Origin of the sequence: Streptomyces sp. NWU339, assembly GCF_003143855.1 — a bacterium.
Taxonomy (GTDB): domain Bacteria; phylum Actinomycetota; class Actinomycetes; order Streptomycetales; family Streptomycetaceae; genus Streptomyces.
In genome coordinates this window covers 224,299-265,817 of sequence record NZ_QFRK01000010.1, presented here as the reverse complement: position 1 = coordinate 265,817, position 41,519 = coordinate 224,299, and the positions used below count along the sequence as shown (strand labels likewise).

The 41,519-nt window shown below is 71.8% G+C and carries 43 protein-coding genes and 2 pseudogenes (1 of these 45 running past the window's edge); 20 read left to right on the top strand and 25 right to left on the bottom strand.

Annotated features, from left to right (window positions below):
• On the bottom strand, positions 1–219 hold a 219-nt coding region (locus DIZ27_RS15565; RefSeq protein ID WP_146228951.1), incomplete at its 3' end, for a transposase.
• Between the two features lie 73 nt (positions 220–292).
• Positions 293–2,437: a glycogen debranching protein GlgX gene (gene glgX, locus DIZ27_RS15560; protein ID WP_109378990.1), complete on the bottom strand. Its 2,145-nt coding sequence runs from the start codon at positions 2,435–2,437 to the stop codon at positions 293–295.
• Positions 2,438–2,727: 290 nt separating this feature from the next.
• Between glgX and DIZ27_RS15555 the strand changes: the two genes are divergently transcribed.
• Both DIZ27_RS15555 and DIZ27_RS15550 read left to right on the top strand, forming a co-directional pair.
• A complete protein-coding gene (locus DIZ27_RS15555; RefSeq protein WP_109378989.1) occupies positions 2,728–3,966 on the top strand; it encodes an SAV2148 family HEPN domain-containing protein in 1,239 nt (412 codons plus the stop codon).
• A gap of 130 nt (positions 3,967–4,096) precedes the next feature.
• Positions 4,097–4,819, top strand: coding sequence for a 3'-5' exonuclease (locus DIZ27_RS15550; RefSeq protein ID WP_109378988.1), 723 nt, complete (start codon positions 4,097–4,099; stop codon positions 4,817–4,819).
• A 52-nt stretch (positions 4,820–4,871) separates the two neighbouring features.
• On the opposite strand, the gene DIZ27_RS15545 is transcribed toward DIZ27_RS15550, so the two are convergent.
• On the bottom strand, positions 4,872–5,741 hold the full coding sequence (locus DIZ27_RS15545) for an aminoglycoside phosphotransferase family protein (RefSeq protein WP_109378987.1): 870 nt from the start codon (positions 5,739–5,741) through the stop codon (positions 4,872–4,874).
• 213 nt (positions 5,742–5,954) lie between these two features.
• Between DIZ27_RS15545 and mgt the strand changes: the two genes are divergently transcribed.
• The 3 genes from mgt (at position 5,955) to DIZ27_RS15530 (ending at position 8,172) form a co-directional block, all read left to right on the top strand.
• Complete coding sequence (gene mgt, locus DIZ27_RS15540; RefSeq protein ID WP_109378986.1) at positions 5,955–7,154, top strand: macrolide-inactivating glycosyltransferase; 1,200 nt, start codon at positions 5,955–5,957, stop codon at positions 7,152–7,154.
• A gap of 102 nt (positions 7,155–7,256) precedes the next feature.
• The gene (locus tag DIZ27_RS15535; RefSeq protein WP_109378985.1) at positions 7,257–7,805 is read left to right on the top strand and encodes a DUF1697 domain-containing protein; all 549 of its coding nucleotides are present in this window, start codon (positions 7,257–7,259) and stop codon (positions 7,803–7,805) included.
• Positions 7,798–8,172: a DUF4440 domain-containing protein gene (locus DIZ27_RS15530; RefSeq protein WP_109378984.1), complete on the top strand. Its 375-nt coding sequence runs from the start codon at positions 7,798–7,800 to the stop codon at positions 8,170–8,172. The genes DIZ27_RS15535 and DIZ27_RS15530 overlap by 8 nt, the downstream gene beginning before the upstream one ends.
• A gap of 45 nt (positions 8,173–8,217) precedes the next feature.
• Here DIZ27_RS15530 and DIZ27_RS15525 read toward each other — a convergent pair whose 3' ends face one another.
• From DIZ27_RS15525 to DIZ27_RS15455, 15 genes are all read right to left on the bottom strand, one after another.
• On the bottom strand, positions 8,218–8,976 hold the full coding sequence (locus DIZ27_RS15525) for a sirohydrochlorin chelatase (protein ID WP_109378983.1): 759 nt from the start codon (positions 8,974–8,976) through the stop codon (positions 8,218–8,220).
• A gap of 7 nt (positions 8,977–8,983) precedes the next feature.
• Positions 8,984–9,874: an ABC transporter permease gene (locus tag DIZ27_RS15520; RefSeq protein WP_109378982.1), complete on the bottom strand. Its 891-nt coding sequence runs from the start codon at positions 9,872–9,874 to the stop codon at positions 8,984–8,986.
• Positions 9,861–10,676 carry an ABC transporter ATP-binding protein gene (locus DIZ27_RS15515; RefSeq protein ID WP_109378981.1) on the bottom strand — a complete coding sequence of 272 codons (816 nt, stop codon included), beginning with the start codon at positions 10,674–10,676 and terminating at the stop codon, positions 9,861–9,863. The genes DIZ27_RS15520 and DIZ27_RS15515 overlap by 14 nt, the downstream gene beginning before the upstream one ends.
• A gap of 38 nt (positions 10,677–10,714) precedes the next feature.
• Positions 10,715–11,818 (bottom strand): aliphatic sulfonate ABC transporter substrate-binding protein, encoded by a 1,104-nt coding sequence (locus tag DIZ27_RS15510; protein ID WP_109378980.1) that lies wholly within the window; start codon positions 11,816–11,818, stop codon positions 10,715–10,717.
• A gap of 222 nt (positions 11,819–12,040) precedes the next feature.
• The gene (locus DIZ27_RS15500; RefSeq protein ID WP_109378978.1) at positions 12,041–13,375 is read right to left on the bottom strand and encodes a sulfate adenylyltransferase subunit 1; all 1,335 of its coding nucleotides are present in this window, start codon (positions 13,373–13,375) and stop codon (positions 12,041–12,043) included.
• Between the two features lie 2 nt (positions 13,376–13,377).
• Positions 13,378–14,331 (bottom strand): sulfate adenylyltransferase subunit CysD, encoded by a 954-nt coding sequence (gene cysD / locus DIZ27_RS15495; protein ID WP_109378977.1) that lies wholly within the window; start codon positions 14,329–14,331, stop codon positions 13,378–13,380.
• A complete protein-coding gene (gene cysC, locus DIZ27_RS15490; RefSeq protein WP_375231972.1) occupies positions 14,328–14,864 on the bottom strand; it encodes an adenylyl-sulfate kinase in 537 nt (178 codons plus the stop codon). The genes cysD and cysC overlap by 4 nt, the downstream gene beginning before the upstream one ends.
• Positions 14,865–14,944: 80 nt before the next feature.
• Complete coding sequence (locus DIZ27_RS15485; protein ID WP_109378975.1) at positions 14,945–15,655, bottom strand: phosphoadenylyl-sulfate reductase; 711 nt, start codon at positions 15,653–15,655, stop codon at positions 14,945–14,947.
• A complete protein-coding gene (locus DIZ27_RS15480; RefSeq protein WP_109378974.1) occupies positions 15,652–15,831 on the bottom strand; it encodes a hypothetical protein in 180 nt (59 codons plus the stop codon). The genes DIZ27_RS15485 and DIZ27_RS15480 overlap by 4 nt, the downstream gene beginning before the upstream one ends.
• Positions 15,828–17,525 carry a nitrite/sulfite reductase gene (locus DIZ27_RS15475; RefSeq protein ID WP_109378973.1) on the bottom strand — a complete coding sequence of 566 codons (1,698 nt, stop codon included), beginning with the start codon at positions 17,523–17,525 and terminating at the stop codon, positions 15,828–15,830. Before DIZ27_RS15475 ends, DIZ27_RS15480 begins: the two co-directional genes overlap by 4 nt.
• A gap of 152 nt (positions 17,526–17,677) precedes the next feature.
• Entirely contained in the window at positions 17,678–17,761 is an 84-nt protein-coding gene (locus DIZ27_RS48755) for a putative leader peptide (RefSeq protein ID WP_310887545.1), read from the bottom strand.
• 194 nt (positions 17,762–17,955) lie between these two features.
• The gene (locus tag DIZ27_RS15470) at positions 17,956–18,528 is read right to left on the bottom strand and encodes a GNAT family N-acetyltransferase (RefSeq protein WP_109378972.1); all 573 of its coding nucleotides are present in this window, start codon (positions 18,526–18,528) and stop codon (positions 17,956–17,958) included.
• Between the two features lie 89 nt (positions 18,529–18,617).
• Positions 18,618–19,949, bottom strand: a complete 1,332-nt coding sequence (locus DIZ27_RS15465) for a hypothetical protein (protein WP_109378971.1) — start codon at positions 19,947–19,949, stop codon at positions 18,618–18,620.
• Between the two features lie 220 nt (positions 19,950–20,169).
• Positions 20,170–21,453, bottom strand: coding sequence for a helix-turn-helix domain-containing protein (locus DIZ27_RS15460; protein ID WP_109378970.1), 1,284 nt, complete (start codon positions 21,451–21,453; stop codon positions 20,170–20,172).
• Positions 21,454–21,729: 276 nt separating this feature from the next.
• Positions 21,730–23,367: an acyl-CoA dehydrogenase family protein gene (locus DIZ27_RS15455; RefSeq protein ID WP_109378969.1), complete on the bottom strand. Its 1,638-nt coding sequence runs from the start codon at positions 23,365–23,367 to the stop codon at positions 21,730–21,732.
• A 90-nt stretch (positions 23,368–23,457) separates the two neighbouring features.
• On the opposite strand from DIZ27_RS15455, the gene DIZ27_RS15450 reads away from it, so the two are divergent.
• From DIZ27_RS15450 to DIZ27_RS15425, 6 genes are all read left to right on the top strand, one after another.
• Entirely contained in the window at positions 23,458–24,621 is a 1,164-nt protein-coding gene (locus tag DIZ27_RS15450) for a YihY/virulence factor BrkB family protein (RefSeq protein ID WP_109378968.1), read from the top strand.
• 136 nt (positions 24,622–24,757) lie between these two features.
• Positions 24,758–25,813, top strand: coding sequence for an iron ABC transporter substrate-binding protein (locus DIZ27_RS15445; RefSeq protein ID WP_109378967.1), 1,056 nt, complete (start codon positions 24,758–24,760; stop codon positions 25,811–25,813).
• A 5-nt stretch (positions 25,814–25,818) separates the two neighbouring features.
• Entirely contained in the window at positions 25,819–27,426 is a 1,608-nt protein-coding gene (locus DIZ27_RS15440; protein WP_109378966.1) for an iron ABC transporter permease, read from the top strand.
• Positions 27,423–28,514 carry an ABC transporter ATP-binding protein gene (locus DIZ27_RS15435; RefSeq protein WP_109378965.1) on the top strand — a complete coding sequence of 364 codons (1,092 nt, stop codon included), beginning with the start codon at positions 27,423–27,425 and terminating at the stop codon, positions 28,512–28,514. The genes DIZ27_RS15440 and DIZ27_RS15435 overlap by 4 nt, the downstream gene beginning before the upstream one ends.
• 61 nt (positions 28,515–28,575) lie before the next feature.
• Positions 28,576–29,511 (top strand): AraC family transcriptional regulator, encoded by a 936-nt coding sequence (locus tag DIZ27_RS15430; RefSeq protein ID WP_109378964.1) that lies wholly within the window; start codon positions 28,576–28,578, stop codon positions 29,509–29,511.
• Between the two features lie 10 nt (positions 29,512–29,521).
• Positions 29,522–30,214, top strand: a complete 693-nt coding sequence (locus DIZ27_RS15425) for a helix-turn-helix transcriptional regulator (protein ID WP_109379014.1) — start codon at positions 29,522–29,524, stop codon at positions 30,212–30,214.
• On the opposite strand, the gene DIZ27_RS15420 is transcribed toward DIZ27_RS15425, so the two are convergent.
• Both DIZ27_RS15420 and DIZ27_RS15415 read right to left on the bottom strand, forming a co-directional pair.
• Positions 30,194–30,598, bottom strand: coding sequence for a VOC family protein (locus tag DIZ27_RS15420; RefSeq protein ID WP_109378963.1), 405 nt, complete (start codon positions 30,596–30,598; stop codon positions 30,194–30,196). The genes DIZ27_RS15425 and DIZ27_RS15420 overlap by 21 nt on opposite strands.
• A gap of 77 nt (positions 30,599–30,675) precedes the next feature.
• Positions 30,676–31,074, bottom strand: coding sequence for a helix-turn-helix domain-containing protein (locus DIZ27_RS15415; protein WP_109378962.1), 399 nt, complete (start codon positions 31,072–31,074; stop codon positions 30,676–30,678).
• A gap of 113 nt (positions 31,075–31,187) precedes the next feature.
• Here DIZ27_RS15415 and DIZ27_RS15410 point away from each other — a divergent pair, with 113 nt between their 5' ends.
• The 3 genes from DIZ27_RS15410 (at position 31,188) to DIZ27_RS15400 (ending at position 34,483) form a co-directional block, all read left to right on the top strand.
• Positions 31,188–31,595 carry a RidA family protein gene (locus DIZ27_RS15410; protein WP_109378961.1) on the top strand — a complete coding sequence of 136 codons (408 nt, stop codon included), beginning with the start codon at positions 31,188–31,190 and terminating at the stop codon, positions 31,593–31,595.
• A gap of 166 nt (positions 31,596–31,761) precedes the next feature.
• Positions 31,762–33,312 carry a carboxylesterase/lipase family protein gene (locus DIZ27_RS15405; protein WP_181383540.1) on the top strand — a complete coding sequence of 517 codons (1,551 nt, stop codon included), beginning with the start codon at positions 31,762–31,764 and terminating at the stop codon, positions 33,310–33,312.
• Between the two features lie 163 nt (positions 33,313–33,475).
• Positions 33,476–34,483, top strand: a complete 1,008-nt coding sequence (locus DIZ27_RS15400; RefSeq protein WP_109378960.1) for a homoserine dehydrogenase — start codon at positions 33,476–33,478, stop codon at positions 34,481–34,483.
• Between the two features lie 59 nt (positions 34,484–34,542).
• Here DIZ27_RS15400 and DIZ27_RS15395 read toward each other — a convergent pair whose 3' ends face one another.
• Positions 34,543–35,673: a winged helix DNA-binding domain-containing protein gene (locus tag DIZ27_RS15395; RefSeq protein ID WP_109378959.1), complete on the bottom strand. Its 1,131-nt coding sequence runs from the start codon at positions 35,671–35,673 to the stop codon at positions 34,543–34,545.
• A gap of 430 nt (positions 35,674–36,103) precedes the next feature.
• Here DIZ27_RS15395 and DIZ27_RS15390 point away from each other — a divergent pair, with 430 nt between their 5' ends.
• Positions 36,104–36,412: a hypothetical protein gene (locus DIZ27_RS15390; RefSeq protein ID WP_109378958.1), complete on the top strand. Its 309-nt coding sequence runs from the start codon at positions 36,104–36,106 to the stop codon at positions 36,410–36,412.
• A gap of 119 nt (positions 36,413–36,531) precedes the next feature.
• Here the strand turns inward: DIZ27_RS15390 and DIZ27_RS48750 are convergent.
• Positions 36,532–36,603 (bottom strand): annotated as a pseudogene (locus tag DIZ27_RS48750) (maleylpyruvate isomerase family mycothiol-dependent enzyme); the annotation flags it as partial.
• 611 nt (positions 36,604–37,214) lie between these two features.
• Between DIZ27_RS48750 and DIZ27_RS15380 the strand changes: the two are divergent.
• From DIZ27_RS15380 to DIZ27_RS15365, 4 genes are all read left to right on the top strand, one after another.
• Positions 37,215–37,697 (top strand): hypothetical protein, encoded by a 483-nt coding sequence (locus DIZ27_RS15380; RefSeq protein WP_146228950.1) that lies wholly within the window; start codon positions 37,215–37,217, stop codon positions 37,695–37,697.
• A gap of 55 nt (positions 37,698–37,752) precedes the next feature.
• A complete protein-coding gene (locus tag DIZ27_RS15375) occupies positions 37,753–37,935 on the top strand; it encodes a hypothetical protein (RefSeq protein ID WP_109378956.1) in 183 nt (60 codons plus the stop codon).
• A gap of 19 nt (positions 37,936–37,954) precedes the next feature.
• Positions 37,955–38,158 (top strand): hypothetical protein, encoded by a 204-nt coding sequence (locus DIZ27_RS15370; protein ID WP_146228949.1) that lies wholly within the window; start codon positions 37,955–37,957, stop codon positions 38,156–38,158.
• A 98-nt stretch (positions 38,159–38,256) separates the two neighbouring features.
• On the top strand, positions 38,257–38,487 hold the full coding sequence (locus DIZ27_RS15365; protein ID WP_109378954.1) for a hypothetical protein: 231 nt from the start codon (positions 38,257–38,259) through the stop codon (positions 38,485–38,487).
• Positions 38,488–38,572: 85 nt separating this feature from the next.
• Here DIZ27_RS15365 and DIZ27_RS15360 read toward each other — a convergent pair whose 3' ends face one another.
• Positions 38,573–38,770, bottom strand: coding sequence for a maleylpyruvate isomerase N-terminal domain-containing protein (locus tag DIZ27_RS15360; RefSeq protein WP_258308381.1), 198 nt, complete (start codon positions 38,768–38,770; stop codon positions 38,573–38,575).
• A gap of 179 nt (positions 38,771–38,949) precedes the next feature.
• On the opposite strand from DIZ27_RS15360, the gene DIZ27_RS15355 reads away from it, so the two are divergent.
• On the top strand, positions 38,950–39,933 hold the full coding sequence (locus DIZ27_RS15355; protein ID WP_109378953.1) for a phosphotransferase family protein: 984 nt from the start codon (positions 38,950–38,952) through the stop codon (positions 39,931–39,933).
• A gap of 48 nt (positions 39,934–39,981) precedes the next feature.
• Here DIZ27_RS15355 and DIZ27_RS15350 read toward each other — a convergent pair.
• Both DIZ27_RS15350 and DIZ27_RS48440 read right to left on the bottom strand, forming a co-directional pair.
• Positions 39,982–40,404, bottom strand: a pseudogene (locus DIZ27_RS15350) (transposase); the annotation flags it as partial.
• A gap of 19 nt (positions 40,405–40,423) precedes the next feature.
• Positions 40,424–41,519 carry the 3' portion of a transposase gene (locus DIZ27_RS48440; RefSeq protein WP_181383536.1) on the bottom strand. It continues 758 nt past the right edge of the window, so the window shows 1,096 of its 1,854 coding nt (coding positions 759–1,854); its start codon lies off the right edge, out of view; it ends in the stop codon at positions 40,424–40,426.

Sequence of the window (41,519 nt, the reverse complement as noted above, 5' to 3'; positions counted from 1 at the left end):
GAACACACCCGCGTCACGCCACTGCCGGAAGCGGTTGGAAACGGTTGACCAGGCGCCGAACTCGGTCGGCATCTCCCGCCACTGCCCGCCCGTCTTGAACCGCCAGATCACGCCCTCGAACTGCTGCCGCAGCCGCTCGGGGTACGGCCCGTACTGGCCGATCGGCAGGTACGGGCCGATGAACTCCCACTCCGCATCCGTCAGTTGCACTCGCGTCACATAAAACGATCTACCGGATCAGGTCCCGCCCCAAGAGCGAAACCCGCAGATTGATCACGACCCAATACGCGCCCTAGGCGGGCCGCTGAAGCACCGTCAGGCCCCGGTCGGTCAGCGTCAGCCGGGCACCGGCCCGCACCTTCGGACCGGTGCCCGGCGGCACGCAGTCCTCGCGGGCGGTGTCGACCACGACCTGCCACTGCCGGCCGTGGTCGACCGGCACCACGAACTCCAGCGGATGGGGGGAGGCGTTGAACATCAGCAGGAACGAGTCGTCCGTGATGCGTTCGCCGCGCCGGCCGGGTTCCGAGATCGCGTTGCCGTTGAGGAACACCGTCAGCGCCGAGGCCCGCGCCGAGTCCCAGTCCCGCTGGGTCATCTCCGCCCCCTCCGGAGTGAACCAGGCGATGTCGGACAGGTCGTCGTGGGTGCCCTCCACCGGCCGTCCGTGGAAGAAGCGGCGCCTGCGGAAGACCGGATGGTTCTTGCGCAGCCACACCATCGCGCGGGTGAAGGCCAGCAGCCGGTCCTGCTGGTCCCGCTGGTCGCGCTGACCCCGCTGGTCCCGCTCCCCGGGCCAGTCGATCCAGGCCAGCTCGTTGTCCTGGCAGTAGGCGTTGTTGTTGCCGCGCTGGGTGCGGGCGACCTCGTCGCCGTGACTGATCATCGGCACGCCCTGGGAGAGCATCAGCGTCGCGATGAAGTTCCGCATCTGCCGGGCCCGCAGCCGCAGCACGTCCGGGTCGTCGGTCTCGCCCTCGGCGCCGCAGTTCCAGGACCGGTTGTGGCTCTCGCCGTCCCGGTCGTCCTCGCCGTTGGCCGCGTTGTGCTTGTGGTCGTAGGACACCAGGTCGTGCAGGGTGAAGCCGTCGTGGCAGGTCACGAAGTTGATCGAGGCCAGCGGGCGCCGCCCGTCGTCCTGGTACAGGTCGGAGGAGCCGGTCAGCCGGGAGGCGAACTCCGCGAGCGTGCGCGGCTCGCCCCGCCACAGGTCCCGCACGGTGTCCCGGTACTTGCCGTTCCACTCGGTCCACAGCGGCGGGAAGTTGCCCACCTGGTAGCCGCCCTCGCCCACGTCCCACGGCTCGGCGATCAGCTTCACCTGGGAGACCACCGGGTCCTGCTGCACCAGGTCGAAGAACGACGAGAGCCGGTCCACCTCGTGGAACTGCCGCGCCAGGGTCGCCGCGAGATCGAAGCGGAACCCGTCGACGTGCATCTCGGTGACCCAGTACCGCAGCGAGTCCATGATCATCTGCAGTACGTGCGGGGACCGCATGAGCAGGGAGTTCCCCGTCCCCGTCGTGTCGGTGTAGTGGCGCCTGTCGTGTCCCAGCCGGTAGTAGCCCGGGTTGTCGATGCCCTTGAAGGACAGCGTCGGGCCCAGATGGTTGCCCTCAGCGGTGTGGTTGTAGACGACGTCGAGGATGACCTCGATACCGGCCTCGTGCAGCGCCTTCACCGCCGACTTGAACTCCAGCACCTGCTGACCGCGGTCGCCCCAGGACGCGTAGGCGTTGTGCGGGGCGAAGAAGCCGATGGTGTTGTAGCCCCAGTAGTTGTTCAGGCCCATGTCCACCAGCCGGTGGTCGTTCACGAACTGGTGCACCGGCATCAGCTCCAGTGCCGTCACCCCGAGTTCGGTCAGATGCTCGATCAGCGCCGGGTGCGCGAGGCCCGCGTAGGTGCCGCGCAGCTCCTCCGGCAGTCCCGGATGGCGCATGGTGAGACCCTTGACGTGCGCCTCGTAGATCACCGTGTGGTGGTACTCCGTCCGGGGCGGCCGGTCGTCGCCCCAGTCGAAGTACGGGTTGACCACGACCGACGTCATCGTGTGCGGCGCCGAGTCCAGGTCGTTGCGCTGTTCGGGCGCGTCGAAGTGGTAGCCGTACACCTCCTCGCCCCAGCGGATCGACCCGCTGATCGCACGCGCGTACGGGTCGAGCAGCAGCTTCGCCGAGTTGCAGCGCAACCCCCGTTCGGGGGCGTACGGCCCGTGCACACGGAAGCCGTAGCGCTGTCCGGGCATGATGCCGGGCAGGTACGCGTGCCGCACGAACGCGTCGCTCTCGCGCAGTTCGACCGCCGTCTCGGAGCCGTCGTCGTGCAGCAGACACAGCTCTACTCGGTCCGCGGCCTCCGTGAAGACCGCGAAGTTCGTGCCGGCGCCGTCGTACGTGGCACCGAGGGGATACGCCTCGCCAGGCCAGACCTGCATGGACACGACTCTTTCAGGTGGACGGCCCCGGTGGGGGCGCCTTGCCCCCGAGTGTTTGCCGTGTCGTCCCACGCGGTACCCGTTCCCCGAACCGGGCCTTCCTGTCGGTGATGCTGCGAAAACACAGTGAATCCGACCACTCATGGGAAGCGGTCATGGAAGAACAGTCGTGTGGAAGGCGGAAGTTGAGAAACGACCCCGCCATCGGGCTGCACCGCGCACCGCATGCGGAGTACTCTCCTTGATCGTTGGGGCTGGGAGTGCTCGGGGGAGCGGAAGGCGGTGCGCGGGTGGGTTCGGGAGGGCTGGAGCTGCCCCCTGGTGACGAGGGTCACGAGGGAAACTCCACGGACGTCCCGCCCGGTGCGGTGTCGTTGGCGCGGCCGATGGACGCGGGCTCGATCGGACCGGACCTGGACTGGGGCGCCGACGACTGGCGCGAGGTGCGGACCCGTGCCCAGCGGGCCGGCCGCGCCTACATCTGGCTGAACCTGGTCGAACAGCGGCTGCGCTCGGTCGTCGCCGCCGTGCTGCGTCCGGTCTACGAGCCGATGCACGGCGACGACTGGGTGGTCGCCGCCGCCGGACCCGCCGGGCAGGAGTGGGTGCAGCGCGCGGTCGCGGTGCGCGAGGTCAGCCGCCGCAAGGGCTATCTGCTCGACCCGGCCGACGACAACGTGCTCTCCTTCCTCACGCTTCCTCAGCTGCGGGAGCTGATGGTCCAGCACTGGCCGTGCTTCGAGCCGTACTTCGACGACCGGCGGGACGTCGAACTGGCCTTGGACGAGCTGGAGGTCACCCGCAACGTCGTCTCCCGCAACCGGGCGCTGTCCGAGGCGGTGCTGAACCAGGCCGAGCGGGCCTCGGCGCGGCTGCTGGAGATACTCGGTGCCGACGGCGACGTGCCGTCCGCGCGCCGACTGCCCGTGGACGCGGTGGAGGACCTGGTCGGCGACCGGTACGCGGACGTGGTCGCCGTCCACCCCGACCGGGTGCGGCTGCTCCGCCAGTTCCCGGCCGAGGACATCTTCGGTGGCGCCCGCCGCCTGGACGCCATCGGCATCGGCCTCAACCTGCTGGTGCAGAACTTCTCCGGACGCCGTCTGGTGCGGCTCGCCGAATCCGGCTGCCGGGTGCGGCTGCTGTTCCTCAACCCCGCCTCCAGCGCGGTCAAGCGCCGTGAGCGCGAACTCGGCCTCAAACGAGGGGAACTCGGCCGCGCGGTCGAGATGAACATCCTCCACATGCGCCGGGTGCGGTCCCGGCTGCGCGACCCGGGAGCCTTCGAGATCCAGGTCTACGACGAGACGCCCCGCTGCACGGCGTACCTCGTGGACGGGGACGGCGCCGACGGCGTCGGCGTGGTGCAGAACCATCTGCGCCGGGCCCGGGGGATGGAGGCACCGGTGCTGGTGCTGCGCAACGGCAGCAAGGTGGTCAAACCGGGTGAGCCCGAGGAGGGCGGCCTGTTCCCCACGTACCGTGAGGAGTTCGAGCAGATGTGGATGGATTCACGCCCGGTGTCGTGAATGCCCGCTTTGCGGTGGGCTGTCGTGAACCCTCCCGACCGGTGAACGGAAGGCGACCTTCGGGTTGTCAGTGGTGCGTGCGAAGGTGGTGACCACTGGGGGAACGCACCACACAGAAGGGGGACGGCCCATGGGCTGGCACCGAGAGCTGCTGATCGGCTTCGACCTGGAGACGACGGGCACCGACCCGCGCGAGGCGCGGATCGTCACGGGGGCCGTGATCGAGGTCAGGGACGGAGAGCCGCTGGGGCGCCGGGAGTGGCTGGCCGACCCCGGGGTGCCCATTCCGGCGGAGGCGGTGGCCGTGCACGGCATCAGCGGTGAGCGGGCGGCGGCCGAGGGAAGCCCCGCCGACCAGGTGGCCGACGAGATCGCCGACGTCCTCACCGCCCACTGGAGCGCGGGCGTCCCGGTCGTCGCCTACAACGCCGCGTTCGATCTGTCGCTGCTCTCCGCCGAACTGCACCGGTACGGGCTGCCCTCGCTGCGCGACCGGCTGGGCGGCACCGACCCCGCACCGGTCATCGATCCGTACACGATCGACCGCAGTGTCGACCGTTACCGCCGCGGCAAGCGCAACCTCGAAGCGGTCTGCGCGGAGTACGGCGTCGCGCTCGACTCCGCGCACGATGCGGCGGCCGACGCGCTCGCCGCTGCCCGGCTGGCCGGCGCGATAGCCGGCCGCCACCCGAAGGTCGCGGCCCTCGACCCGGCGGAGCTGCACCGCCGTCAGATCGAGTGGTACGCCGCATGGGCGGCGGACTTCCAGAGCTTCCTGCGCCGCAAGGGCGACGCCACCGCGACCGTCGACGGGACCTGGCCGCTGCGCGAGCCGGCCGGCCGGCGGGTCTGACCCGGTACCACGGGAAGTCCCGGCGGGGCGTGCGTGGTCGGGGCGTTCGGGGTCAGAACGGGTACCAGCGGACGGTCGGGTCGCCGTCCCGGAGGGACGCCACGCGGCGCCTGAACTCGGCCAGGGCCTTCGGGTTGCTCGGCGCGTGCTGGGAGACCCAGGCGCAACTGGCCGTCTCCCGCGCGCCGCGCAGCACCGCGCAGCCCTCCCAGGCGCGCACGTCCCAGCCGTACGTCTCGGTGAAGGACGCGTACGCCTCGTCCGACAGCCCGTAGCGGTCGTGGGACAGGGCCATGACCACCAGATCGTGCTCGCGCAGATCGGCGGAGAAGGTCTCCAGGTCGACCAGGACCGGCCCGTCCGGACCGACGTGCACGTTCCGGGGCAGCGCGTCCCCGTGGACGGGTCCCGGCGGCAGATGGGGCGTCAGCGCCGCGGCGGCCGCCGCGAAACCGTCGCGCCGCTCGCGCAGATACGCGGCGTCCTCGGGGTCGATCACCTCGCCCGCGAGCCGCAGCCAGCGTTCCACACCGCCCAGCAGCTCGCGGGGCGGCAGCCCGAAGGAGGGAGTGGGCAGGGCGTGCACCACCCGCAGCAGTGCGGCCAGGTCCCGGGGCTCGGCGGGCCGTACCGGCGCGGGCAGCCGGTGCCACACCGTCACCGGGTACCCCTCGACCAGCAGCGCCCGGGGCTCCGCCGCCCGCACCGCCGGTACGCCGGCCTCGGCGAGCCACAGCGCGACGGCCAGCTCCCGGCGGGCCCGCTCCAGCAGGCCGCCGTCGCGGCCGACCTTGACGACCAGGTCACCGGCGGCGAACACCGCGTTCTCGCCCAGGGCGAGCAGCCGCGCGTCCCGGGCGGCCGCGCGCCCCGACAGTACGTCCGCCGCCGCCAGGACGTCCCGCGCCCGTACCTCGTCCATCCGTCTCCGCCTCCGTGACTGTGCCGACCTGTGTCCGCTGCCGGTCGGACCCGGTCCTTCCTCGGGTCCTGCCCCGGGCCCGTCCCCGGTCCGCGCCATCGGTAAGTGTCGCATTCGCACAGGTCGGCCGAGTGCGGCGTGCCCCGGTGGTGGTGCAGCGCCGTCCTCTTATTCCAGTTGCACGAGACGTATCGTCTCGTCTAGGGTCGAGGCATGACCCGTCCCGCTCACATCGCCATGTTCTCCATCGCCGCCCACGGCCACGTGAACCCGAGCCTCGAGGTGATCCGCGAGCTCGTGGCGCGCGGCCACCGGGTGACGTACGCGATCCCGTCCCTGTTCGCGGAGAAGGTCGCCGAAACCGGTGCCGAACCCAAGCTGTGGAACAGCACCCTGCCCGGCCCCGACGCCGACCCCGAGGAATGGGGCACCACGCTGCTGGACAACGTGGAGCCCTTTCTCGACGACGCCATCCAGGCGCTCCCGCAGCTGATCGAGGCCTACGAGGGGGACACCCCGGACCTCGTGCTGCACGACATCGCCGCCTACCAGGCCCGCGTCCTCGCCCACCGCTGGGGCGTCCCCTCGGTCTCCCTCTCACCGTGCCTCGTCGCCTGGGAGGGCTACGAACAGGAGGTCGCCGAGCCGATGTGGGAGGAGCCGAAGAAGACCGAGCGAGGTCGCGCCTACTACGCCCGCTTGCACGCCTGGCTGGAGGAGAACGGGATCACCGAGCACCCCGACCCCTTCCTGGGCCGCCCCGCCCGCTCCGTCGTCCTCATCCCCAAGGCCCTGCAGCCCCACGCCGACCGCGTCGACGAGAAGGCGTACTCCTTCGTCGGGGCCTGCCAGGGCGACCGCACCGCCGAGGGGGAGTGGAGGCGGCCCGCCGACGCCGAGAAGGTCGCCCTGGTGTCCCTGGGCTCGTCCTTCACCAAGCAGCCCGGCTTCTACCGGGAGTGCGTGAAGGCGTTCGGCGACCTGCCCGGCTGGCACCTGGTGCTCCAGATCGGCCGGCACGTCGACCCCGCCGAGCTGGGGGACGTACCGGCCGACGTCGAGGTGCACTCCTGGGTTCCACAACTGGCGGTGCTGAAGGAGGCCGACCTGTTCATCACCCACGCGGGCGCGGGCGGCAGCCAGGAGGGGCTGGCCACCGCCACCCCGATGATCGCCGTACCGCAGGCCGTGGACCAGTTCGGCAACGCCGACCTGCTCCAGGCGCTCGGGGTCGCCCGACACCTCCCCACGGAGGAGGCCACCGCCCTCGCCCTGCGCGCGGCGGCCCTCGACCTCGCCGGCGATCCGGAGGTCGCCCGCAGGCTGAAGGAGCTCCAGGCGGGAATGGCCCAGGAGGGCGGCACCCCCAGGGCGGCCGACCTCATCGAGGCGGAGCTTCCGAAGCGGCGGTAGCCGTTTCACGCAGTCCGCGCCGCCCCACCCCGCTCCGTCCCGCGCGGACACGGCCGTCGTGCCCAGCCCCACGGGGTGCGCCGGCCGCCCTATCGTGTGGGCATGACGACGACATACGCGGCGCTGCTGCGCGGGATCAATGTGGGCGGCGGCAGAAGAGTCCCGATGGCCGAACTGCGCACCCTGATGGAAAACCTCGGCCACGAAGCGGTGCGCACCCATCTCCAGAGCGGCCAGGCCGTGTTCACCTCCCCGCACGGCGACGAGGAGTCGCTGGCCGCCGGACTCGCGGAGGCGATCGAGCGGCACTTCGGCTTCGCCGTCGACGTGATCGTGCGCGACCACGCCTACTTACGGGGCGTCGCCGACGCCTGCCCGTTCCCGGCCGCCGAACTGGCCCCCAAGCAGCTCCACGTCACCTACTTCTCCGCCGCCGTCGACGCCGACCGCTTCGCGCAGATCGACGGGGCGGCCCACCTGCCCGAGGAGTTCCGCCTCGGCGACCGCGCCCTCTACCTGTACGCACCGGACGGCCTCGGCCGCTCCAAACTCGCCGAGCAACTGGCCAGGCCCAGGATCACCAGGGGCGTCATCGCCACCACCCGCAACTGGAACACCGTCGTCAAGCTCGTGGAGCTCACCCGTGCATGAGGAGAACAAGGCCGTGGACGCCGCCATCGAGGGCGAGCTGAAACTCCTGGACCCCGAGGTGCGCCGCTCGCCCGAGCGGGTCGGGGCGCTGCTGGATCCGGAGTTCGTCGAGTTCGGCGCCTCCGGACGGATCTGGGACCGCGACTCGATCATCGCCCTGCTCGCCGGCGAACACGTGTCGGGGGACCTGGCCGGCACCGTCTCCGACATCAAGGCCACGCAGCTCGCCCCCGACGTCGTCCACCTCACCTTCGAAACGGACCACAACGGCCGCCGCGCGCGCCGCAGTTCGCTGTGGCGTCGCACCGGCCGGGACTGGCTTCTCTACTTCCACCAGGGGACGCTGTTCGACCCGGACGAGGAGTGACCGGCCGGTGCGGGGCCGGGGCCGCACACCCTTGAGCCCGCGCCGTCAGGCCCCCAGCGCCCCCACCGCCGCCAGCTCCGGAGTCCGCGCAGCGTCGTACCGCTCCAGCAGGACCCGCGCCACCTCGGGGGCCGGGCCCAGCACGTCCGCCCGTACGTCCGCCGCCGCCGCGCCCCGCGCGATGCGGTCCGGGAGGAAGCCGGGGGCGAGCACGTACGGGGCGACGGCGACGCGCTCGCAGCCGAGGGCGTGCAGCTCCCGCACCGCGTCCTCGGTGCGGGGGAAGCCTGCGGGAGAACCGGCGGAGGCGAACGCAGGCCGCACGGCGCACCAACCGGTGTGCCGCCACTCCCGCGCGATTGCTGCGATCACTGCGATCGCCTCCGGGTCGGTGGACCCCGCCGAGGCCAGGACGACCCCGGTCGAGGACTTGTCGGCGGGGGTGAGACCCGCCTCGTGCAGCCGGCGTTCCAGCGCGGCGAGGAGCAGGGGGGACGGGCCCAGCACGTCCGCCTGACGGACGCGCAGCCGGGCGGGCGCCTCCGCGAGGACCGCCGGGATGTCCGCCTTGGCGTGGAAGGCCCGGGTCAGCAGCAGAGGGAGGGCCACCACGTCGCGCACCCCCTCCGCCGCGAGGGACTCCAGCACGCCGGGCACGGAGGGGATGGTGAAGTCGAGGAAGCCGGTCTCCACCCGCAGTCCCGGCCGCAGCGACCGCACCCGCCGTACCAGGGCGTGCACGGTCGCGGCGTGCCGCGGATCGCGGCTGCCGTGAGCGATGACGAGAAGTACCGGTCGGCGCACGGTCGGCTCAGTCCTTCGTCAGCAGGCCGCGGCTGCGCAGGACCCACCGCTCCAACGGGCTGAAGATCAGCAGGTCGATGGCGACACCCACGGTCAGGATCAGCAGGATCGCCTCGAACACCATCGCCATGTCGCTGGCGTTGCGGCCGTTCTCCAGCAGCTGCCCGAGGCCGATGCCGAGGTCCGGGAACGACGCGATGATCTCCGCGGCCATCAGTGAGCGCCAGGAGAACGCCCAGCCCTGCTTCAGACCCGCCACATAGCCGGGCAGCGCGGCCGGCAGCACGATGTGCCAGGTGCCCTTCAGACCCGTCGCGCCGAGCGTACGGCCGGCCCGCACGAACAGCGGGGACACCTGGTCGACGCCGGAGACCAGGCCGTTGGCGATGGAGGGGACCGCGCCGAGCAGGATCACCGCGTACATCATCTGGTTGTTCAGGCCCAGCCAGATCACGGCCGGCGGCACCCACGCCACCGACGGCAGGGACTGCAGCCCGGACAGGATCGGGCCGAGTGCCGCGCGCACGAACCGCACCCGCGCCACCAGCAGACCCAGCGGGGTGCCGATCAGCAGCGCGAAGAAGAAGCCGAGCAGTCCGCGCGAGACGCTGGTCCAGATGTAGCCGAGCAGTTCGCCCTCGAGCCACGCCTGCCGCAGGACGCCCCACACGGCGCCCGGCGAGGGCAGCTTGGTGGGATCGTCGACGATCCTGAACGAGACCAGCGCCTGCCACACCGTCAGCACCAGGGCGACGGCGAGGACCGGCGGCAGGATCTTCTCGACGAACGTCCGGCGCCACGGCTTGCGGCTCCGCTGCACCGTCTCCAGTGCGTCGAGTCCCGCCTCCAGACCGGCGAGGTCGCCGCCGTCCTTGGTGGTCGTCTCAGTGCTTGCCATGACGGCGGATCTCCCCACGGAGTTCTTCGGTGATCTCGACGGACAGTTCCGCCACCGCGGTGTCCTCGATACGGCGCGGGTGCTCGATGTCCACCGTCCACTGGCGGGCGATCCGGCCCGGCCGGGACGACAGCAGCACCACCCGCCCGGCGAGCCGGACGGCCTCGCGCACGTTGTGCGTGACGAACAGGACGGACAGCCGGCCCGCGGCGGAGCCGCTGGTGTTCGCGGTGTGCCAGACCCGGGTCAGCTCGTCGTGCAGCACGTCCCGCGTGATGGCGTCCAGCGCCGCGAACGGCTCGTCCATCAGCAGTAGCCTGCTCTCCTGGGCGAGCGCCCGGGCCAGCGCCACCCGCTGGCGCATACCGCCGGACAGCTCGTGCACCCGCTTGCCGTGGGCGCCCCCCAGCCGGACCAGCTCCAGCAGCTCCTCGGCCCGGCCGCGGCGCTCGGACTTCGGCACGCCCCTCAGCTTCAGGGCGAGTTCGATGTTCTTGCCCGCGGTCAGCCAGGGGAACAGCGCGTGCTCCTGGAACATCAGTGCCGGGCGGCCGTCCGTGCTGATCGTGCCGGCGGTGGGCCGGTCGAGGCCCGCGACCAGGTTGAGCAGCGTGGACTTGCCGCAGCCCGAGGCTCCCAGCAGGGTGACGAACTCGCCGGGCGCGACATCGAGGCTGATGTCGTCCAGGACGAGCTGCTGCCCGGCCGGACCCGGATACGACTTCGAGACGTGCTCGATCCGGGCGGCGTGGGTGGCTGCCGTCTCGGTGCCGTCGGCGGCCTTGGCGAGGGTCGTGGCCATGGTCGTCACCTCCTGGGACGTTTCTTCGGGATCAGGGGTCAGCCGACGCCGAGACCGGCGTCGTCGAAGGCGGGTGCGCCCTCGGCCGCGAGGACCTTGTTGAGGAGCGTGAGGTCGTAGACGCCCTTCAAGTCGGGCTTCTCCAACAGGCCCGCCGCGACGGCGTGTTCCGCCTGGGCGTCGAGGGTGGCGGCCAGCGGGTCGTCGGTGAACCGGATCGACTCCCACGCCGGGTCCAGTACGTCGGCGGGCAGGGCCTTGCCGGAGTCGGCCGCCAGCTGCTCGTTGGCGGCGGCCCTGGCCTCCTCCGGGTGGGCGTCGATCCACCGGTTGGTCTCGACCGACGCCCTGAGCACCGCCTCGACGGCCTTCGGGTGCTTCTCCAGGAACTCCTGGCGCACGACGATGTTCGTGATGACGAACTCCTCGTCGGGCCACAGCGAGGCCTCGTCCAGCAGCACCTTCCCGCCCTCGGCGACCAGTTTCGACGCGGTGGGCTCCGGTACCCACGCTCCGTCGACCGACCCGGCCGCGAAGGCGTCCGGGGTCACCTTGTTGTCGCTGCGGACGACCGTCACATCCCCTTTGCCGCTCTGTGAATCGACCGTCCAGCCCTGTTCGGACGCCCAGTTGAGGAACGCCACGTCCTGTGTGTTGCCGAGCTGCGGTGTCGCGATCCGCTTGCCCTCGACGTCCTCGAGGGACTTCACCCGGTCCGGGTTCACCACCAGCTTCACCCCGCCGGACGCCGAACCGCCGATGATCCGCAGGTTCTTGCCGCGCGACTTGACGTAGCCGTTGATCGCCGGGGAGGGGCCGATCCAACCGATGTCGATCGAGCCGGAGTTGAGTGCCTCGATCTCGGACGGCCCCGCGTTGAAGACCGCGTACCGGGCCTCGGTGGCACCGAGCTCCTTCTGGAAGAAGCCCTTCTGGTTGCCCACCAGCGCGGTCCCGTGGGTGAGGTTGCCGAAGTAGCCGATCCTGACCGAGTCGAGGCCGTCGGTCTTCCGCGCCCCGGCGACGATGTCGGCCGCGCCCTTGTCCTTGGCCTGGGAGCCGTAGCCGCACCCGGTGAGGGCGAGCAGTACCAGCGCGGCCGTCACGGCGAACGCGCGGCGCGGGGCGGATGTGGCAGACACGACAGGTGTTCCTCTCGGAGGCCCGGCGGTCACGGACTCTTAGGCCGCGGCCGGGCGGTCGGCGGGTTCTCGCCTACGGTGACGGGTGCTGAGGGCGCGGGGGCGGTGTGCGCACGTCATCGCGCACATCGGGCCACCCCGCCCTGCCCGCTCCCCAGAGCCCCACTCCCGACACGTCCGCCCTCCTTGGCGAACGTGACGTAGAAACCTGTGGAGTGCATTTCAGAAGTCCCATCCGTCGTCCTCGTCCGCGCCCTTGACGGGCTCGGGGGCGGCGAAGGACTCGCCGGCCATGCCCGCGGTGAGCGTGGTGCCGTCGTTCGGGTCGATGAGGATGAACGAACCGGTGCGCCGCGAGTTCGCGTACGAGTCGGCGGGCAGCGGCTCGGCGGTACGGATCTTCACCCGGCCGATGTCGTTGGCGACGAGCTGCCCGGGGTGCGGGTGCAGGGACAGGTCGTCCAGCGTCAGCCGGGCCGGGATGTCCTTCACGATCGCCTTGACCGTGCGGGTCCCGTGCTTGAGCAGCACCCGGTGGCCGACGGTCAGCGGCTGGTCGGCGACATGGCACACGGTGGCCTCGACGTCCTGCGTGGTGGCCGGCGCGTCCTTGCTCGGGACCAGCAGGTCACCGCGGGAGATGTCGATGTCGTCCGCCAGCAGCAGCGTCACCGACTGCGGTGTCCAGGCCGCCTCGACGGGCTTGCCCAGCAGGTCGATCCCGGTGATCGTCGTCGTCCGGCCGGACGGCAGCACGGTCACCTCGTCGCCGGTGCGGAACGTCCCCGCGGCGATCTGACCGGCGTACCCCCGGTAGTCCGGGTGCTCGGCACTCTGCGGCCGGATCACGTACTGCACGGGCAGCCGGGCGTGGCAGTGCGCCAGGTCGTGGCTGACCGGCACCGTCTCCAGGTGCTCCAGCACCGTCGGGCCGCCGTACCAGTCCATGTGCGCCGACGGCTCCACGACGTTGTCGCCGACGAGCGCCGAGATCGGGATCGCGGTGACCTCCGGCACGCCCAGCTCGGTCGCGTACGCCGTGAACTCCTCGGCGATCCGCGCGAACACCGCCTCCTCGTAGCCGGTCAGGTCCATCTTGTTGACGGCGAGGACGACATGGGGCACGCGCAGCAGGGCGGCGATGGCGGCGTGCCGCCGGGTCTGCTCGACGACGCCGTTGCGGGCGTCGACCAGGATGACGGTCAGCTCCGCGGTGGAGGCACCGGTGACCATGTTGCGGGTGTACTGCACATGGCCCGGGGTGTCGGCGAGGATGAACCGGCGCCGCGGCGTGGCGAAGTAACGGTACGCCACGTCGATGGTGATGCCCTGTTCCCGCTCGGCCCGCAGCCCGTCGGTGAGCAGGGCGAGGTCGGGGGCCTCCTGGCCGCGGCTCACCGACGCCCGCTCCACGGCCTCGAGCTGGTCGGTGAGGACCGACTTGGAGTCGTGCAGCAGCCGGCCCACCAGGGTGGACTTGCCGTCGTCCACGGAACCGGCGGTGGCGAACCGCAGCAGGGTCGTCTCCGCGAGCGCCTCGCTCGTGATCGTGCTCATGTCTAGAAGTACCCCTCGCGCTTGCGGTCTTCCATCGCTGCCTCGGAGAGCTTGTCGTCGGCGCGGGTGGCCCCGCGCTCGGTCAGCCGGGAGGCGGCGATCTCGGTGATCACCTTCTCGATGGAGTCGGCCCCGGAGTCGACCGCGCCGGTGCAGGACATGTCGCCCACCGTCCGGTAGCGGACGAGCCGCTTCTCGACGCGCTCGCCGTCCTTCGGGCCGCCCCAGTCGCCGGCGGTCAGCCACATGCCGCCCCGCCGGAACACCTCGCGCTGGTGGGCGTAGTAGATCTGCGGGAGCTCGATCCCCTCGCGGGCGATGTACTGCCACACGTCCAACTCGGTCCAGTTGGACAGCGGGAACACCCGGACGTGCTCCCCGGGGGCGTGCCGGCCGTTGTAGAGGTTCCACAGTTCGGGCCGCTGGCGGCGGGGGTCCCACTGGGAGAACTCGTCGCGCAGGGAGAACACCCGTTCCTTGGCGCGGGCCTTCTCCTCGTCCCGGCGGCCACCGCCGAACACGGCGTCGAACTTCTCGGCGGCGATCTTCTCGGTGAGCGGCAGCGTCTGGAGCGGGTTGCGGGTGCCGTCGGGGCGTTCGCGCAGCACTCCGCGGTCGATGTAGTCCTGCACGGAGGCGACGTGCAGCCGCAGCCCGTGCCGCGCGACCGTGCGGTCGCGGTAGTCGAGGACCTCGGGGAAGTTGTGCCCGGTGTCGACGTGCAGCAGCGAGAAGGGGACGGGCGCCGGAGCGAAGGCCTTCAGCGCCAGGTGCAGCATCAGGATGGAGTCCTTGCCGCCGGAGAAGAGGATCACCGGGTTCTCGAACTCGCCCGCGACCTCGCGGAAGATGTGCACCGCCTCCGACTCGAGGGCGTCGAGGTGGGAGAGGGTGTACGGCTCGGCCGCACCGCCGGTGCCCTCGCCGCCCGTCTCGACCGTGGCCACGGTTGTCATGCCAGTCCCCTTTCGCTCAGCAGGGCGTGCACCGCCGCGGCGGATTCCTGGACGGTCTGGTGCTGCGACTCGATGCGCAGATCGGGTGAGACGGGAGCCTCGTACGGGTCGTCCACCCCGGTCAGCCCGGTGAGCTCACCCGCGGCCTGTTTGGCGTACAGGCCCTTCACGTCGCGTGCGGAGCACACCTCGACCGGAGTCGCCACGTGCACCTCGAGGTACGACGTGCCGTTCGTCTCGTGCCGCTTCCGGACCGCGTCCCGGCTGTCGGCGTACGGCGCGATCACCGGGACCAGCGCGGTGACGCCGTTACGGGCGAGGAGTTCGGCGACGAAGCCGATGCGCTGCACGTTGGTGTGCCGGTCCTCGCGGCTGAAGCCGAGGCCCGCGGAGAGGAACTCGCGGATCTCGTCGCCGTCGAGCAGCTCGACACGTCGGCCCTCCTCGCGCAGCCGGCCGGCCAGTTCGTGGGCGATGGTGGTCTTGCCTGCGCTCGGCAGACCAGTGAGCCAGACGGTGGCTCCGGTCGTCACGTCGGTCTCCTGGTTCGTGGCGGTCGTGAAAGATGTTGGGGGCGCTGGGGGCGCTGGAGGCGCTGAGGACGCGGTCATGGTCAGCCGTGCAGTCCGCACTCGGTCTTGGCGCGGCCCGCCCAGCGTCCGGCGCGGGCGTCCTCGCCCTCCAGCACGCGGCGGGTGCAGGGGGCGCAGCCCACCGAGGCGTAACCGTCCGTCAGCAGCGGGTTGGTGAGCACGCCGTGCTCGGCGACGTAGGCGTCCACATCGTCCTGGGTCCAGCGGGCGATGGGGGAGATCTTGACCTTCTGCCGCTTCTCGTCCCAGCCGACGACCGGGGTGTCCGCCCGGGACGGGGACTCGTCTCGGCGCAGCCCGGTCGCCCAGGACAGGTAGTCCCGCAGGCCCTCCTCCAGCGGACGCACCTTGCGCAGCGCGCAGCACAGGTCGGGGTTGCGGTCGTGCAGCTTCGGCCCGTACGCGGCGTCCTGCTCCGCGACCGTCTGCCGCGGGGTGAGCGTGATGACGTTGACGTCCATCACGGCCGCCACCGCGTCCCGGGTGCCGATGGTCTCCTCGAAGTGGTAGCCGGTGTCGAGGAACACCACGTCGACGCCGGGCAGGGCGCGGGAGGCGAGGTGGGCGACCACCGCGTCCTCCATCGAGGAGGTCACGCAGAACCGCGGGCCGAAGGTCTCGGCGGCCCACGTCAGGATCTCCAGCGCGGAGGCGTCCTCCAGGTCGCGGCCCGCCTGCTCGGCCAGCGCCCTCAAGTAGTCGGTGGAGCGCTCTTCCTGAACCGCCGTCATATCCGGTCCCCTCCCGTGTCGGGTCGCTCGAGTCCGCGGGCGAGCAGCCCGAGGAACTTCAGCCGAAAGCCCCGATTGCACGCCCCGCACTCCCAGGCCCCCGGCCCTTCCTCGCCGGGACGCAGGTCCTCGTCACCGCAGTAGGGGCAGTAGAAGGGCGCGGCCCGCTCACTCACGACAGGGCCTCCGCATCGGCACGGGCCGCCCAGGTGGCGAACCGTTCGCCTTCCTCGCGCTCCGCCTGGAAGCGCTTCAGCACCCGCTCGATGTAGTCCGGCAGCTCGTCCGAGGTGACCTTCAGACCGCGCACCTTGCGGCCGAACGCGGGGTCCAGGCCGAGGGCGCCGCCCAGGTGCACCTGGTAGCCGCTGACCTGCCGGCCCTCGGCGTCGGTGACCAGCTGCCCCTTGAGACCGATGTCCGCGGTCTGGATACGGGCGCAGGCGTTCGGGCAGCCGTTGATGTTGATGGTGAGCGGCTCGCCGAAGTCGGGCAGTCGGCGCTCCAGCTCGTCGATGAGCTCGCTGCCGCGCTCCTTGGTCTCCACGATGGCGAGCTTGCAGAACTCGATGCCCGTGCAGGCCATCGTGCCGCGCCGGAAGGGCGACGGCTTGACCCGCAGGTCCAGCGACTCCAGGGCGTCCACGAGCGAGTCCACCCGGTCCTGCGGCACGTCCAGGACGATCATCTTCTGCTCGGCCGTGGTGGAGACCCGCCCCGAGCCGTGCTCCTCGGCCAGCGCGGCGACCTTGGTGAGCAGCGAACCGTCCATCCGGCCCACCCGCGGCGCGAAGCCGACGTAGAACCGGCCGTCCTTCTGGCGGTGCACCCCGATGTGGTCGCGCCACTGCTGCGCGGGCATCTCGGGCGCCGGACCGTCGATCAGCCTGCGGCCCAGGTAGTCGTCCTCCAGCACCTGACGAAACTTCTCCGCGCCCCAGTCGGCGACCAGGAACTTCAGCCGCGCCCGGTTGCGCAGCCGCCGGTAGCCGTGGTCGCGGAAGATGGAGATGACGCCCTCCCACACGTCGGGCACGTCCGCCTCGGGCACCCAGGTCCCCAGCCGCACCCCGAACTTGGGGTTGGTCGACAGACCGCCGCCGACCCACAGGTCGAAGCCCGGACCGTGCTCGGGGTGGACCACGCCGACGAAGGACACGTCGTTGATCTCGTGGGCGACGTCCAGCAGCGGGGAGCCGGAGACGGCCGTCTTGAACTTGCGCGGCAGGTTGGAGAAGCGCGGGTCGCCGATGTAGCGGCGGGCGATCTCGTCCAGCGCCGCCGAGCCGTCGATGATCTCGTCCTCGGCGACACCGGCGACGGGGGAGCCGAGCATGCCGCGCGGGGTGTCGCCGCACGCCTCCGTGGTGGACAGGCCGACCGCCTCGAGCCGCTCCCAGATCGCGGGCACGTCCTCGATGCGGATCCAGTGGTACTGGATGTTCTGCCGGTCGGTGATGTCGGCGGTGCCGCGGGCGTAGGTCTCGGCGATCTCACCGATCACGCGCAGCTGCTCCGTGGTGAGCCGTCCGCCGGTGATGCGGACCCGCATCATGAAGTACTGGTCCTCGAGCTCCTCGGGCTCCAGCACGCCGGTACGGCCGCCGTCGATCCCGGGGCGGCGCTGCGTGTACAGGCCCCACCAGCGCAGGCGGCCGCGCAGGTCGTTGGGGTCGATCGAGTCGAAGCCCCGCTTGGAGTAGATCGTCTCAACACGTGTCCGAACGTTGAGACCGTCGTCGTCCTTCTTGAACTGCTCGTTGCCGTTGAGCGGAGTGAAGTGCCCCGCGGCCCACTGCCCCTCTCCGCGGTGACGGCTCACCTTGCGGCGGGGGGTCGCGGCGGCAGGATTCTGCGGGCTGGCGGCCATGGCTGATACGTCCTTCGGGACAGGCGGGAGACGGCTCTGACCTGCGCATGACGACACAGGCGCAAGTGCGCGTCATTACGCGGGAGTTCAGTCGAGGAGAAGCGGGGTGGAACGGAGCGGAGAAGGGCTGTCGGGTACTGCTGAACGTGCTCTCAGCGCGCCGGACAGATGGCGCTGGACATACGGCCGAGGTCGACGTGACGCCGACTCACCAAGGCGATTCCCGTTCCAGGCATGACGGAAGCGTGGCACGGAGATCTGGACACAGTCCAGCTTCATCCATGATGCGGACGCCCCGGTCTCGGAATGAGAGATGCGGGTGTTCTTTGTCCCAGGAGGCCCGGGCGCTCTCGCCCACGCGGTCCGAGCGGGGTGGGCGGCGCCGCCCGGGTGGGGCGGGCGCGCCGTCGAGGAGGGGTGAACGTGCTGCTCAGGAGGGGTGGGCTCCCGGCCAGGGGCCCGGTGTGGCGACCTCGGGCTCTTCCTCGACCCTGGTGTCGAACAGCCTGAAGCCCCGGCGCCGGTAGTTGTCCATGGCGTACTCGCCGTCCTTGCTGCACGTGTGCAGCCAGACCCGCCTGGTCGGCTTCAGTCCGGGCCAGCGCTCCGCGAGGTCCCAGGCCCGCGCGACACCGTACGACAGCAGGTGCCCGCCGATGCGCCGGCCCCGGAAGGCGGAGATCAGCCCGAAGTAGACGATCTCCACGACCCCGTCGTCCTGCGCCTCCAGTTCCACGTACCCCGCGGGCGTCCCCCGGTCGTAGGCCACCCAGGTCTCCACGCCGGGCCGGTCCAGGTGCTCCAGCCACTGCGCGTACGTCCACCCCAGCCGGTCGGTCCAGCGGATGTCACCGCCGACCGAGGCGTACAGGAAACGGCTGAACTCGGGGGAGGGCACCTCGGAACGGGCGATCCGCACATCCCCCTCGGGCACGGCGGCCGGCAGGAGATCGGTGGGCGCGGTCTGCTCCAGGGACCAGGTGGTCACGGCGATGGTCGTCATGCCGGAAAGGGAACCATCCGGCACGGACATCTGTCGAACGCCTGACGGACGAGGTGGAGGGGCCCAAAGGAGGGCGGTTCGGACAGGCTCTAGTCCAGGGAGTGGTCGACGGAGTCCAGGGGCAGTGCGAAGAGCATGCGGCCGGACTGGGACCACACCTCGCCGGTCTCCTGCCAGTAGGAGAGGGACGCCGCCGGCCCGCTCCAGCAGCGGTGCGTCTCGTCCGCCCCGCACCGGGTGGGCCGCGCCCCCTTCCCGTCCTGCCGCCACAGCGTCCCGCGCTCCTCCGGCGTCCCGGTCATCCGGCCCAGGTACCAGCCCGATCCGTACGACAGCACGCTGCGCACATCCGTCAGCTCCGTCTCGTACGCCGCGACCACGTCGGCCTGCCCCACCGAGTCCGTGGCCAGCAGCCCCGCGCGGGAACGGTCGTCGTCGAACGCGTACCGCCACAGCCGGGTCGGCCCGTCGTGCTCCTTCGGCACCGCCTCGTGCGCGACCAGGCTGTCCGGCGCCGTGCTGCGGTCCAGCGAGATACCGCCCGGTTGCGGGGCGTTCACGTCGGCCGTCCGGTACGAGGCGACGGCCGGCAGTACGTACCGCGCCCCGGCCGCCGACCAGCCGCCGGGCACCCGCCCGACCGTCGTGCCGTCCACGGTGGCCCGCTGGACGCGGCCCACGTCGTACACGTACAGCGCGCTGCCGTCCCCCCGGCCGGCGGTGACCAGCAGCTTGTCCTGGTACCAGACCATGCCGGACACGGGGGAGACCAGCCCCCGGTAGTCGCGGCCGCCGTCCACCGGGACGGCGAGCTGCGCCCAGGTGTAGCGGAGGTCGTCGGGGTCGCCGGCATCGATGAACGCGACGCGCGCGAGACCCTGACCCGGGCCGGTGCCCGCGGTCGCGGGGCCCTCCGCCGGGGTGCCGTCCGCCGCGGTGCCGCCCTGGCTCCAGCCGGAGAGCACCACACGGCTCGGCCCCCAGTGGCCGTCGTCGTCGGCGTCCCCGGACGTGGTGACGGCGCCGGAACGCCAGCCCTCGACGTCGGCGCCGTCCCAGCAGTACGCGCGCGTGGCGGCCGGTTCGACGGGCAGCGCCCATCTGTCGTCCTCCGGACAGGCCGCCGCGTCCCGCAGGGAACCGTCGGTGTCGTCGAGCACGGCCCGGACGCCGACGGGCCGGCCCATCTCCGCGGAGAGCCGGTCGAGCCACTCCGGGGGCACACTGCCCTCGGTCAGCCGCAGCGGCGCGGTCTCGGCGGACGCGGTCAGCGGCTTCAGCGCCCCGGGGTCGTCGGCATCGGTGGCCTGCGAGGTGCTGATCATGGTGGCCGCCGCGGTGAGCGCGAGCGCGGTCCCGGCCAGTGTCGCCCGCAGCGCCCTGCCCCGTCTGCGACGGCGATGTCTGCCGCGATGCTTCATAACGTCCTCCCGAGGCAAGCCAACTGCGTCCGGTGGTCCGACCGTTGACCGTGGAACAGGTGGGGTGGCCCGTAGGGGGATGCTACGGCAGGGGGACCCGCCGAGGGACGAAGACCCTGCAAATATGCGGAACACGTGACCCCGACGGCCCGGACACGCCTCAGAGCCGCCTCCCCCGGGACGGGGTGACGGACCGGTAACACCACCGCGGGCTCAGGGCTCACGGCTCCGGGTGCCGACGGCCGCCCAGCGCCGGAGCCGTCGAGTGCGGGAGGAGGTCACGCGGGTCGTCCGGGAGGAGGACGTCCACCTCGGCGTCCTCCACGAACCGGTACGGGCGGTGTTCCAGCAGACCGCCGAGATAACGCCGTATCCGGGACATCTCCGCGCGCACCGTCACCGTACGGGCCGGATCCCCGAACACGTCCTCGGCCAGATCCGCGGCGCTGCGGCCGACCCGCCGCACGGCCAGCAGATACAGCAGTTCGGCGTGGCGGGGGCTCAGCCTCCGGGACCAGGAGCCCGCCCCGCCGGACACCTCCACCGACCCGCCGCGCGGTCCCCGGAGATCCAGCACGATCCGGCTCGCCGCGCGGGTCACCGGCTCGTCCGCCACCCGCACCAGCCAGCCCCCGGCCAGCGGCTCCAGCGAGCACCGGCCCAGCGCCGGCAACCACCGCGTCCCGGCCGACACCGGCCCGGGCAGTGTCAGCCGGCTCTCGTACGGCATCCCGGTCACCGCGGCCGTCCACCCGTGCCGGTCCACCACCATGGCCCGCCCCTCCACCCGGGCCAGTACCGGCGCCGCCACCGCCCGCAGCCGCTCCAGCGACAGCAGATGGTGCTCCCGCAGCCGGGCCTCGGCGAGCTTGGCCACCGCCTCGACCCAGGCCAGCGTGGCCGGATGCATCGTCTCCAGCGGCCCGCTCACATCCACCACACCGATCAGCCGCCCGTCCCGGGGATCGGTCAGGGGAGCCCCCGCACACGTCCAGGAGGCCTGCGACCGGGCGAAATGCTCGGCGGCGGAGACCTGCACCGGCCGCCCGGCCACCGCGGGGGTGCCCACACCGTTGGTGCCGACGACGTCCTCACGCCAGTCCGCGCCCACCGCGAAACCGATGCCGTCCGCCTTGCGCAGCACCGCCGTACTGCCCTCCCGCCACAGCACCCGGCCGTCCGCGTCGGCCACCACCATGATGTGGCGGGCGACGTCCGTGAACGGCAGCAGCCCTTCCCGCATCACCGGCAGCACATGCCGCAGCGCCGAACTCTCCCGCCGCCGCTGCACCTCCGCGCGGGACAGCAGCCCGGCCCGGACGTCGTGCTCCGGGTCGACGCCGCTGCGCAGCATCCGCTCCCAGGACTGGGCGATCACCGGGCGGGGCGCCATGGGCGCGCGCCGCCCGGCGAGCGTCGCGCTGCGGACCTCGTTCAGCATCCGGGCCGTACGCGTCGTGTCGACACCGGTCAGCTGCGTCACGTCCGTCGGCGAGAGCGCCACTGGTCCTCCCGGGCAAGGGCTCGGAGGGCAGCCGCGCCCACGGCCCGCGGCCGCGCCCCCGAGATCCGTTCTGGCTGTCGGTCCCATAGTGCCGTGTGCCCCCGGCGAGGGCGGTCAGTACCGGCACGGACAGCAGCAAGTTGCAACCCTCTGCAACCCTGGTGGAGCGCCCCGCACTGTTTGAAACTTGAGCGACGCCGTCCCGAGCGGCGTCCACGGCTCCACGGGGCCTGTGCGGCGGGGGTGGTGCCGTGTCGGCGCAGCACCACCCCCGCGTCACGCCGGCTCCGGCCGGGCCCGTGCCACGACCGCCGCGAGGTCGAGGGTGTGCGGCAGCGTCCCGAACGACGCGCCCCCGTCACCGCCCAGCCGGGCCGCGCAGAACGCGTCGGCGACCTGCGGCGGCGCGTACCGCACCAGCAGCGAGCCCTGGAGCACCAGCGCGAGCCGCTCCACCAGCCGTCGCGCCCGCCCCTCGACACCCTCCAGATCGGCCAGCTCGGTCAGCAGGCCCCTGATCGCGCCGTCCAGCCGGTGATCGGCCCCGCGCGCCTGACCGACCTCCCGCAGATACGCGTCCAGCGCCCCCGGCTCCCGGCGCAGCGCCCGCAGCACGTCCAGCGCCTGGACGTTGCCCGCGCCCTCCCACACCGAGTTCAGCGGCGACTCGCGCACCAGCCGGGGCATCCCCGACTCCTCCACGTACCCGTTGCCGCCCAGGCACTCCGCCGCCTCCACGACGAGGGGCGCACACCGCTTGGTCACCCAGTACTTGGCCGCCGGCACCGCGATCCGCAGCAGCGCCCGCTCCTGCTCTCCCCCGTCGTCACAGGCCGCGGCCAGCCGCAGCGCCAGCGTGGTGGCCGCCTCCGACTCCAGGGCGAGATCGGCCAGCACGTTGCGCATCAGCGGCTTGTCGACCAGCTTCCCGCCGAACGCCTCCCGGTACGCGCAGTGGTGCACGGCCTGCGCGACGGCCTGCCGCATCAGCCCGGCCGAGCCCAGTACGCAGTCCAGCCGGGTCGCCGCCACCATCCCGATGACGGTGTGCACCCCGCGCCCCTCGTCCCCGACCCGCCGCGCCCAGGTCCCCGCGAACTCGACCTCGGCGGACGCGTTGGACCGGTTGCCCAGTTTGTCCTTGAGCCGCTGGAGGAGGAACACGTTGCGCGAGCCGTCCGCGAGCACGCGCGGCACCAGGAAACACGTGAGTCCACCGGGCGCCTGCGCCAGCACCAGGAACGCGTCCGACATGGGCGCCGAGCAGAACCACTTGTGCCCGGTCAGCTCGTACGCGCCGTCCTCGGCCAGCGGCCGCGCGGACGTCGTGTTCGCGCGGACGTCGCTGCCGCCCTGCTTCTCCGTCATGGCCATCCCGAAGAGCACGCCGGCCTTCTCGTGGGCCGGCCGCAGGCCCCGGTCGTACACCGGCGACGTCAGCCGCGGCTCCCACTCGGCGGCCAGCGCCGGGTCCGCGCGCAGGGCGGGCACGGCCGCGTGCGTCATCGACAGCGGGCAGCAGGTGCCGGCCGCGACCTGCGTCCACACCACGAACGCCGCCGCCCGCCGCACGTGCCCGCCCGGCTGCCCCCACGCGCCCGTCAGCCCCGCCGAGACCCCCTTGCCGAGCAGCCGGTGCCACGCCGGATGGAAGTCGACCTCGTCGATCCGGTGCCCGTACCGGTCGTGGCTGCGCAGCCGCGGCGGGTTCTCGTCGGCGAGCACCCCCCACTCCTGCACCTGCGCGGAACCGGAGGTCCGGCCGAGTCCCGACAGTTCGGACCGGCCCTCGTCCAGCACCGCCGGGTCCAGATGCCGCTCGACCGCCTCCGTCAGCGCCCGGTCGGCGGCGAACACGTCGTACTGCGTCAGCGGCGGTGCCTGGTTGGTCACGGTGTGGGTGCTGCCTGCCATGACGACGAACCTACCCGCCACCCCAGCCCCCCGTCTCACCTCGTGACCCTTCGGGTGAGGACGGCCGGGCACGGCGGATACCTTTGGGTCGTGCAGCCAGCAAGCGAATCCCCCGACGCGCCCTCCGGTCGACTTCACAGGGCCCGCGCCCTGTATCGCAATGTCTCCAAACGCAAGACCGTCTGGCTGCTGCTCAAGGACACCGTCAACTCCTGCATGGAGTACCGCATCCTGGGCCTGGCCGCCGAGGCGGCCTTCTTCACCCTGCTGTCGGTGCCCCCGCTGCTGCTCAGCATCATCGGTCTGCTCGGCTACGTCGACTCCTGGACCGGCGCCGACACCATCCAGAGCCTGCAGACCAACATCCTCGAAGCGTCCCGCGCCGTGCTGTCCGACCGGGGAGTGAAGCAGATCGCCGAGCCGATCCTGCACGACGTCACGAAAGGCGGCAGACCCGACGTCATCTCCATCGGCTTCCTGTTCGCCGTGTGGTCGGGCTCCCGCGCGGTGAACGTCTTCATCGACACCATCACCGTGATGTACGGCCTCGACGGGGTGCGCGGCATCGTCAAGACCCGCCTGGTGGCCTTCCTGCTGTTCATCGCGGCCCTGCTGATCGGCTCGGTCGCACTGCCCCTGATGGTGGCGGGCCCGGACGCCGTCGTCCGCGTCGTCCCCTGGTCGGCGACGCTCGTGCAGATCCTGTACTGGCCGGTGGTGATCCTGTTGTCGGTCGCCTTCCTGACCACGCTCTACCACGTCTCCGTGCCCGTGCGGTCCCCGTGGATCGAGGACGTGCCCGGCGCCCTGGTCGCCCTCGCCATGTGGGTGCTCGGCAGCATCCTGCTGCGGATCTACCTGACCAACACCGTCGAGGGCCCCACCATCTACGGCTCCCTCGCGGCTCCCGTCGCCGTCCTGCTGTGGATCGGCGTGTCCGCCTTCGCCGTGCTCGTGGGGGCCGCGGTCAACGCCGCCATCGACCGGGTCTGGCCGGCCGCCGCGACGGCCGCCGCCCGCGAGGCCAACGAGCGGCTGCGGCAGGAACAGGTCGCCGAGTACGTCGCCCGCACCTCCGCCGCGGCCGCTACCGACGACGACGCCGACCCGGACATGCCGGCCGAGTTCCCCGAACGCTGGTCCCGCTTCCTGCCCCCCGAGGACGTCACGGCCCGCCTGCGCACCCACGTGAAGAACAGCCACCACCCGAGGAACGGAGAGGAGCAGACGGGACCGCCGGACGCCGAGAAGTGAGGCCGAACGTCCGGCGGCGACGAATCCCACCAGGACGCACCAGATCCCGGTTTGGTCACGGAGAACGGGACGGAGTTGCTTCTTAGGTAAGGCAAACCTTAAATGAGCCTGACCCTTACCTTGGAAAGGCCTTGTCATGAGACGTCCCTCCCTCCGCACGATCGGGGCCCTCGCCGCCTCAGCCCTGCTCGTCCCCCTGGCGACCGCCTGCGGTTCGGACGGCAAGGGAACAGGCTCCGGCACCGAAGCCGGGGGAAAGGACGAGGCAGGGACGCTCGTCGTCTACTCCGGCCGCAGTGAGGACCTCGTCGCGCCGCTCATCGAGAAGCTGGAGAAGACCACCGGCTCCAAGGTCGAGGTGCGCTACGGGGACAGTGCCGAACTCGCCGCCCAGCTTCTCGAGGAGGGCGACAGGACCGACGCGGACCTCTTCTTCTCGCAGGACGCCGGCGCACTCGGCGCCCTGGGCAAGGAGGGCCGTCTCGCGGCGCTGCCGCAGAAGTCCCTCGACAACGTCGACAAGGCGTTCCGCGCGGAGAACGGCGACTGGGTCGGTGTGTCGGGGCGGGTCCGCGTCATCGCCTACCACGGCGACAAGGTCGCCGAGGCACCGGACAGCGTGCACGAACTGACCGAGCCGGAATGGAAGGGGAAGGTCGGCTACGCGCCCACCAACGCCTCGTTCCAGGCGTTCGTCACCGGCATGCGGGTCCTCGAGGGCGACGACGCCACGCGCAAGTGGCTGAAGGACTTCCAGGCCAACGAACCTCAGGTGTACGAGAAGAACGGCGCGGTCCTCGACGCCGTCGACGACGGCAAGGCCGAACTCGGTCTGATCAATCACTACTACTGGTACGAGAAGGCCGCCGAGGTGGGCGCGGACAAGCTCAAGGCCAAGCTGCACTTCCCGACGAAGGGCGACCCGGGCGCACTCGTCAACGTCGCGGGCGTCGGGGTCATCAAGGGCAGCGACCGGAGCGCCGCCGCGCAGAAGGCCGTCGACTTCTTCCTGGGGAAGGAGGCGCAGACCTACTTCGCCGACGAGACCCACGAGTACCCGCTGGCCGCCGGAGTCACCGGCGAGGACGACCTTCCGCCGCTCGACTCCATCGACGCGCCGGAGATCGACCTGGGTCGGCTGGAGTCCCTCCAGGTGACGCTGGAGATGCTCCAGGAAGCCGGGATGGTCTGATCGGTATGAGAAGTTCGGGTACCCGAGGCCACCAGGCCCCGCCGGCACCCGCCCGTTCCGCCCCGGGCCCGGACGACGCCCCCGCACCGTCCAGGCCCGGGCGCGCCGGGCGCAGACCGCCGCTCCTCCTGCTGGCCCTGGCTTCGGCAGCCGCGGCCCTGGCCCTGCTCCCGCTGGTCTACCTGGCCGTACGGGCCGTGGAGCGAGGTCCCGAGTACGCGTGGAACGTCGTCGCGACCGACCGCACGCTGGAACTGCTCGCCCGGAGCGTCGGTCTGGCCGCCGTGGTGGTGACCGCCTGCCTCGTCCTGGGCATCTCCCTCGCCTGGCTGACCGTCCGCACCGCGCTGCCCGGCCGGCGCGCGTGGTCGGTGCTCGCCACGCTGCCGCTCGCCGTGCCCAGCTATGTCGCGGCCTTCGCTTGGATCTCGGCGCGCCCCGACCTCGCCGGGTTCAGCGGTGCCGCCTTCGCGCTCACCCTGGTCAGCTACCCGTACGTGTATCTGCCGGTGGCCGCCGCGCTGCGCGGTATCGACACCGCCCAGGAGGAAGCGTCGCGCGCCCTGGGGCACGGGCCCTGGAGCACGTTCCGTCGGGTCACCCTGCCGCAGCTCCGCCCGGCCGCGGCCGGTGGCGGGCTGCTCGTGGCGCTGTACGTCCTCTCCGACTTCGGGGCCGTGTCGATCATGCGGTACGAGACCTTCACCCGGGCCATCCACACGTCGTACAAGGCGAGTTTCGACCGTACGCCCGCAGCCGCCCTCAGTGTGGTGCTCGTCCTGATGACGGTGCTGCTGGTCGCCGCCGAGGCGCGCACCCGCGGCCGTGCGGGCCATGCCCGGACCGGCGGCGGCACGGCCAGGCCCGCACCCCCGATCCCGCTCGGCCGACTGAAGTGGCCCGCACTCGGCTGGTGCTCGGCCGTCGCCGCGGCCGGGGTCGCCTTCCCGGCCGGGACCCTCGGGTACTGGCTGGCGGTCGGCAACTCCCGTACCTGGGATCCGCGGGGACTGCTGGAGACCGGGGGGACCACACTGCTCGTGGCGGCCCTCGGCGCCGCGCTCACCACGTGTCTGGCCCTCCCCGTCGGCGTGCTCGCCGCCCGCCACCGGGGCCGCGCCGCGCATCTGCTGGAGCAGGCCGCGTACGCGGGCCATGCCGTGCCCGGGATCACCGTGGGCCTCGCGATGGTCTTCCTCGCGGTGCGGTTCGCCTATCCGCTGTACCAGGAGCTGCCCCTGCTCGTCGCCGCCTACGCGGTGCTGTTCCTGCCGGTCGCCGTGGGCGCCACCCGGGCAGCGGTCCTCCAGTCACCACCCGTGCTGGAGGACGTCGCCCGTTCCCTCGGGCGGGGTCCGCTGGGCGTCCTGCGTGAGGTCACGGTCCCGCTCGCCGCTCCCGGTATCGCCGCGGGCGCCGCCCTGACCTTCGTGGTCTGCATGAAGGAACTCCCGGCGACCCTGCTGCTTCGACCCACCGGTATGGACACCCTCGCGACCCGCCTGTGGACCGAGACCGGAACCGGCTCGTACGCCGCCGCCGCCCCGTACGCGGCCGTCCTCATCCTGATCGCCGCCGTTCCCTCGTACCTCCTTGGAAGGCACCGCACATGACCGACCTGCGGATCACCGGGCTCACCAAGTCCTACGGACCCGGCGCCCCCGTCCTGAACGGGATCGACCTCTCCGTCCCCGCAGGGCGGCTGGCCGCCGTCCTCGGGCCTTCGGGCTGCGGCAAGACAACCATGCTGCGCATCGTGGCCGGCTTTCTGCGGGCGGACGCGGGGACGGTCGAGATCGGCGGGCGGACCGTCACCGGACCCGGCACCCACCTGTCCCCGGAACGACGGCGCATCGGCATCGTGCCGCAGGAGGGCGCCTTGTTCCCGCACCTGAGCGTGGCGCGCAACGTCGCCTTCGGGCTGGCGGGCTCCTCCCCGGCCGAACGCCGTCGGCGCACCGGGGACATGCTCGACCTCGTGGGCCTGCCCGGCTACGGCGACCGGATGCCCCACGAACTCTCCGGCGGCCAGCAGCAACGCGTCTCGCTGGCGCGGGCGCTCGCCCCGGAACCCGCGATCGTCCTGCTCGACGAACCGTTCAACGCGCTCGACAGCGGACTGCGGGCAGGCGTACGGGCCGATGTGCGCGCGGCGCTCAGGTCCACCGGGGCGACGGGCGTCCTCATCACCCACGACCAGCAGGAGGCACTCTCCACGGCAGACCTCGTGGCGGTCGTCAGAGCGGGCAGGGTGGCTCAGTGCGGAACTCCCCAGGAGGTCTACCGCAGGCCGGAGGACCCCTGGGTGGCTGCTTTCGTCGGTGGCGTCGTCCTGCTTCCGGGCACCGGCAGGGGCACGACCGCGGACACCGCCCTGGGCCGCATCCCGTTGGAGACCCCGGTGGACGACGGTGCCGGAACGGTCGTGCTGCGCCCCGAACAGCTCACCCTCGGCGCACCGTCCGACCAGGCTCCCCACGGCACGGTGGCGGACGTCTCCTTCCACGGACCGGACACGCTGGTGACAGTGGCGGTGACCGGACTGGACTCACCGGTGCACGTCCGTGTCCCCGGGCCGGTCGCTCACCGCCCCGGCGATCCGGTGAGCCCGGCCGTCACCGGCACGGCCACCCTCCACCTCCCCCGGCGGGACGGCAACGAGTGCGTGGTGGGCGGGTACGGTCCCATGGCCACCGCCTGACCGGTGCGGGACGTCGAGCGGGCGCGCGGGGGCACGCCCGCCCCGCGCCTACGCTGGCCCCATGGACGCTCTCACCGGCCTGCTGGAAGGCCCCCGCGCCCGTGGGGCGTTCATGATCAGGGCGTGCTTCGACCCGCCCTGGTCGGTCCGGATCGAGGACCGCGCCCCGCTGACCGTGATGCTGCTCGTCCGCGGTGACGCCTGGATCGTGCCGGACCGCGGTGACCGGCTGCGGCTGCGCCCCGGCGACCTCGCCATCGCGCGCGGCCCCGACCCGTACACCTGCGCCGACGGCCCGGGCACCGCGCCGCAGGCGCTGATCCTGCCGGGCGGCGAGTGCCACCACCCCGACGGACGCCCCTTGAACGGTGTCATGGACCTCGGCGTCCGCACCTGGGGCGACCGGCCCGACGGCGAGACGGTCATGCTGATCGGCACCTACCGGATGCGGGGCGAGATCGGCGGCCGGCTCCTCGACGCGCTGCCGCCGCTGCTCTCCCTCACCGCCGACGACTGGCACTGCCCGCTCACCCCGCTCCTCACGGCGGAGATCGTGCGGGACGGGCCCGGCCAGGAGGTCGTCCTCGACCGGCTGCTCGACCTGCTGGTCATCGCCGCCCTGCGGGCCTGGTTCGCCCGTCCCGAGGCGGCGCCGCCCGCCTGGTACGAGGCGCTGGGCGACCCCGTCGTCGGCCCGGTGCTGCGCCTCCTCCAGGACGACCCCGCCCGCCCCTGGACGGTCGCCGCGCTCGCCGCGAAGGCCGGCGTCTCGCGTGCCGCGCTGGCCCGCCGCTTCACCGAACGCGTCGGCGAACCCCCGATGACGTACCTCACCGGCTGGCGCCTAGCCCTCGCCGCGGACCGCCTCCGCGACACCGGCGACACGATCGGCGCGATCGCCCGCCACGTCGGCTACGGCAGCGCCTTCGCGCTGTCGACCGCCTTCAAACGGGCGTACGGGGTCAGCCCGCAGGAATGGCGGATGAGGGCCGCGTAGCGTGGGTGAGGTGTACAGCGAGCGTGCGTCACGGCTGCCGGGCGCGGTCGTGTGGACCAACACCCCGACCGGCACCGGAGCGGGCCGGGTACTGCCCGACGGCTGCATGGACCTGCTCTGGCACGACGGACGCCTGCTGGTCGCGGGTCCCGACACCCGCGCCCACCTCACCGAGGGCGACGCGACCCGCCCCTGGGCGGGCATCCGCTTCCACCCCGGCACCGCCCCCGCCCTGCTGGGCGTCCCCGCGCACGAACTGCGCGACCGGCGCCCCGACCTGGCGGACCTGTGGCCGGCGGCGCAGGTACGCCGCCTGACCGCCCGGGTGAACGCCGCGGCCGACCCGGCACGCGGCCTGGAGGACCTGGCCCTGCGACGGGCCGCCGAGGCCGCTCCGCCCGACCCGGCGCTGCTGCGGGTCGTGGCCGCCCTGGACGCGGGCCGCCCGGTCGCCATGGCCGCCGACGAACTCGGCCTGAGCTCCCGCCAGTTGCACCGCCGATCGCTCACCGCGTTCGGCTACGGCCCCAAGACCCTGGCCCGCATCCTCCGCCTCCACCGAGCCCTCGCCCTGGCCCGCACGGGCGCCCCGTTCGCGGAAACCGCCACCCGCACCGGCTACGCCGACCAGGCCCACCTCTCCCGCGACGTAAGAGACTTGACGGGCCTGCCCCTGAGCGAGCTACTGGCCGTCCGCCGCTAGCGGAGCGAACAGGTCGACTCCGTTGCCGTCCGGGTCGAGTACCACGGCGTACCGCTGCCCCCACACGGCGTCCCACGGCTTCAGCTCGCTGCCGCACCCGCTCGCGACCAACTCCTCGTACAGCGCGTCCACTTCCTCCGGACTGTCGCAGCGCAGCGCGAGGGAGGCCCGCCCTCCGCCCGAAGGCGGCTCCCACCCGGTGTGGAACGACCGGACCACCCCCTCGGTGTCCAGCAGCAACCGCAGCCCGCCCGGCAACTCGGCCTCGGCGTGCCCCTGTTCCTCGGCCCCCTCGGGGAACGCGAACCCGAGCCGCCGATAGAAGGCGACGGAGGCGCCCATGTCGGAGACGACCAACCCGATGGCATCAAATCGTGCACTCATGGAGCCACCGTAGGCACGCCCCGGCCCCCGGTCTTGAAGGAATCGGACACGGCCGGTACGGCGACCCGTTCGGCCGGTCAGCCGGAAGCCGCGGGTCCGGACCCGAAGCGGCTGCGGGACGCCTCGATGTCGCCGAGGTAGCGGTGCGTCCAGTCGCACATGGAGTCGACCGTCACTCGCAGGGCCGCGCCCGGTTCGGTGAGCGTGTACTCGACCCGCGGCGGCACCGTCGGATGCACATGCCGCTCGACCAGGCCGTTGCGCTCCATCATGCGCAGGTTCTGGGTGAGCATCTTGTGGCTGATGCCGTCGATCTCCTTGCGCAGTTCCCCGAAGCGCAACGTGCCCTCACCGAGCGCCTCGATGATCAGCAGCGCCCACTTGTTGGCGATGTCCGAGAAGATCTCCCGGGCCAGCGAGTCCGCGCGCGTGAGATCCGCGTCCTCGGGTGAGCCCCTGAACTGTTTGGTCACCATGAGGTTCCCCAGTCACTGAAAAGTGCGTTCTTCCATGTCGACGTCCACTCTCTTACGGTTCCCAAGTAACTACAAGAGAGCACGAGTGCTCATGACGCAAGGAGGCGGGCACCATGGCCGTCACGCTGCTGAACCCGACTGGACTGCCGGAGATCGACGCCTACCGACAGGTGGCGGTCGCGAGCGGATCCAGGACGGTCTTCCTCGCCGGGCAGGTCGCCTGGGACGCCGACGGCGTCACGGTGGGGGAGGGCGACCTTGCCGCGCAGGTCGAGCAGTGCTATCTCAACGTCGCCACCGGGCTGGCCGGCGTCGGCGCCACCTTCGACGACGTGGTGAAGCTGACCGTGTACATCGTCGATTGGAGCCCTGACAAGTTCCCCCTGTTCATGGAGGGCGTGTCGCGGGCGGCCGAGAAGCTGGGCGGCATCCCGGTCCCGCCGGGGACGCTGCTGGGGGTCGCCGCGCTGGACGTGCCGGAGCACCTGGTGGAGGTGGAGGCGATCGCGGTGCTGGACTGAGGTGGGCGGGGCGGGGCGGGGTCCGGAGCCGCGGGGATGACCGCCGGGACGGCGCAGGAATACCGATGAGCAGCCCGGTGCTCTGGTGATACCAGAGGCGCTGCGAAGGGCTGGTGGGCAGATGACGGCAGACGACCGGGCGAGCCCCGTCACCCCCGTGACCCGCATGAGCCCCATGCGCCCCGTGGTCAGGACGCCGTACGGCGCCGTACGCGGCAGTTGGGAAGACGGGATCGCCGTGTTCCGGGGCATCCCGTACGCGGCGCCGCCGTTCGGCCCCCGCAGATTCCGGCCCCCCGTCCCGCCGGACCCCTGGGACGGCGTACGCGACGCCGACGCCTTCGGCCCCACGGCCCCGAAACCCCCGTACTCCGAAGCCTTCGCGCGCTATCTGGCCGATCCGTCCGTCGCCGGCGACGACTGTCTCAACCTGAACGTCTGGACCCCCGACCCGTCCCCGACAGCCCGTCTGCCGGTGCTGGTGTGGCTGCACGGAGGGGCCCTGACCAGGGGTTCCTCGGCAATACCGGTGTACGACGGGCGGACCTTCGCCCGTGACGGCGTGGTGTTCGTGTCGGTCAACTACCGGCTCGGCGTCGAGGGCTACGGCCTCTTCCCGGACGCCCCCGCCAACCCGGGCCTGCGCGACCAGCTCGCCGCCCTGCGCTGGGTCCACGAGTCGGTCGCGGCCTTCGGCGGCGACCCCGACCGCATCACCCTGGGCGGCCAGTCCGCCGGGGCGATCAGCACGGGCGCGCTGATCGCCGCCCCGCAGACCCAGGGCCTGGTCCGGCGGGCCGTCCTGCAGAGCGGACCGCCCGAGGCGTCCGACCGGGGCAAGGTGCGGCGGGTGGTGCGCCGCATGGCGAACCGGCTGAAGGTCCCCGCGACCGCCGAGGCCTTCGCCGCCGTCGACCGCGAGCTGCTGCTGCGCACCCAGGCCGAGGTGGGGCGCCTCAGCAGCCCGGTGCTCGGCGGGCCCGCCTTCGGCATAGTCGTCGACGACGACCTCGTCCCGCGCGACCCCCTGGAGGCACTCACCGACGGCGGCGCGGCCCCCGGCGTCGACCTGCTCACCGGATGGACCACTGACGAGTACCGGCTCTGGCTGGTACCGGGCGGGCTCCTGGAACGCGTCGACCGGCTCGGCGCGGTCGCCCTGGCCGGGGCGAGGGCCCGCTGCCACTGCGGCAGCGAGGTCCCGCGCGGCTACCGCGCCCTGCGCCCGGACGCCGGCACCGCCGAGATCGTCGGGCAGTTGGTCACCGACCATCTCCTGCGCATCCCGCTCCACCGACTCGCCGACGGCCGCGAAGCCCCCTCGTACGTCTACGAGTTCGCCTGGCCCTCCAACCGCCCCGGCATGGGCGCCTGCCACGCCCTGGAACTCGGCTTCGTCTTCGACAGCGGCGACGAGCCCGACGCGCGCAGACTCGCGGGCGAGGGCGCGCCCCGGGCCCTGTCCGACGCGATGCACGGCGCCTGGGTGCGCTTCGTCTCCGAGGGGGAGCCGGGATGGGAGCGCTGGGACGCGAGCCACCCGGTCCGCGTCTTCGACGACGCCCCTCCGGCCACCGTGCACGGCCCCCGGGACCGCGAACTGGCCTTGTGGACCACACCCCCGCCCCCCACCGAGCAGTCCCCTCCCCCCGCCCCCTCGGAACTCCGCTCGGTCGTCAGCCGCCTGCGCCGCAGTGGTGTGCTCCGGCGGCACTGAGGGGCGGGATCCCGGCGAACGGGGCGCAGGAGCACTTGCCTGCCGGTCACGGCGCTCCGGCTTCGGCTCCGTTCCTGCGCGAGGTCGGCTCTTCCCCGGTGGCGTCACCAGGGAATGCGAGGCTTGACCTCCCGCACGGCGTACCGAAGAGGGGCAGAGGACCATGCGTGAAGTGAGCCGGGCCGATGTGGTGCTCTCCGGATACGGTCCGGTCGGCCAGGCCTTCGTCGAGCACCTGGCTCGGCAGCGGGACGAGCTTGCCCGCCGGCACGGTGTACGGGTGAACGTCGGGGCCGTCCGGGCGAGTTCCGGACAGTGCCGACTCCGCGAGGGCGAACCCGTGCCGCCCCGTTCGGCGTGGAGCCCACTGGTCTCGCTGGAGGAGACGCTCGACCGGACCGCTGCCCGCGTGTTCGTCCAGGCGATTCCGTCCTCACCCCGACTCCGCCGGCACGCCGCGGAGGAGGCCGTGACCGCCCTGCGCAGAGGGGTCCACGTGGTCACGGCCACCAAGAGCCACCTGCTCAGCCACTGGCGGGACCTCGACGAAGCGGCCCGTGCGGCCGCCGCCATGATCAGGATCTCCGGGGCGACGGGAGCCGCTCTGCCGGCGGGGGACCTGTCCAGGACCTCGTTGCGAGGTCTGGGCTGCACGACGATCCGGGCCTGCCCGAACGGCACCGCCACTTTCGTCCTCGACCGCCTTGCCGAGGGCGACTCGCTGGGGGAGGCGGTTCGGGAGGCTCAGCGCCGCGGAATCGCGGAAGCGGATCCTTCGTCCGACCTGTCCGGTGAGGACGCCGCCACGAAGGTGCGGCTGCTGGCAGCGCTGGCCTGGGGATGGGACCCGGCGTCCGTACGGGTGCGGGCGGAGCCGGTGGACGAGGGCACTTCCCGGGCGGCGTCGGCCGCGGTCTCCCGAGCACGCCGTCTGCGGGCCGTGGCGAGCGCATCCGTGGACACTCCCCGTCTGGTCCGCGTCCGACTGGAGGAGACGGAGCCCGGTGACCCCCTGCACGCGCTCGTCGGACCGGAGAAGGCTGTGGTGTTCGGCTGCCCCGACGCCGGCGACGTGATCGTCAGCGGGGGGCGCTCGAGCCCCCTGGGCGCTGCGCTCGCCCTGGTGAAGGACACCATCGAGGTCACGGCTCCCCGAGCCGGGTTCCTCTGACACGCGTACGTGGGGGACCTGTGCTTTTGCTGTGGGAGGAGACAGAGCGGGCAGGACGGTCAGCCCTTGACGATCCTGCTCTCGACACCGGGAATCCCCTTGTCCCACCAGTGCCCGTAGCGCCGGTAGACGGCTGGGTCGCGGTCGGCGAGCAGCACACACAACCTCTCCGCCTCCTCGGTCAGACCGTGCCACGCGGCCTTCGTGAGCGTGCGGAAGGCGGTCAGTTCCAGGCCGCCGTCAGCTGCGCGCCACACTCCGGCGACCTGTCCGTCAACGAGCAGGCAGGGCAGCATGTCGCCGTTGCGCCGTACGACCGCTGGCCGGTATTCCTGCGGCAGGAGCCGCCCGGGGACGGCGTGGGCCAGCATCGTGCTGTCCCACATCGGCAGCAGCCTCGGCGGCACCGGGGCGTCCTCGGCGGGCACGGTGGCGTCCGCCAGGTCGAACAGCGGGGCGCGGCCCGGACCCGCCACCCGCACCACCCGGTCGCCGAGCTCCCGCAGTGCCTGGGCGACCACTGGGCGCCCCAGCAGGGTGAACCGGGCGAAGTCCCGGGCCGACGCGGGCCCGAACGCCCGTAGGTGGGCGAGCAACAGCCGCCGCACCCCGGCCGCCGCGTCCTGGGGCGCGTATTCGGAGGCTGCGAGGTAGGCGTTCCGCTGGGTGAACGACCACGGGCCGCCGGTCGGCGCATGATGTATCGGCGCGTACGTCCGCAGCGCCCACCACACACGGTGTGCGTGCTCGCCGAACCGTCCCGTGACCTCCTCCTCCACCTCGGCGCCGGTGCGGGGCCGTGCCAGGAACCCGGCAAGCTCCGGCAGCAGCGCGTCGGCGTCGGTGGGGGTCAGCGCCGTCGAGGTGAAGCGGCGGTCGTACAGCCGCGACGCCCGCAGAGTGCTCAGCATGGCGGCGTGGTGGTGTGCGTAGTCCTCGGCATGGACGGCGTGCAGAGTGATCCGCATGAGGGTCGCCTTGACGATCCGGCGGTCCGCGAACGCCGCGTCGAGATCCTCGGGCGCGAAGTCCTGCAGGCGGTTCCACAGCGCAAGGTACGGCGACGCCGACGTCTGCGCCTGGATGGCGCAGATCCGCCGGACCGCCTCCGCCACATCGAGACGCCGGCGTTCGAGCAGGAGTTGACGGTCCAGAGTGGCCAGGAGGAGCTGCCGCGCGGTGAGGGTCACGCCCAGATCATGCCGCGCCCCGGCCGTCCAGGAAGCCGGTCCTGCCGGATCGCCACGAGCACTTGGGTCCCAGAGGTGACACACCTACCCGAAAAACCGTGAGCACTTCGCCCACCACTGTGCATATGCCGCTCATTCGAGCGCTCAAGTGACATTCGTCTGCTGACTGTTCACGCTGTTCACGCTTTTCACCGAGGCGTCGGCCATCCTCCGTCGCGCAGGTCCCGTACAGACCCGGCCCCGGCGTGCGCGGCCGCGCCGTCCGCCAGTGACCGCCGACACCGCCTGCCACCAGGCCGCCGCCCGGCCCTCTCCTGAGAAGCCGGACGCCGGGCAGGGCCAGGAGGCCGGGCGGTCAGGGAGGACGCGTCCTTCATCGCGGCACCCGGGCTTCTGAGATGATCATCACGGGAGTGATCAAGGGGGGCGCGTGTCCACGTTCTTTCTGGTGGTCGGTTCGGGGATGGCGCTGGTGCTCGGGGCGGCGGGGGCGGTGGCACTGGTGACCGGCCGGATCGTACTGCCCTGGTTCCGGGGCAGTGTGAGCCGTCCCGGACTGTGGGGTGCCGGCGCGCTCCTGCTCGCCGGAGGGCTCGCGGCCACGCGCCGCATGCCCTCCGGGGGCAGCATGCCGCTCGTCCTGGTCGGGCTCTCCCTGATGACGGCGGCGCAGCTCCTCGAGGAGCCCCGGCAGACACGCTCCGGCCGGACCGTGGGGTCCGCGAACCGTTCGAAATGATTTCCGGGACGCCGATGTCGCGCGACTTCATCGAAGGGGAGAGCACGCCCGAGCGCGTTCTGCGCGTCCCAGCGGTGGATCAGTGCCTCCTGGGCGCGCCGCCGCTGCCAGAAGCCAACGGTGTGCGGCGGGAAGAAGGCCCACGCTTCGACGGCTGGATCGGTCTCCAGCACGGCCAGTAGCTCGTCCACCGATGCGTTGGACCGGCCCTGCACCTCGGCGCCCGCCTGCGGTGCGGGCGGTGCCTCGTAGTCGGGGTGCCGGCAAGGATCGTGTCACCGATCCTGCTGGTTAATTCCGTGCCGTCACACCGGACGGCACGGAATTAACCAGCAGGATCGTCACCAGCCGCAAACGGCGTCTCGTCTACTCCGGTGACGGCGTGGGGCTGGGCAGTTCGCCCGTGGCCGTCGCCTTGGCGAGCGCAAGCCGACCGCCTTCGCGGGCCCGGCGGAAACGATGGGAGAAGCACGGTATCCAGCTGGACTGCGCGGCCCGTGAGGTGCGGGCGGAGCTGAAGAGCCGGCTGCACCTCCCTCTTCCACTGCTGTTCCAGCCGTTCCTGTTCGTCCCTGCGGTCCTGCTCCCGCCTCGCTTTGCTGATCGCGTCGTCCAGCGCCATACGACGGTAGCCACGGCTACCGACAGTCAGGACCGATCCGGCCAACTCATCCGGCATGGAGCCGGTTCGGACATTCGGGCACGCATTTCAACAGGAACTGTAAAGCCGCTTGCCATGAACACATCGACGCATCGAAAATCAGCCAGCTGCGCTCGACTACATGAAGATCCGCTCGAGAGGATGATTCATTTGCGTCTCAAGGGACAACGCACAAGCCTCTGTTCCGCGATCACGACCGCACTCCTCGCCGCCTCTGCGGTGGTGGTCACCGCCGAGCCCGCGCAGGCAGACGCGCGCTGCCACACCACGTGGGAGATCGCCTACAAGGACGTCGGCACGTACTACCCCGTCACGCTGCACGGGACCACGGTCGCCCTACAGAGCGGCAGCCCCAACGGATCCGCCCGCGCCAGGGCGAGCCTCAGGGCCGGCGACATACTGACCCTCGACCGCTCGAAGTATCAGACCACCCGCAAGTGGTCGACAACCACCCAGGTCATGAACGAGTTGAACGGCTACGACTACTGCGGCGTCACCGCCACCTCTGGCGGAACGTGGTACACCCCGCAGATCGAGGGCTACCAGAACGCGATCCGTGTCTGTCTGCGTCGCGGAGGCGCTCTCCAGTGCGCAAACTGGTGGTACGCCGACCAGGACGGATAACGACCGTCTCGAGCGAGCCCCGGAGGCCCACTCCGGGGCTCCGCCCGACGAGCCCGTGGACGCCATCGGCCGTTCCGAGACGGGCTTCGCCATCGCCGACCGTGAGCACGAGGTGGCCCACCTGCGCCGGCGCGGCATCACCGCGCACGAGAACGGCCTGCTGAAAGGCGGCCGCCGGGCACTCGCCGAGGTGGCCAGCGCAGCGGAACTGCTGCGGCCTGCCAGGTCCGAGGACTGATCACCGCCGTTTGCGGCTGGTGACGATCCTGCTGGCTTATTCCGTGCCCGGCGGGGCTGGCGGCTCCAGCGGCGGCCCGTGGACGCGCGTGTTCGACCAGTCCTCGGGGCTGGGCCAGACCAACGGGGGCACGAGCACCATCGACTCCGCCGGCGTGAACCGGAGTTCCTGCTTCGGCGACAGCGTCAAGCAGATGTTCGACGACCAGGGCTCCGTCACCTGACATCCAGCGGACCGGTGTTCACCCCGCCGCACGGCCAGTAGCGTGGCGGGGTGAGCGCCGTTCCCGTACGGCTCCGCAACTCGCCAAAGAGGTCGCCCATGAAGCGCTCCGGCATCCGCGCCCTCGTCGTCACCGCAGGCGTCGCTGCGGCTGTGGCCACCGTCGTCGCACTCCGTCCGGACACGTCCGAGTCCCCCGCCTCCCCGCCCGAGCCCGGGGGCGACACATCGACCTCCGAGGTTCAGCACGACCAGCGCGACGTAGAGGAGTACTGGACCGACCGCCGCATGAAGGAGGCCGAACCGGCACTCATGCCGCACGAGGAGTAACGACTTCTATGTCAGCCACCTTGCCCGCCTCGACCTCTCCCTCGCCGCGTGACCGAATAAGCCAGCAGGATCTGCGACAGCGTTCTTACCGGCACCCCTGGTCGCCACGTTTGCCGGTGATCGCAGCGGCGGCCCAGCGGTTGCCCCGGCCCGTGTGCTCGGCAAGGTCGCGCAGCGTCCATTCCCCGCAGTGGGGGACGGATGCACCGAGGTCGTGCCCGAGGCAGGCGCTGAACGCAGCGGACTCCTGGCGCAGCAGCTGGAGGCGGGGCAGCGAAGTCACTGCGCTGCCCCACTCACCCCGTCGACGCCCGCGGTTCCTACCCGGCTCGCCGACACCCGAGCCCAGGCCCAGTACGAGACAGCCGGCTGATCTTCTCCGGCATTACTGCACGAGTAATTGTCAAGAGTTGTGGGTGGAGAGCCAAATGCATCCGTCGATGAGATCGATAACCTGCCTCCATGGCTGCGGACGAGGGGGCCGAGCACATCAGTACCAATCTTGAAGACCAGGGTTGGAGTGCGACGCGGGCCTGGGTGGAGAAGGGGCTGTCCGAGACAGAACGCATCGAGGATGTCGCGCGGTTGCGTGGCGGCTGGACGTCGGAAATGCGCCGTCTGGACATCTGTGGGCCGGGCGGTCGACGGTCGCTGGTCCTGCGGTCTTTCGTCAAGCCCTTCTACGTTCGGCACGCGGAGGGCCTGCTGACTCGCGAGGCAGCCGTTCTGCGCCTGCTCGGCGGCACGGATGTGCCCGCGGCCAGGCTGGTGGCCGTGGACGCCACAGCGCAGTACTGCGACCATCCGTCCTTGCTGATGTCCCTGTTGCCCGGGACCGTGCGCCTGGGCGATGAGGGGGCCGACCGGCGTGCCGAACTGCTGGCCCACCAGTTGCTGCGCATCCACCGGCTGCCGGTGACCGCCGAGGTACGGCCGCGCGCGTATCAGGCGTGGACCTCTCCCGAGCGGGTGAGCCCGCCCGAAGACACCGATCAGCCTGAGCTGTGGCAACGGGCCGTGGACGTGATCCGCCGCGAGCCCCCGGAGCACCGGGCCTGCTTCCTGCACCGGGACTTCCATCCCGGCAATGTCCTCTTCACGGGCGACGGCGCCGGTCTGCGGATCAGCGGCGTCGTCGACTGGGTGGAGACCTCCTGGGGGCCGGCCGACCTGGACGTGGCCCACTGCTCGACGGCCCTGGCTCTGCTGCACGGGGCTTCCGCGGGCATACACTTCGCCGACCGCTACGTTGCGGCAGGAGGGACGCTGGCCGAAGAGCGCGCCGCCCATCTCTACTGGCGCCTGCTGGACGCCCTGGCCTTCGCTCCGGACGCCGAGAAGGTCGCCGTCCCGTGGCGCGAGGTGGGCCGTGCCGAGCTGACTCCCACCTTGCTGACCAGGCGGCTGGAGGGATACCTCCAGGCCCTCTTCGCGCGCTACGCCTGAAGCCGGATCGACGGCCTGCGAGCAAGGAGGCCCTGGCTGGCGGGCCTGTCAGGCTGCGAGTTGTTCGGGGCGTTCGACGAGCCGACCGCGCTCGAAGCGGGCCCCGGCCCGGACCAGGGCGACGAGGTGGGGTGCGTTCACGGCCCGCCACCGCTGCTGGGCGGACTCGACGAGTTTGAAGACCATGGCCAGGGCGGCGGTGCGGGAGCCGGCGCCGCGGGTGACCTTGGTCCGCAGCCGGACGGTGGCGAAGGTCGACTCGATGGGGTTCGTGGTGCGCAGGTGGATCCAGTACTCGGCCGGGAAGGCGTAGAACGCCGGCAGTTGGTCGCGGTCCTCGGCGTTGTAGATGTCCTGGATGGCCTTCTTCGCGCCCGGCTGCGCGGACTTCGGCAGGCTGTCCAGGACATTGGGCCTGTTGCGTTTTCGCCTGCTGCGGCATGGCATCGAGGAGCTGGGGAAAACCGGGCGGGGCGGCCCGCCCTCTCCGCTATCCGGTCGCGGTCCGGGTCTTGTGCGGCAGAAAGTCGGGTGCGGTGCGGAACAGGGTCAGCAGATTGAGAGTCAGTGCCGCCAGCAGTGACTCCTCCTGAACGGCCTGCAAGCCTCGTCGGGCGAAGCGTCGCAGCCCGATGAGCTCCTTGAGCTGGGCATTGGGGGTCTCGGCGATCGGACCGCGTCGACGATGGGCRGCCGCGCCATGCGGGGTGCGCAGGCGGTGGTCCATCGCGCGGATCGGGTCGGCGTCCGCCGGTGGCGGTCCCTGGGCCGGCTCGGCTGCGGCCCGTTGCTGCAGGGAATGCTGCCTGCCGGTGGCGATGAGCCGGTTCGGTCCGGGCAGGGTGAGGTTCTCCAAGCTGAGATAGCCAGCGTCCATCAGCATCGCCGAGACCCACAGACCCAGTACGGAGCGGGAGTTGACGAGGCCGAGCTCGGCTTTGGGAACGGGCTTGTCCGGCTTGACGACCGCCGCGGCATCGGCCGCTCGGGCCGGGAGGACGTTAACCGGAAAGCCGTGCGCCGGCCGACCGGGACGCTGAATGGGCTCGCCACGCAGGCTCACCGGGCGGTTGTTCACCAGGAGCGGCGCGATCTGGCGCAGGCGGGCGAGCATCGGTGCCAACTGGTGAACGTCGATCGGGTCGTTGGTCGCCTCGATCCCGGCGATCACCCCGTCGCCCAGCGCGACCACCTGCACGTTGTATCCCTGCACCCAGCCTCCGTGCCGCACCGGCATGACCCGGCTGTCGGGGTCAGTGGCATTGCGTTTGACCTTGCCCGCCCGCGGCGCCTCCTCGTCCGGCTGTCCGCTTCCCGCGTCCGGTGCCCCGGGCAGGGGCTCTCGTGCCGTCTCGCCGCCGCCTTGGCGCTGCTGCAATTCCTGCCCCACCTCGGCGAACGCCGCCAGCCTGCGCCGCAGGTATTTGCGGGCATCGTGGACCCGGAAGGTGTGCGGGGTCAGCGGCCTGCCCTCGGCGCGGGCCTGTTCCCACGCCTGCCGCTCGCCGTCCAGCCGCTGCCCGGCCCGTTCGATCTGCGCTCCGATCGCCTCCAGCCGCACCTCCAGCCAGGCCCGCCGGTCCATG

What these genes read in the sequence shown, in the direction of transcription:
- glgX (WP_109378990.1), bottom strand. Translation starts at nt 2,437, where the DNA reads ATGCAGGTCTGGCCTGGCGAGGCGTATCCCCTCGGTGCCACGTACGAC.
- DIZ27_RS15550 (WP_109378988.1), top strand. Translation starts at nt 4,097, where the DNA reads ATGGGCTGGCACCGAGAGCTGCTGATCGGCTTCGACCTGGAGACGACG.
- DIZ27_RS15545 (WP_109378987.1), bottom strand. Translation starts at nt 5,741, where the DNA reads ATGGACGAGGTACGGGCGCGGGACGTCCTGGCGGCGGCGGACGTACTG.
- mgt (WP_109378986.1), top strand. Translation starts at nt 5,955, where the DNA reads ATGACCCGTCCCGCTCACATCGCCATGTTCTCCATCGCCGCCCACGGC.
- DIZ27_RS15535 (WP_109378985.1), top strand. Translation starts at nt 7,257, where the DNA reads ATGACGACGACATACGCGGCGCTGCTGCGCGGGATCAATGTGGGCGGC.
- DIZ27_RS15520 (WP_109378982.1), bottom strand. Translation starts at nt 9,874, where the DNA reads ATGGCAAGCACTGAGACGACCACCAAGGACGGCGGCGACCTCGCCGGT.
- DIZ27_RS15515 (WP_109378981.1), bottom strand. Translation starts at nt 10,676, where the DNA reads ATGGCCACGACCCTCGCCAAGGCCGCCGACGGCACCGAGACGGCAGCC.
- DIZ27_RS15500 (WP_109378978.1), bottom strand. Translation starts at nt 13,375, where the DNA reads ATGAGCACGATCACGAGCGAGGCGCTCGCGGAGACGACCCTGCTGCGG.
- cysD (WP_109378977.1), bottom strand. Translation starts at nt 14,331, where the DNA reads ATGACAACCGTGGCCACGGTCGAGACGGGCGGCGAGGGCACCGGCGGT.
- DIZ27_RS15485 (WP_109378975.1), bottom strand. Translation starts at nt 15,655, where the DNA reads ATGACGGCGGTTCAGGAAGAGCGCTCCACCGACTACTTGAGGGCGCTG.
- DIZ27_RS15475 (WP_109378973.1), bottom strand. Translation starts at nt 17,525, where the DNA reads ATGGCCGCCAGCCCGCAGAATCCTGCCGCCGCGACCCCCCGCCGCAAG.
- DIZ27_RS48755 (WP_310887545.1), bottom strand. Translation starts at nt 17,761, where the DNA reads ATGCCTGGAACGGGAATCGCCTTGGTGAGTCGGCGTCACGTCGACCTC.
- DIZ27_RS15470 (WP_109378972.1), bottom strand. Translation starts at nt 18,528, where the DNA reads ATGACGACCATCGCCGTGACCACCTGGTCCCTGGAGCAGACCGCGCCC.
- DIZ27_RS15465 (WP_109378971.1), bottom strand. Translation starts at nt 19,949, where the DNA reads ATGAAGCATCGCGGCAGACATCGCCGTCGCAGACGGGGCAGGGCGCTG.
- DIZ27_RS15455 (WP_109378969.1), bottom strand. Translation starts at nt 23,367, where the DNA reads ATGGCAGGCAGCACCCACACCGTGACCAACCAGGCACCGCCGCTGACG.
- DIZ27_RS15445 (WP_109378967.1), top strand. Translation starts at nt 24,758, where the DNA reads ATGAGACGTCCCTCCCTCCGCACGATCGGGGCCCTCGCCGCCTCAGCC.
- DIZ27_RS15440 (WP_109378966.1), top strand. Translation starts at nt 25,819, where the DNA reads ATGAGAAGTTCGGGTACCCGAGGCCACCAGGCCCCGCCGGCACCCGCC.
- DIZ27_RS15435 (WP_109378965.1), top strand. Translation starts at nt 27,423, where the DNA reads ATGACCGACCTGCGGATCACCGGGCTCACCAAGTCCTACGGACCCGGC.
- DIZ27_RS15430 (WP_109378964.1), top strand. Translation starts at nt 28,576, where the DNA reads ATGGACGCTCTCACCGGCCTGCTGGAAGGCCCCCGCGCCCGTGGGGCG.
- DIZ27_RS15420 (WP_109378963.1), bottom strand. Translation starts at nt 30,598, where the DNA reads ATGAGTGCACGATTTGATGCCATCGGGTTGGTCGTCTCCGACATGGGC.
- DIZ27_RS15415 (WP_109378962.1), bottom strand. Translation starts at nt 31,074, where the DNA reads ATGGTGACCAAACAGTTCAGGGGCTCACCCGAGGACGCGGATCTCACG.
- DIZ27_RS15410 (WP_109378961.1), top strand. Translation starts at nt 31,188, where the DNA reads ATGGCCGTCACGCTGCTGAACCCGACTGGACTGCCGGAGATCGACGCC.
- DIZ27_RS15405 (WP_181383540.1), top strand. Translation starts at nt 31,762, where the DNA reads ATGAGCCCCATGCGCCCCGTGGTCAGGACGCCGTACGGCGCCGTACGC.
- DIZ27_RS15400 (WP_109378960.1), top strand. Translation starts at nt 33,476, where the DNA reads ATGCGTGAAGTGAGCCGGGCCGATGTGGTGCTCTCCGGATACGGTCCG.
- DIZ27_RS15380 (WP_146228950.1), top strand. Translation starts at nt 37,215, where the DNA reads ATGATTCATTTGCGTCTCAAGGGACAACGCACAAGCCTCTGTTCCGCG.
- DIZ27_RS15365 (WP_109378954.1), top strand. Translation starts at nt 38,257, where the DNA reads ATGAAGCGCTCCGGCATCCGCGCCCTCGTCGTCACCGCAGGCGTCGCT.
- DIZ27_RS15355 (WP_109378953.1), top strand. Translation starts at nt 38,950, where the DNA reads ATGGCTGCGGACGAGGGGGCCGAGCACATCAGTACCAATCTTGAAGAC.